The organism is Chryseobacterium sp. sg2396 (assembly GCF_042610505.1).
In the GTDB taxonomy this organism is placed as follows: domain Bacteria; phylum Bacteroidota; class Bacteroidia; order Flavobacteriales; family Weeksellaceae; genus Chryseobacterium.
The window spans coordinates 1-57,671 of sequence record NZ_JBHGAQ010000021.1 but is presented as its reverse complement, the minus strand read 5'-3'; the positions used below and the strand labels follow the sequence as shown (position 1 = coordinate 57,671).

At 40.6% G+C, this 57,671-nt stretch carries 53 protein-coding genes (1 of these 53 running past the window's edge); 19 read left to right on the top strand and 34 right to left on the bottom strand.

Annotated elements, in window-relative coordinates; translation table 11 throughout:
- Nucleotides 1-811 carry the 3' portion of a hypothetical protein gene (locus tag ACED20_RS18570; protein WP_378106246.1) on the top strand. The gene continues 638 nt to the left of window position 1, outside the view, so only the last 811 of its 1,449 coding nucleotides appear in the window; the start codon falls outside the window, past its left edge; it ends in the stop codon at nucleotides 809-811.
- A 175-nt stretch (nucleotides 812-986) separates the two neighbouring features.
- On the opposite strand, the gene ACED20_RS18565 is transcribed toward ACED20_RS18570, so the two are convergent.
- From ACED20_RS18565 to ACED20_RS18515, 11 genes are all read right to left on the bottom strand, one after another.
- Nucleotides 987-1,688: a glycosyltransferase gene (locus tag ACED20_RS18565; protein ID WP_294322787.1), complete on the bottom strand. Its 702-nt coding sequence runs from the start codon at nucleotides 1,686-1,688 to the stop codon at nucleotides 987-989.
- A gap of 21 nt (nucleotides 1,689-1,709) precedes the next feature.
- Nucleotides 1,710-2,135, bottom strand: a complete 426-nt coding sequence (locus tag ACED20_RS18560; RefSeq protein ID WP_378106244.1) for a hypothetical protein — start codon at nucleotides 2,133-2,135, stop codon at nucleotides 1,710-1,712.
- Between the two features lie 850 nt (nucleotides 2,136-2,985).
- Entirely contained in the window at nucleotides 2,986-3,276 is a 291-nt protein-coding gene (locus ACED20_RS18555; RefSeq protein WP_294322783.1) for a hypothetical protein, read from the bottom strand.
- Nucleotides 3,277-3,294: 18 nt separating this feature from the next.
- Nucleotides 3,295-3,489, bottom strand: coding sequence for a hypothetical protein (locus tag ACED20_RS18550; RefSeq protein WP_294220694.1), 195 nt, complete (start codon nucleotides 3,487-3,489; stop codon nucleotides 3,295-3,297).
- Nucleotides 3,490-3,743: 254 nt separating this feature from the next.
- Nucleotides 3,744-4,184, bottom strand: coding sequence for a transposase (locus ACED20_RS18545; protein ID WP_294198216.1), 441 nt, complete (start codon nucleotides 4,182-4,184; stop codon nucleotides 3,744-3,746).
- Nucleotides 4,185-5,099: 915 nt separating this feature from the next.
- Nucleotides 5,100-5,435, bottom strand: coding sequence for a hypothetical protein (locus ACED20_RS18540; protein WP_294322781.1), 336 nt, complete (start codon nucleotides 5,433-5,435; stop codon nucleotides 5,100-5,102).
- 210 nt (nucleotides 5,436-5,645) lie between these two features.
- A complete protein-coding gene (locus tag ACED20_RS18535; protein WP_345766145.1) occupies nucleotides 5,646-6,206 on the bottom strand; it encodes a hypothetical protein in 561 nt (186 codons plus the stop codon).
- A 358-nt stretch (nucleotides 6,207-6,564) separates the two neighbouring features.
- Nucleotides 6,565-6,723: a hypothetical protein gene (locus tag ACED20_RS18530; protein ID WP_294241077.1), complete on the bottom strand. Its 159-nt coding sequence runs from the start codon at nucleotides 6,721-6,723 to the stop codon at nucleotides 6,565-6,567.
- Nucleotides 6,724-7,351: 628 nt separating this feature from the next.
- Entirely contained in the window at nucleotides 7,352-8,080 is a 729-nt protein-coding gene (locus tag ACED20_RS18525) for a DNA-binding domain-containing protein (RefSeq protein WP_294198207.1), read from the bottom strand.
- A gap of 326 nt (nucleotides 8,081-8,406) precedes the next feature.
- Nucleotides 8,407-8,589 carry a hypothetical protein gene (locus ACED20_RS18520; RefSeq protein WP_345766144.1) on the bottom strand — a complete coding sequence of 61 codons (183 nt, stop codon included), beginning with the start codon at nucleotides 8,587-8,589 and terminating at the stop codon, nucleotides 8,407-8,409.
- Nucleotides 8,590-8,642: 53 nt separating this feature from the next.
- Complete coding sequence (locus ACED20_RS18515) at nucleotides 8,643-9,107, bottom strand: hypothetical protein (RefSeq protein ID WP_294241081.1); 465 nt, start codon at nucleotides 9,105-9,107, stop codon at nucleotides 8,643-8,645.
- 611 nt (nucleotides 9,108-9,718) lie between these two features.
- Here ACED20_RS18515 and ACED20_RS18510 point away from each other — a divergent pair.
- Complete coding sequence (locus tag ACED20_RS18510; protein WP_345766142.1) at nucleotides 9,719-9,943, top strand: hypothetical protein; 225 nt, start codon at nucleotides 9,719-9,721, stop codon at nucleotides 9,941-9,943.
- Between the two features lie 22 nt (nucleotides 9,944-9,965).
- Here ACED20_RS18510 and ACED20_RS18505 read toward each other — a convergent pair whose 3' ends face one another.
- On the bottom strand, nucleotides 9,966-10,997 hold the full coding sequence (locus ACED20_RS18505; RefSeq protein ID WP_294333272.1) for a DUF4932 domain-containing protein: 1,032 nt from the start codon (nucleotides 10,995-10,997) through the stop codon (nucleotides 9,966-9,968).
- A 601-nt stretch (nucleotides 10,998-11,598) separates the two neighbouring features.
- Between ACED20_RS18505 and ACED20_RS18500 the strand changes: the two genes are divergently transcribed.
- From ACED20_RS18500 to ACED20_RS18470, 7 genes are all read left to right on the top strand, one after another.
- Entirely contained in the window at nucleotides 11,599-12,471 is an 873-nt protein-coding gene (locus ACED20_RS18500) for a phosphotransferase (protein ID WP_294322772.1), read from the top strand.
- 440 nt (nucleotides 12,472-12,911) lie between these two features.
- On the top strand, nucleotides 12,912-13,856 hold the full coding sequence (locus tag ACED20_RS18495; protein WP_294241088.1) for a hypothetical protein: 945 nt from the start codon (nucleotides 12,912-12,914) through the stop codon (nucleotides 13,854-13,856).
- A gap of 9 nt (nucleotides 13,857-13,865) precedes the next feature.
- A complete protein-coding gene (locus tag ACED20_RS18490; protein WP_378106238.1) occupies nucleotides 13,866-17,933 on the top strand; it encodes a hypothetical protein in 4,068 nt (1,355 codons plus the stop codon).
- Nucleotides 17,934-17,946: 13 nt separating this feature from the next.
- Nucleotides 17,947-19,443 (top strand): hypothetical protein, encoded by a 1,497-nt coding sequence (locus ACED20_RS18485; RefSeq protein ID WP_378106236.1) that lies wholly within the window; start codon nucleotides 17,947-17,949, stop codon nucleotides 19,441-19,443.
- Between the two features lie 742 nt (nucleotides 19,444-20,185).
- Nucleotides 20,186-20,902 (top strand): hypothetical protein, encoded by a 717-nt coding sequence (locus ACED20_RS18480; RefSeq protein ID WP_294220660.1) that lies wholly within the window; start codon nucleotides 20,186-20,188, stop codon nucleotides 20,900-20,902.
- Between the two features lie 30 nt (nucleotides 20,903-20,932).
- Nucleotides 20,933-23,656 (top strand): DUF6603 domain-containing protein, encoded by a 2,724-nt coding sequence (locus ACED20_RS18475; protein ID WP_378106234.1) that lies wholly within the window; start codon nucleotides 20,933-20,935, stop codon nucleotides 23,654-23,656.
- Nucleotides 23,646-25,736, top strand: a complete 2,091-nt coding sequence (locus tag ACED20_RS18470) for a hypothetical protein (RefSeq protein ID WP_378106232.1) — start codon at nucleotides 23,646-23,648, stop codon at nucleotides 25,734-25,736. The genes ACED20_RS18475 and ACED20_RS18470 overlap by 11 nt, the downstream gene beginning before the upstream one ends.
- Nucleotides 25,737-26,203: 467 nt before the next feature.
- Here the strand turns inward: ACED20_RS18470 and ACED20_RS18465 are convergent, their stop codons facing one another.
- The 3 genes from ACED20_RS18465 to ACED20_RS18455 all read right to left on the bottom strand — a co-directional run bounded on the left by ACED20_RS18465 (nucleotide 26,204) and on the right by ACED20_RS18455 (nucleotide 29,560).
- Nucleotides 26,204-27,403, bottom strand: coding sequence for a GAF domain-containing sensor histidine kinase (locus ACED20_RS18465; RefSeq protein WP_294220653.1), 1,200 nt, complete (start codon nucleotides 27,401-27,403; stop codon nucleotides 26,204-26,206).
- Nucleotides 27,404-27,638: 235 nt separating this feature from the next.
- Nucleotides 27,639-28,160, bottom strand: coding sequence for a DUF1440 domain-containing protein (locus tag ACED20_RS18460; protein WP_294241098.1), 522 nt, complete (start codon nucleotides 28,158-28,160; stop codon nucleotides 27,639-27,641).
- A gap of 53 nt (nucleotides 28,161-28,213) precedes the next feature.
- Entirely contained in the window at nucleotides 28,214-29,560 is a 1,347-nt protein-coding gene (locus ACED20_RS18455) for an alpha-amylase family glycosyl hydrolase (RefSeq protein WP_345766126.1), read from the bottom strand.
- A 331-nt stretch (nucleotides 29,561-29,891) separates the two neighbouring features.
- Here ACED20_RS18455 and ACED20_RS18450 point away from each other — a divergent pair, with 331 nt between their 5' ends.
- Nucleotides 29,892-30,710 carry a glycosyltransferase family 32 protein gene (locus tag ACED20_RS18450; RefSeq protein WP_378106229.1) on the top strand — a complete coding sequence of 273 codons (819 nt, stop codon included), beginning with the start codon at nucleotides 29,892-29,894 and terminating at the stop codon, nucleotides 30,708-30,710.
- Between the two features lie 433 nt (nucleotides 30,711-31,143).
- Here ACED20_RS18450 and ACED20_RS18445 read toward each other — a convergent pair whose 3' ends face one another.
- The 4 genes from ACED20_RS18445 to ACED20_RS18430 form a co-directional block, all read right to left on the bottom strand.
- On the bottom strand, nucleotides 31,144-32,349 hold the full coding sequence (locus ACED20_RS18445; RefSeq protein WP_378106227.1) for a hypothetical protein: 1,206 nt from the start codon (nucleotides 32,347-32,349) through the stop codon (nucleotides 31,144-31,146).
- Nucleotides 32,324-33,451 (bottom strand): UDP-galactopyranose mutase, encoded by a 1,128-nt coding sequence (gene glf, locus ACED20_RS18440; protein ID WP_294322738.1) that lies wholly within the window; start codon nucleotides 33,449-33,451, stop codon nucleotides 32,324-32,326. Before glf ends, ACED20_RS18445 begins: the two co-directional genes overlap by 26 nt.
- Nucleotides 33,435-34,532, bottom strand: coding sequence for a glycosyltransferase family 1 protein (locus ACED20_RS18435; protein ID WP_345766121.1), 1,098 nt, complete (start codon nucleotides 34,530-34,532; stop codon nucleotides 33,435-33,437). The genes glf and ACED20_RS18435 overlap by 17 nt, the downstream gene beginning before the upstream one ends.
- 365 nt (nucleotides 34,533-34,897) lie before the next feature.
- Nucleotides 34,898-35,845 carry a beta-1,6-N-acetylglucosaminyltransferase gene (locus ACED20_RS18430; RefSeq protein WP_294200981.1) on the bottom strand — a complete coding sequence of 316 codons (948 nt, stop codon included), beginning with the start codon at nucleotides 35,843-35,845 and terminating at the stop codon, nucleotides 34,898-34,900.
- Nucleotides 35,846-36,282: 437 nt separating this feature from the next.
- Here ACED20_RS18430 and ACED20_RS18425 point away from each other — a divergent pair, with 437 nt between their 5' ends.
- The 5 genes from ACED20_RS18425 to ACED20_RS18405 all read left to right on the top strand — a co-directional run bounded on the left by ACED20_RS18425 (nucleotide 36,283) and on the right by ACED20_RS18405 (nucleotide 39,359).
- Nucleotides 36,283-36,951 (top strand): DEAD/DEAH box helicase, encoded by a 669-nt coding sequence (locus ACED20_RS18425; RefSeq protein ID WP_294241108.1) that lies wholly within the window; start codon nucleotides 36,283-36,285, stop codon nucleotides 36,949-36,951.
- A gap of 76 nt (nucleotides 36,952-37,027) precedes the next feature.
- Nucleotides 37,028-37,222 (top strand): cold-shock protein, encoded by a 195-nt coding sequence (locus ACED20_RS18420; RefSeq protein ID WP_294200985.1) that lies wholly within the window; start codon nucleotides 37,028-37,030, stop codon nucleotides 37,220-37,222.
- Between the two features lie 232 nt (nucleotides 37,223-37,454).
- Nucleotides 37,455-37,910, top strand: coding sequence for a MaoC family dehydratase (locus ACED20_RS18415; protein ID WP_294223259.1), 456 nt, complete (start codon nucleotides 37,455-37,457; stop codon nucleotides 37,908-37,910).
- 69 nt (nucleotides 37,911-37,979) lie between these two features.
- Entirely contained in the window at nucleotides 37,980-38,444 is a 465-nt protein-coding gene (locus ACED20_RS18410) for a hypothetical protein (RefSeq protein ID WP_294241110.1), read from the top strand.
- Between the two features lie 351 nt (nucleotides 38,445-38,795).
- Complete coding sequence (locus ACED20_RS18405; protein WP_294266632.1) at nucleotides 38,796-39,359, top strand: NADPH-dependent FMN reductase; 564 nt, start codon at nucleotides 38,796-38,798, stop codon at nucleotides 39,357-39,359.
- Nucleotides 39,360-39,475: 116 nt separating this feature from the next.
- Here ACED20_RS18405 and ACED20_RS18400 read toward each other — a convergent pair whose 3' ends face one another.
- The 11 genes from ACED20_RS18400 to ACED20_RS18350 all read right to left on the bottom strand — a co-directional run bounded on the left by ACED20_RS18400 (nucleotide 39,476) and on the right by ACED20_RS18350 (nucleotide 45,070).
- Nucleotides 39,476-39,712, bottom strand: a complete 237-nt coding sequence (locus ACED20_RS18400) for a hypothetical protein (RefSeq protein WP_294223249.1) — start codon at nucleotides 39,710-39,712, stop codon at nucleotides 39,476-39,478.
- An 88-nt stretch (nucleotides 39,713-39,800) separates the two neighbouring features.
- On the bottom strand, nucleotides 39,801-40,154 hold the full coding sequence (locus ACED20_RS18395) for a hypothetical protein (RefSeq protein ID WP_378106222.1): 354 nt from the start codon (nucleotides 40,152-40,154) through the stop codon (nucleotides 39,801-39,803).
- A gap of 894 nt (nucleotides 40,155-41,048) precedes the next feature.
- A complete protein-coding gene (locus ACED20_RS18390) occupies nucleotides 41,049-41,417 on the bottom strand; it encodes a hypothetical protein (RefSeq protein ID WP_378106220.1) in 369 nt (122 codons plus the stop codon).
- A 17-nt stretch (nucleotides 41,418-41,434) separates the two neighbouring features.
- A complete protein-coding gene (locus ACED20_RS18385) occupies nucleotides 41,435-41,737 on the bottom strand; it encodes a hypothetical protein (RefSeq protein ID WP_378106218.1) in 303 nt (100 codons plus the stop codon).
- A 350-nt stretch (nucleotides 41,738-42,087) separates the two neighbouring features.
- The gene (locus tag ACED20_RS18380; RefSeq protein WP_378106216.1) at nucleotides 42,088-42,621 is read right to left on the bottom strand and encodes a hypothetical protein; all 534 of its coding nucleotides are present in this window, start codon (nucleotides 42,619-42,621) and stop codon (nucleotides 42,088-42,090) included.
- Nucleotides 42,622-43,052: 431 nt separating this feature from the next.
- A complete protein-coding gene (locus ACED20_RS18375) occupies nucleotides 43,053-43,466 on the bottom strand; it encodes a hypothetical protein (protein WP_294200861.1) in 414 nt (137 codons plus the stop codon).
- Between the two features lies 1 nt (nucleotide 43,467).
- Nucleotides 43,468-43,779 carry a hypothetical protein gene (locus ACED20_RS18370; RefSeq protein WP_378106214.1) on the bottom strand — a complete coding sequence of 104 codons (312 nt, stop codon included), beginning with the start codon at nucleotides 43,777-43,779 and terminating at the stop codon, nucleotides 43,468-43,470.
- 55 nt (nucleotides 43,780-43,834) lie between these two features.
- Nucleotides 43,835-44,353 (bottom strand): imm11 family protein, encoded by a 519-nt coding sequence (locus ACED20_RS18365; RefSeq protein WP_378106212.1) that lies wholly within the window; start codon nucleotides 44,351-44,353, stop codon nucleotides 43,835-43,837.
- Between the two features lie 10 nt (nucleotides 44,354-44,363).
- The gene (locus tag ACED20_RS18360) at nucleotides 44,364-44,522 is read right to left on the bottom strand and encodes a hypothetical protein (protein WP_345766110.1); all 159 of its coding nucleotides are present in this window, start codon (nucleotides 44,520-44,522) and stop codon (nucleotides 44,364-44,366) included.
- Between the two features lie 39 nt (nucleotides 44,523-44,561).
- Nucleotides 44,562-44,777: an AHH domain-containing protein gene (locus ACED20_RS18355; protein ID WP_378106210.1), complete on the bottom strand. Its 216-nt coding sequence runs from the start codon at nucleotides 44,775-44,777 to the stop codon at nucleotides 44,562-44,564.
- A 32-nt stretch (nucleotides 44,778-44,809) separates the two neighbouring features.
- Nucleotides 44,810-45,070 carry a hypothetical protein gene (locus ACED20_RS18350; protein WP_378106208.1) on the bottom strand — a complete coding sequence of 87 codons (261 nt, stop codon included), beginning with the start codon at nucleotides 45,068-45,070 and terminating at the stop codon, nucleotides 44,810-44,812.
- Nucleotides 45,071-45,519: 449 nt separating this feature from the next.
- On the opposite strand from ACED20_RS18350, the gene ACED20_RS18345 reads away from it, so the two are divergent.
- Nucleotides 45,520-46,395 carry an IS30 family transposase gene (locus ACED20_RS18345; RefSeq protein WP_294239642.1) on the top strand — a complete coding sequence of 292 codons (876 nt, stop codon included), beginning with the start codon at nucleotides 45,520-45,522 and terminating at the stop codon, nucleotides 46,393-46,395.
- A gap of 224 nt (nucleotides 46,396-46,619) precedes the next feature.
- Here ACED20_RS18345 and ACED20_RS18340 read toward each other — a convergent pair whose 3' ends face one another.
- The 4 genes from ACED20_RS18340 to ACED20_RS18325 form a co-directional block, all read right to left on the bottom strand.
- Nucleotides 46,620-46,994, bottom strand: a complete 375-nt coding sequence (locus ACED20_RS18340) for a hypothetical protein (protein ID WP_294239639.1) — start codon at nucleotides 46,992-46,994, stop codon at nucleotides 46,620-46,622.
- Nucleotides 46,995-47,006: 12 nt separating this feature from the next.
- Complete coding sequence (locus tag ACED20_RS18335) at nucleotides 47,007-50,747, bottom strand: hypothetical protein (RefSeq protein WP_294239637.1); 3,741 nt, start codon at nucleotides 50,745-50,747, stop codon at nucleotides 47,007-47,009.
- A gap of 336 nt (nucleotides 50,748-51,083) precedes the next feature.
- Nucleotides 51,084-52,541 carry a contractile injection system tape measure protein gene (locus tag ACED20_RS18330; RefSeq protein WP_378106205.1) on the bottom strand — a complete coding sequence of 486 codons (1,458 nt, stop codon included), beginning with the start codon at nucleotides 52,539-52,541 and terminating at the stop codon, nucleotides 51,084-51,086.
- 48 nt (nucleotides 52,542-52,589) lie between these two features.
- The gene (locus ACED20_RS18325) at nucleotides 52,590-52,904 is read right to left on the bottom strand and encodes a hypothetical protein (protein ID WP_294239627.1); all 315 of its coding nucleotides are present in this window, start codon (nucleotides 52,902-52,904) and stop codon (nucleotides 52,590-52,592) included.
- Between the two features lie 738 nt (nucleotides 52,905-53,642).
- Here ACED20_RS18325 and ACED20_RS18320 point away from each other — a divergent pair.
- The 3 genes from ACED20_RS18320 to ACED20_RS18310 form a co-directional block, all read left to right on the top strand.
- On the top strand, nucleotides 53,643-54,221 hold the full coding sequence (locus ACED20_RS18320) for a DUF4255 domain-containing protein (protein ID WP_378106202.1): 579 nt from the start codon (nucleotides 53,643-53,645) through the stop codon (nucleotides 54,219-54,221).
- A gap of 38 nt (nucleotides 54,222-54,259) precedes the next feature.
- Entirely contained in the window at nucleotides 54,260-55,951 is a 1,692-nt protein-coding gene (locus tag ACED20_RS18315) for a phage tail sheath C-terminal domain-containing protein (RefSeq protein ID WP_378106200.1), read from the top strand.
- A gap of 77 nt (nucleotides 55,952-56,028) precedes the next feature.
- A partial coding sequence (locus ACED20_RS18310) for a phage tail sheath family protein (protein ID WP_378106199.1) occupies nucleotides 56,029-57,671 on the top strand: 1,643 nt, incomplete at its 3' end.

Below are 57,671 nucleotides of genomic sequence, written 5' to 3'. Positions count from 1 at the left end.
TTCGTCGAATTCCGGGCCTTTAAATGTGAGAAAAATAGATCTTACAACCGGAAATCTGGATATTACCTATGGAAATAATGGCTATGCACAGGTAAAGAACTCGTCGGTTCCATCTTCAGCCGGATTTGCGAAAAGTATTGTGTCAACGCAGAATGACGGTTCATTTGTTAATAAATTATCAGACGGAAATACGGTTTACTTTACCAAAACAAACCCTTTGGGAATAATGGATACAACCTTCGGAAATAACGGGGTAATATCCGGCCCTATGTCTTTTACAAGCAATGGGATTACCTACTCCGGCGGATCAATGGATCCGCTTATGTACAATAATCTGATCATAATGCCGGCGTCATCTACGGATCCGCAGGGAAATACGGTATGGGGCGTGAGCGGCTATTCCCTGAACGGGGCCGCGATGAATATAAACGGGAATGCATTTTTTCCATTATCGGGCATCTCCTATGAATCATTGGGATATATTTTCGCGAAAGACAATTATCTGTATGCGATCCATGACAACAATATTACAAGATATACTGTTCAGCAGTCTTCGTCAACACTGGGAATCGTAGGAGATCAAAAAAGCAATGGTTTTACGGTTTCCGTCAGTAATCCTTTCCGGGAGGAATTATCAGTAATGTCGGATCAGAAAATAAGAAAAGTTGAAATAAAAGACCAGGCAGGGCGCACGGTTCTCGTCGGAAATCAGAACAAACTGGATACATCCTTTCTTACCGAAGGCGTGTATACAATTATCATTACTGAAGACAGTGGAAAAGAACTGATTGTAAAGGGAATCAAGAAATAATACGATTGCCTGAAGGTATTTTATTAGAAATCATTCTTTTCATATTTAAATTATTAAATAGTTTTAACAGGATACAACACCGTATCCTGTTTTTTATGTGCTTTTTAAGAATATGGTGAGGGAACTCCGATTACTGATGTCACTGAAATGAAAAGGAAAAGGATCCGGTCTTTGTTTATCGGAGCAGGAGTTCTTCCATAAGGGTATTGATCTGGCAGTATATTTTTTCAGCATCAAATTCACGCTGATGCTTTCTGATATCTCTTCTGAGGTGTGGATTATATAACATTTCGGAAATGGTTCTCTTTAGGGCGTTTTTGTTAAACTGACATAAGAGTCCTGTTTTTCTATGGATAATGAGTTCCGGGATGCCTCCGGCTATTGTGCTGATCAGAGGTTTGTTCAGGATCAGAGCTTCGCCCACTGCCAGCGGATACGCTTCATACCGGGAAGGCTGAATGTAGCATTTCGCAGCGAGCATATAAGGGTAGGGATTAAGCCTGCTTCCAAGCAGGAAGAACGAGTCCTGTACGCCGAGCCTGCGGATCATCTTCTGCAGCTTTTGGAAATCTGTTCCGTCCCCCACAACGGCAATATGGTGGAAGACCCCTTCGTTCATCAGTTCCGCATGGACCTGGATGAGCATATCATAACCTTTTGCGTGGCAAAGTCTTCCTACTGAGACCATAAGGTTCTCTCTGGCCATGATCTCTTTTTCCAAGGAGGAGGTAAGGGATTCCGCAGCTTTTTTCAGGATTTCCCCGGCGTTAAAAGTATTGTATATATAATGGCTGTTGGGAATTCTGGCCTGCAGCAGTTCTTCCATGGTTTCCAGCGTACTTTTTGACACAAAAACATTGGCATCACAGCTTAGCATCCCCCGGGCAATCTTCCTGGCTTAATCGATGGTGTGGTGCCATTTTACATCGGTATGGAACCAGCAGACTTTTCGTGAATTCTTAAACGGGCTTTTGAGCATCTCACGGAGGGAAGAATGGAGAATGGCAACTTCGATATCGGGAATAATGTCGATTTTTCTCCGGTAGAGTATGGGGAAGAGCCTGTAGATACTTACTTTAAGGTTTCTGAGTGCCAGCTGAACGAGCCGTATGGGGAAGAGGCTGCTCATCTCCTGTCTTCCGTGGGAGATCGAGAATACCTGTATATTCCCTGGGATCTCATCAATGAGTTCTCCCTGATACAGATCGGTAACAATAAAAGGTTCAAACGTCTCGGGATCCAGGTTTCTTACAATATCGATCAGGACTTTGGGTACCCCGCCCATCTGCATGGAGCGGATCCTGAAGAGGATTTTTTTTTTCACGGGTTTAGTAAATTAGTAATGCCCGATTCGGGGGCTTACCGGCATCAGGCATTTATTACAGATGGTTTTTAGTTTTTTTTTTCAGGCATTTCATAGAGACATCGTTTATTTTTTGGGGGTTCCTTTTTAAGTACATGACAAAGAGTACCCCCTGCGGCAGGTGCTTTAACGATGTAGGGGATTTGACGCGCGTGGCACCATCTGGGCCTGAAGATATTCGTCGTCCATAAAGGTATTATAGCTGTTTACAGGTATTTCCAAATAACAGCCCCCATCATTGATATGGGAGCCGTTGCATAATATGGATGAACTGATATTTTTTTCAGCATGAAAGTGGTGCCCGTAATTAAGTGATATCAGAGTGAAAGACACTATTCCGGCATTTATAAAGATTATTTATTCATTTATTATATTAGAAACTGTTTCTTCCAGTTTCCTAAGGTATTTCTGCTGATGTTAAAATGCCTTGCGGTCGCTACATTATTTAAGCGGTGTTTCTTCTGATATTCAAGGATTTCAAATATGGCAGTACGGTCGTAGGATTTATATTTCTGATTGATGTTCTGGGCTTTTCCGGAAGAAATAATTTTATTCAGCNATTATTTAAGCGGTGTTTCTTCTGATATTCAAGGATTTCAAATATGGCAGTACGGTCGTAGGATTTATATTTCTGATTGATGTTCTGGGCTTTTCCGGAAGAAATAATTTTATTCAGCCGGATTACATCCATCACCGTAAATTCTTTTTTTTTCAGAATAGTGCCGCATGCTGATGCTTTTTGCGGATATTTTTCAAAGATCATTTCCGTATACAGTTTTTTATAATCTATGTTTTTTTTTCTCATAGGATATTAAAGTATTGTTTTAAATTCTTTTCTCACCATTATTACAGTGTCATTTTCAAAATACACTGCCAGGAAGTACTTTTTATGGGTTTTAATATCAGTATTCAGCGCATAGGTCCAGCGGTTTTTCATCTGTGAACATGATTCATTTCTACCCAGCATTTGTTCTACTTCCTCGGCTTGCTTTCCGATGATCAGGCCGCCTTTAAGAATGCTCCTGAGGTAGTATTTTCTTTTCTGTGGATATTTTTTCCACTCATAACTGTTAAATCGCTTTGCAAAAATTAAATAAAACATAATTAAACGTTATATTTTTTACCAGGTATAACAAACTTTTATCTTTTCAACCCCATGATCTCCAAAATAAAGAATAAGTATTTTTCTTTGTCTCAGCCAGTTTCTTTTTAGCAGGTATGTCCATGTTTCGGCGGGATAATGATTATATTCATCTCCCATTTCCTGAATAATTTCTTTTTTGGTTTTACCAAGTAAATGAATGTATTCTTTCATCTGTTTATTTACATCAATTAATTTGGTTAAAAAATTACGGGACAAATTATATGGAGAGGATCATAAGCAATCCCTGGCGCCTGTTGATCCGTTTTCATGAGTTACTCAGTATATAGTAACTAATTCGTTCAGTGAGGCTGAAAAATGAGAATACCATATATGGGTTGAAAAGATGACTTATAAACCTATCCCTTTACTTCTTGTTCAGACGATCTCTAAAATGGTAATAGATTCTGTTCCGGCAACGGGTTTTATCAGCTTTTAATAACTGTTCTTTTGGAAATCCATTTATACAAGGTTGTTTTCGGGATTCCATATTCCTCTATCACCTGGAGTTTTGTTTTTTTCTCTGTCCTGATCATGTCCAGAATGTAATCAATAAGTTCTTCACTGTATATATTTTTACGAAACTGCGGAAGGCCTATGTTTTGGCCTTTTTCATGATTTATGGCCTTGGAATATTCCGGTACCGGAGCGTACAGGATAAGATGGTGGCAGTAGATCCGGAAAAAATCGTACTCCAGTATTTTGCACCACCGGAGGAGAACAAGGGTATCCAGGCTTTCCGACAGGTACATCTCTTCAAGCTCTTCTTCGGAACATTTCATAAATTTTGTCAGTCGGGTAGCCGAAATATCAAGTTCCTGCACCCTGTTTTTTATAAGCTTCCCCAGGTGAAAATTTTTAAAATTCATATTACCGTATTTTTATTAAAAAATAATCAGATGCATTGTTAAAAACTCCGGCCGGATATGATAGCACTATGAAATTGATCCGGCCGGAGATATCAGCCTTGTATAAAACTTACCTTTACAGGTTACACATAAAACTATTGCCGGCCGATATTTTTGCTACAGCAGGAGTGCACACGGGATGATAGGGCACAGGTACATCCTTAATAGCAGATTCGTCATAAGGCGGAAATTATTTTTCATATTTTAGATGAATCTTTTGGATCCGCCAGAAAAATAAAATTCTATGATATATATTGGTTTGACTATTAAAATGAAGATTTACGGTACTGCCATCCGATCATGAGGCACTTCTGCTTTCCGTTAAATACGTTTTATTCGTATTTCGGGATACTGTTTTCTGCAAGGCTGAACAGAAGCCTTACAAATTGTTTCGAAAGCATATCAGTTTTTCGGAAAGCTCCGGAACGGGTTTTTGCGATGTTCCGAAGCTGAACAAAATGAACCGGTCTCTGATGTCTGAGTATTACAAAATCCAATCTCATCATGGTTACCATACAACAAGCTGAAGTAAGCCTGCGTATGAAATCGTCGATAATAAATTCTTTATTTTTAAAAACCTTTGAGAGGACTAATAATCATTGTGTTTTTTCATATATGTATATTTTAAATATCAATCCTTCTCAAAGGTGAATGAGTAATTATGTATTTCGGTCAGGGAAACATTTTGTTTACACGATCCGCAATAACAGCTGTAATATCTTTCGCGTTGTTGTAATAGGGAAGTGCCATTTTAATATCTTCCAGATACCAGACCATGTCTATTTTGTTTTTCCTGGCATAGACTTCTATTTCTTTATTAGCAGTTTCAACATAAGCTTTAAGGTCACGGTTGTATTGGTCGGTTATTTGGTTATTTTAGCTTATAATCCTGGATTCGTGTAGTTTATGCTCTTCCTGAAGCAGCTTCAGCCTTTCCGTATCGGGTTTGCTCATCCGCGTCTGAAGCTCTTCAAGGGTCTCATTCTGCCCGGGGGCATACGGATTTATGATAGCCTGATATTTCTTTTGCAGGCCCTGTTCTTCCTGCCGGACTTCTCTGTATAGCTTTACCTTCAGCGTGTCCAGACTGGCCTGTTTCGCGCTATAGCCTTTCAGCGCGGGATAGAGTTTTTCCTTTGAGATAAAAGCAGCCGTCTGTGCACCGGCAGAAGAGGCATAAAATAATAAAAGCACTGAGATGAAAAGTTTCATAAATCGTTATAATTTAATCCTGGTAATTATTGTTTATAAAGTTGTTGTTTTAATTTTTATTTACTTCCCGACCCAATAATAGAGGGGGTTCTCATGAGATCGGCAACATTTTAAACTTGTTTCAAAAGTATAAATTCCTACTCTTCCACTATAATTTTTTGTATCTAAAGTATGATACATAAGCATAGAACTTTTTAGACATAAAATGCCTCAGAGACCGGCATCGGTGACGATAATACGTTCGGGATTTCCGTCATGGCCGTTCAGGACCATTACGATGATTCCCGATTTTTCCTGGTACCGGCCAAGATACCGGATAATGTAATAAAATTCTTTATTCCGGCGGTTCGCATACCTTTCAATACAGGTATCCTCCGAAAAGAGGTTGATATGGTTTTCCCGGCAGAATTGGATTACCTGGTGGGGCGTATATCCGAAACCTTCTTCCTCATCTTCAGCCGCGGTTAATTTTCCGTCAGGTCCGAAGAGATACTTCTTTCCTACGGCAGCGCCACGGTTGCGGAATGTCACCCACTTACAGCGGATGATGCCTGTAGGGCCATATTCCTTATATACCGAGAAGCAGCTGCAATTCCGGGTGCTAATCGATACGAACCGGCTCCCGCCTGTTCCTGCTGTGCATTCGGTTATCATCACATTTTTCACTTCCTGTTTTTTTGGCATGCCTTCTTTATTGCCGGCACAAAATTCCCGAAGGTTAAAATACTCGGTATGATGATGGATCAGTTGCGTGAAATCTTCTTTTTTCATAAAAGTAATAGCTTGTTCTTTTTAGTTTTTGCTAGTGGCGCGGATCTTTGGTTTTTAAGCAGAGAAATCTTGCTTCCGGACTTTTCCGAACAATCTTTATCCTACAGGTAATTTACCGGAACCGGCATTTCCATTAATTGAGTACAGAATACGGTTCCCGATAGCATTTGGAAAGCGGCCCTATTTCCTGTCGTGGGCGGCATGTTGCCAAAGGTTCCGAATTCTTCCGGGATTCATAAGTAAGTTGCTCCGGCACTCAGCTCAAATATCCCGGGGTACTCCTGATGCTGGCTTTACATGCATAAATAAGGTACTGCCGCCAGGATCTTGCAGGGGTATGCTCCGATCCTGCAGTTTATCAGAATTGTAATGCCGTTCCGGCTTTGTATGGATTTAGGAGGTTCGGTCCCGCCGTCAGCTGTATTCTTTCCATGAAACATTCCGCCTGTTGTAAAAGAAAATCGTTGGGATATTCAAAACCCACCACTAGCTGGTCGCCTGCTTCAGGAATGGCCACGCTGTCCCTGTTACTCAGTTAACTCGAATCTAAAGGAGTATTCGCATGCATCATTGCAGAAGTAAGGGATACCGTCATAAATACCTTTCCACTTAGCCGGTAGGTTTCCGGAATGCACAGGCAGTGCACGAATACAGGATATGGTGAGCGGCAGTGCCTGGTGCAAACATTTATCCGTACCTGTTGCAGATTTTTGCCAAACGCCGGCCTGACGGGCTTTTCGGGCCTTTGTAACTTCCCGAAATAGAGGATCTCCCCTTATACAGCCTGTGTTTTATCGGAAAAAGCGGAATAGAGAAAGGAAAAAAATAAATATCACCTGTTTATCCTGTATCAATTTTTCAGAATGTTGAAAAGGGAATATGTACTTTTATACTTTTCTTAATTACATGATTTCTCTGTTAGCCCTGCTTCCTGAAACAGGTAAATTTAAATTTTTTTGCCCTATTATTCCCGTATGGGAAATTCCGTTTCCGGAGGATATCGTATAATTTCAGAAAATCCTGACGGATGTCCTAAGGCAACTCCGGCATCGGTGATATCCCGGCTGTGGGTGAAGGACATACGCCCGGATGGTGGAGTGCCATACGTCCGTCCTGCAGGGTGCCATACGGGCGTATGGTTACCGTTATTCTACGGTGAGGATTTTGTCAAGGCTGGCCGTCCTCGGATCTTTCAGAAGGCTTCCGTTCCCGTATTGGGTAACGATTTCCAGGGTATAGGTACCTGCCGGAAGATCGGGAATAATCAGGATGACCTCGGAAGGGTTGTTGATAACGATGTCGGAAGCATCTACAGGCAAACGCGTTTGGGTAGAGGTTTCCACAAAGAAAATTCCGTTGGCCGCGTTGTCTCCCGTGATCTTGATCTTGCTTCCTTTTATTTTAAGGTTTTTACCGGGGGTCAGCAGGTCGTTTATTGTACCGCTTTTCACATCTTTCGCTTCCAGGATAATGGCATCGCTCTGCGCAACTCCCAGAATGCTGATCTCAATATTGGGAATTTCGGCCCTGAGCTTATCGCCCTGGTTAAACTGGAACAGGATGTTGTGTTTCTGGGGATTATAGTGTTCTGCGGCTGAGCTGAAAACCCCGCGGATCTGTGTGCCGGCGGTAAAATATCCCGTATTTACCGAATATCCGTCGCAAAGCTGATACGCCATTTCCTTCAGGAAGAGTTCCACGGCGTGTTCTATGGAGGCGGCAGATACATCTGCACCCCCTCTGTTTACCGAGGCTTCACAGATCTGCTTCACATTCAGCGACCGCTCGCTTATCGTACGGGCTATAAAATCGTTAGGATCCGGGGTAAGCACATTATCGTACAGATAGGCTTTGATTTTGTGTAGTACTGGCATAATATTAAATAAATTAAATCTTGTTTTTTATGAATAAGATAGGTATACTAGGGTCTGCAGTGCCATTTGATTTTTTTGAAATAATCCGGTGATAATTTTTTTCTAGGCATCATTAAGATACCTTATCGGATCCGCTTTACCGAAACCTGGCTTACAGGTCCGGATCCGGTAGTTCCCGAACTCTGGCTGACAAGAATAGTCCCGGCGGAGTTATTGGCAATCCGGAAAGAGTAGGTATCCGAGGCCACCAGGTCTGCGGAACAGACCAGGGTATAGGTCTGAAGGCCTCCCGTGGGGGCCGAAAACGTATCATTGACCCGTACGGCTCATTTGCCCGTCGTATCGTCCCAGAGGCCGAGCACAGGATAAGAACCGTATTCGGTAGAGAGCTGGACATTGATGGTAATTTCATACACCCCATTAACGGATGCTTCGAAAGAATTATCGGTAACCGATTCTGTATACTTGTTTTCGTTATCGAGAATTTCACGGTTGAGGTTTCCGATCATCTGGGGGGTGATGGCTGTCGGAATACTGAAGTCGGCAGACAGCTGGGCAACGGTCAGCTGCCCGTTAACGCAATAACCGATCCTGTGGTGGCGCTGCCGGAAGGAATACCGAGGGTATTCCCGCCGATGGGCTTCCACTGGCCACCGTTTACGGAAAGTGATTTATTCTCATAATACCAGAAGCCCGGTGTGAGGATCCCCATCGTACTTCCTACACCGGCAACACCGGATGCAGCGGTATTATAAACGATCATCCCGTCGAAGCGGGTAGGAAAAGAATTCGGAATTCCCGAGGTAACCCCGGGGAAAGAGGCCAGGGCAGAGAGATCTACCCTGGGGAAAATCAGCCCCTTTCCTATATTGGCGGAACCGTTGACGGCAGTGTTGGACGATGCATCGATGAATGCAGGGCTGTTGCTTACCGAGCTGTTAACGGTATTATTCACGATTCTTACCTGAGTTTGCATTGCGGTAAAAATCATCAGCCCTGCCGCAACGGGTGCTGTTTTTTTTCTCATACGGTTTCATTATCGTACCGGCCGGAAAGCGGGAGGTTTTATCCTCATGCTGTGCCGCCTGGTGGCCGGCCTGTCATGTTGTGTTTAACAGTCCCAAAAATACCCTTTTAATTTTAAGCTGTAACAGCATGCTTTGTATGATGTTTGAGACATTTGTTTAAAAATTTTTATACAAAACAAAATGTTGGGGAAGGATAGGAAATAGAGTGTTACCGCATGGCTGTTTTGAAGATACGTACAGATGATGGCAGGATTTAAAGGGTATAGGCTGTCAGCAATAAAAAGGCAGAAGAAACTTCAGGTATGCGGCTTCCCTGTCCGGTCCGTTAACCCGATCTCTGCTTCGGAGGATATCCGTTTATTATAACCACCGATTTCCGCGGAATATAACGATGATATCGTGGGTTCGGCACCATTGAGCCACCGATTCCGGTCCTTTGAACCGGTTTGTTAAAGGTGTTCGCTAATAATGAACTTGTTTTTGTGCCCATACATCATTGTTGTTTTATACATGTCAGGACCTGTGTTTTACCGGAACTAGGGACATCCGCAAGATTTGTCGGCTCCCTTGGTCCGTGGTAAAATCAAGGATATGGGAAGCCGGAAACTGGATGGCACCTGTACCCACCAGGTTCATGGCTTTGGTACTCCAGCTTTCATTGGCGGTAACGGTAACCCCCGTATTTACCGTTTTGGTATCCTGTATGTTTCTGAAGATTGCGGGCGGATTCCCCCAGGTGGTGCAGCTGTTGATGTCTCCGGAAACGAAAGCCGTGTTGGGCGCTGTTACGATAGTAGACTTGTATTACTTTATTGGCTTCAGATACTTCTTGTAAGAACGGTCTGTCTACAAGACAATCAATTCAGTGTTTCAAGATAATCCACTATTTCCGGATAAAAGCGGGATATGCTTTTATATCTGCTCTTGTGCTCTGTATACAGGCTGAAAAACGAATGGATCTCTTTAAAATATTTAAAATGTTTTGACTGATTTTCAACTTCCTTTAGTTCTGCTTCAGGGCCATATTTTTCACCCATTATTTTAGATACACAAACTCTGACGATCAATTCATCGAGTTCATTTTCCCATTCTGATTCTTTAAGCTTTTCCCCCTTTGCCGTAATTAAAAAAATATTCTTTTTCTTACTTAATCTTTCCCTGTACAAAGGAATAAAATCGTTGAGATACAGATGGGATACTTCGTGAATTACGATGTTGGGTAATGGGACAAAGGTCACTTTCGAATCATCGGTCTGAATAATATTTTTATCCTTCAGATAGGCCAGCTTAAACATCTTCTTTTCTTTAAAAGTTTTGTCATCAACTGAAATTGCATTATTGCCCAGGTTGTTGAGGAGATCTACAAAAATGATGATTTCTCCTTTTTTCTGTTTATGGTAAAATTTCTCAACATCATTTAACAGGTTGCTTGCCATGATCTGATCTTGGGCAAATTCTACAATGCGGGCATAATCTTCTTTATGGGCTTTCAGGAAACGATCTACCCTGCAGTCTTTATAAAAAGCATTAAACTTTTCTAAAAAAACACTGATTTCCGAACTGCGCAGCTGACTGCCGGAATAGGGGATTTTTAATTTGAATGGATACCCATCTGATAAATACAAACCGATACTTGAAAGATCATAACCGTCCCATACGTTAAGATTCCGATACCAATCTAATGACTGATGGTTCCTGCAATTTGCGAAGTACTGACTGAACTGTTTGTAATAAATTGATGGAGTAGGCTTTACATCTAAAGTGTCCATTGTGGCCAGCGTATAAAAAATACTGACGGCTTCAATTCTGTGATCTATTTTTACACTTACTTTTTTTTGACCAAATGAATAGAGGTGGATCATTAAAAACAGGATTACGATTTTTTTCATTGCTGTTCCCTTTAAGATGGTTTTCCCTTTAGAATATTTTTATTTTATGTTTCTTTAATCATAAAATTTTAGCGATTGCTGCTTACACTATAAAAGACATTCCAGATGATCATTTTATTACATAAATGCAGATCGGCTGGAAAACGAAACGTTTTATATTAAAATTTGTTATGGCCTGTCCAAAAAAGACTACTGGTTTACAGCTAAAAACAGCTATTTTAAGATTGTAGAGATACTATATCCATGTATTATTCAGCGATTAACACTGGCTAAGCGGCAATTTATAAAAAACTAATGATTTTATTCTTCGCAATGTAAGAAAAAGAACTTTAAATCAAGGATCGGAAATTCCATAGCCCGTAGCTTATTCGTTGACTGAATAAATATAACGGGCCATTTCATTTCAGAAAAAGATCAGGATAGGCAAAACCCATAAATTTTAACGAAATTGCACCCTTTTATAATCAACTGCAAACTAAAATTGATGACAGGGAAATTTCCGGTAATAAACAGTACACTTTCACCCGATAAACTGGGCAAATATATCCAGCAAAAATATGGACTAAGCGAAAAAACGGAATGCAAAATATTGCGGCTTGCTATGAATCATGTATATCTCATCCATAGTGGTGCAGAAAAATATGTTTTCAGAGTATATACGCATCGCTGGCGGACAAAATTGGAAATTGAAGAAGAAATAAAGCTTTTAACTCATGTAAAGAAGGCTGTCGGACAGGTTGCTTTTCCAATAGCGGATACCTCAAACCAATTCATTCAGGAAATTGATGCCCCGGAAGGAATAAGATTTGGCGTTTTATTTTCGTATGCGAAAGGTCTAAAAACCGCAAAGTTTTCAGAGGAAACAAGTTTTATGATTGGACGGGCACTGGCGGAAATTCATCAGTCGACAGAAAATTTCGAACTGAAAAGAATATCGTATAATACCCAAAACCTACTTAAATATCCTGTTTTAAAAGCAAAAGAATTTTACGGTAAAAACAAGAACGAAATTGAGTTTTTAGAAATCCTTTCTGCTTTTTTAATGCAAAAAATGGAAAGCATTGACCCTCAGAAAATGAGGTGCGGAGCCGTTCATCTTGATGTATGGTTTGACAATCTGCACATCGATGAAAAAGAAGTAACTTTTTTTGACTTCGATTTCTGTGGCAACGGCTATTTATGTTTCGACATTTCCTATTTCCTCTTTCAGTTGCTGGCAACACATTTAGATGAAGAGGAGTATAAGACAAAGGCAGATGCCTTCCTGAATGGATATGAGACAGTAACGGAAATCAGCAATGAGGAAAAAAAGTTTTTACCCTATGCATGTTTAGCCATCATGACTTACTATATAAGTGTTCAGTGCGACAGGTTTGAATACTGGACCAATATCTTTCTGAACGAAGATCATCTGAAAAGAATGGTCGGAAACCTGAAGCGGTGGATGGCTTATTATAAGATTCAGATTGGGTAGCAAATCTTAAAAATAAGTGCCTAAAACAGTATAAGTGTAGTTTTAATTTTTTATAGAATAGCTCTTGATGAGAGGCTGTTCAAATTCTAAATGTATTTTTAACATTAAGGAATTTAGGTTTAATCGTATACTTTCCATCAGTAAATAATCGGCGAACTTTTCAAAGTGTTAATCTGAAAGTTTTGGCTTTATAAAATAAAATTATCCCTATCCCTGCATATCTTATTTCGAAACTATATCTTATCCCTAAAATCCGTATTTATACGTACGGAAATATTTCGTGGAGTTATTACTTTTGTTGGGAGAATATGGGGGCATCCATTCTTTTTTTTTGCGTATTTGCCCATCAGATGGATTACCAAAATTACCAAAATTAAAAGATCAGATAACTTCCACATACTAAAAATCGGAAAACATCTATAATTAAAATCATATTAAACATGGCATTAAAAAATTTTAAAAGAGTCTTTACCGCTGATAAAGCATACCTGGTTCTTTCAGTGACCGGTAATACGGATAAATACGGAAAAGTAACCGTAGGTAAAGATGATGACAGTAAAGAGATAGAAAAAAATACATTGACAGGAGATGACGACAAAGATCTCAGAGATAGCCTGAAGGCTTCCGAAACCGATTTTATCTACGATATTTCCGATGTTAAGAACTGCAAAGACCGGAAAAAAGGATTTGTCTTCAAAGATCCGGCAGCCGGTACTGAATTACGCGTGAATGCCTCCAACACCATCATATACGGAAATGTAGAAGTATTGGGTGTGGATATCCACGCTCTTTATATGAGCGCTGACAAAAGGCTGATCGGAAAAGGGAATGTGGACAGCAGCAGGATAAAAAATGAAAGCATCCAGTCTGCTCTTGAATTTGCAAATATAGAAGGTCTGAAAGGGGAGCTGGGCTGTGATGTAAATGGAGTGCAGCAACGTAGCCTTTATTACCTGACTCTTGAAAACAGGGTAGACAAAAAAGATGTTGCTGAAGCTAAAACGGCATGGGAAAATGCAAAAGCCGGTGAAGAAAAAGACAAAGCGCTGAAAAAATATTTCAGCCTGGCAAAAGCCTATCTGAGATGGGTCGAAGAAAATAAAATAGCTTCAGAAATGGCAGATGCCAAAAAAGAGGTCGATGATATCGAGGCGGAGATCAATAAAAAAGACTGGCAAGCTGAGGATTCTTTCCTGGAATCGCTGGGCATCAGGTTCAAAAAAGCCTCTCTTATCCATTACGAAGCCGAGGATGTGGATAAGAATTTTAACGAGTTGTTAAATGAGCTGAAAACCAACATTGAAGCCAATAGCAAGCTCCTGAGTCCCCCTGATACTGAAGCAGGAACTGTAGAAAAAGAAAAAAAAGAAAAAAAACCTGTTTAATCATCATTAGTGCCCCGATTACTCCCTTTACAGATCAATGCCCTGTACCTGGATCAGCCGCAGCAGATCATTGGCCAGGATATCCGGTTTGAAAATATCCCGTGGATGAACATGCCGGAAGATGTGTTTGAAAATCCCAATACGCCTTTTGATACAAGTTCGGTCATTCCGCCTCCGTTCTCTTATGACAACGCCGTTTATCTGGAAAAGGGAGTTCATATCCATTTCGTTCTGCCCGGATTCTTTAAGAAATTTGATGATCAGGGAAATCTGCCGCCCGCTCCCGACCGTTGGTATATCAGGCGGGGAGACCGGGAATGGATCGTCGAAAGCGATTACATCTGGGATGTCAACGATCCGGCTCTGGACCGGAATCAGACCTGCAGCTACCTTCGGGGAAAGCCGGAGGGAGACTTTTCGTTCTGCTACATCGGCAGGAAATATTCCCGTTGTGAATGGGAGAGGAAGGCCGGTGGGTCTTCGGAGCATCTCGGGAATTTAACGGCGGTCGGCTGGGGAAGCCTTTCATTTGATGTACATTTCGGCAATTGCAGAAGCGTATTCGGGTTCCATGATCGTGAGCCGGTTTCTGATGAATCCTATCTGATTATAGGTTGGGTGGAAGGAGACAGGACCCTGCCGGTTGTTGCCGGTAACTTCATTATAAAAACCGGGGAAACCAATAAACAGGAAGGGGCCCTGCATATCGCAGTGGCGAATACGCTTCCGGAAGCTTTGACAGCTCTGATACTCGAGGATTTAAATGATGAAGGCGAAACACTGGTCGAAAGATTACGAAAAGAAGAGCAGATAGAATCCGTACTGAATATAGACAGCCTGAGCGATCAGAAGCTGGACTGGGTTTCCCGCCTGCGACATCAGCAGCATGAAAAACAGTTCAGCGTCACCGCCGGGTTCTCCGGATGGCAGGTAATGGCCACAGATCTGCCTGTAGACAGCACCGCAGTGATTTACGGAATTGAAAAATTATTTGCAGATGATCTGGAGCAGCTAAATCGCATGCAGAGAGAATGCGATGACGCCCATCATCATTTTTATTCTGATCTGGAATCTGCCTATATCGACTGGTCCAATTATTTGTCTGACGTATTTTTAGAAAGATCTGCCGGTAACCGCGTAAACGGATCTCTTGCACAGATCGAAGCTAAAATAGAAACTCTACAATACACGGAAATGTATTGTCGGCAGCTGGCAGATAGGATCCATATTACCACCGAAGAGCTTCAGTACCGGATAAAAACCAGCAAAGACATTGAAATGGTAATTGATAAGTTGATCAGAAGAATAGAAGACCTGAAAGCAGCATCCCTGAAATACCTGCCATCGCTGCATGAAAATTCTGATGAGCTGACAATAAAAAAAGAACTAAGGCATCTTGCGCTTTCAAAAATAACGATCGAAAAGAAGAATACGCATAATTTTTATGAAGCACTACCTCCGACCGTTATTGTCTCCACCTCCGGTAAAAATGCCCTGGTCCGGACCTTTGATGCTGGTGACACCATTTCCCCGGAGGAAAAATATGTTGAAATTGAAGGCCGCATAGAGCGTTTCATCGATAAAATGGTCCGGGACAACATGCTTCCGGTAACAGAAGTGGCAGCCAATCTCTGGAAAACCCTTAAAGTAGAATGGCATGCTGAATTCCTGCCCAAAAAGAACGGACACTACCTCAACACGGCAGATCAAAATTTCTCTTCAGAATTTTTATTCGATACCTATTGTCTGGATGAGCAGAATGCCGACCTGATCAAAGATTATAAGCTGGATAATATTGCCTATAATTCCTCCGGAAATCAGTACTACGGGAACTCCTTGGTAGACAGCACACTGAAAGAATATGTATTGGGCAGAATTGAAAAAGCCGTTGAAACCTTCAGGGAAGCAGATCAGAATCAGCCGATCTATAACCTCCTGGAACAATACAGGGCAAAGCTTGAAAGAACCGATCTGTTTGAATTTACCCTTTCGGATTTCAACAACCTGATGATCCAGCGGAGCCATGCCCTGTCTGTACTGCCTTTCATTCCCAACGGGTTCCGGAACCATAAAAAGGCAGCCCGTGCACTTACTGCTCTGCTGAATAATCATAAAGCAAACATCAGTTTATTGTCAGCCAATCATTTATCTACGTTCAATCCGTTAAGAAATGGGGCGCTGAGCATAAGCCGTCTCAGGGTGACAGACAGTTTCGGACGGGAGCAGAAAATTTATCCGGATAAGATCATCACCACAAAAAACCAGACCTTTGCCGACAGGAAAAACTGGGTGATCCTGCCACCGAGAGTGCTGCAGCCTTCTGCACTGGATATTAAATTCGACTATCATACCTCAGACTCGGTGAAAAGTCCTGTGATCGGATGGATGATACCGGTTTTCATCAATCAGCATCTTGAATTTTTCAACAGTGAAGGATTGCACATCGGTGCTGTGAACGATGAAGGCCAGTGGGAACCTACGCCCTTTCATACCGCCTCCGGATATGAAAAGAAGACAGGCATTGAAAAGATTGAAAATCCCGATCTCAGAAATATGGTGAAATGGTTTTCAAAGCAAAGTAAAAAGCCGGGCTTTGTCGCTGAGGTAATTAAAGAAATCCAGCATAATCTAGAACACATTGCTCCGGAAAATTATCAGAACCCATCGCTGATGGAAACCATGGCTTCCCTCCCGATTGCAATTGCAAAAATAGACTACCGGTTGGTTTCCAGAGGAAAGCCTGTGTATAATGTTAAAAACAGAGATGTTGTATCCGATCATTCCGCTCACGAAAGCGGACTCTGCAACATCAGGTTTCCGGTCCGTTTCGGAGATGTCAATCAATACAATGACGGACTCATAGGCTATTGGCATATGGAAGAAGGCGATTTCAACCGCCGGATGCTTTACATCAACAGCCAGACCGTTTCCGGCCTGAGTTCCGCTGCCCGGAAAAGCTTTACCATTTATCAGGATATAAAAAACGGGCTGAATTCTGATGCTTCAGGAAAAAAGCTGAAAAATCCGTCATCAATCCGGAAGACCCTGGAATCAGCCTTTGAAGAAAGTGCTGAGTTAGCTGATATCTTAAACACGGAAGAACTGGAAAAAGTAAGTGCCTTCGTGAGCAGCAATCCCAGAAGCGATAAGCGGAATCGTTCCGTACCGTTCAAGCCGGATGACCTGATCAGCTCCGATATGGATTTTTTTCTGGACCGTTTTACCGCGCTGCTTAATCCGGAAAATCCGGAAACATCTTCCATAAAGGAAGAAAACGGGAACTCCGCCGGCAGCCGGTTTGAATCCCTGATCCTTCTCCTTGAGCAGATACTCGATGAAAAAGGAGATCTCTCCCGGCCTTATATCTTAAAACAGTTTACCGAAAAGGGAAATCTGATCTGGGAAACATTGCAGGACCTGCATATCATTCCGCAGGAGAACGATTTACAAAAGCTGGCTATGGCTTCAAAAACGGAAGATAACAAAGGGTTTGTTACCATAAACGGACCTGAAAAATCCATAATTGCGCTACTTCATCCCAAAGCGGGGCTCTTTGTGAAATCCGGAATTTTACCTGAAAAAAATATAAGCCTGCCCTATAATGAAATTAAATATGCACTGCGGAAGATCGAGCTTACCTTGCTCACCTCTCCCGTGGTAACGCCCAAAGAAAATCTGCAGCTTTCATTGTTAAAAGATAAACGCTACCGCTGGTCCTGGATAGACCTTAAGAAAACAAAAAAAGAAAAGCTCTCTGCGGAAAATAAACCGGTCCTCAACCGTATCACCCAGGATCTGTCCTTAAAAGGTTTGGAAGAGAAAGATCTTGACGCGTTGAGAACAAAAGGGCTGATAGCCGAGGAAGCATTCTTCCCGGACGAAAACCTGTATTACATAGATGCGGAAAAATACCGGGAATGGATACACCGGGAATCTCTGACGGAAGAAGATGAAAGGCTGGTTCAGCTTATTGAAAGAAGCAAAATGTCCATTATGGATTTTAATATTTCAAATCCCGTTATTCCCGGGTTAATATTAAAAGAAGGCTGGGTATCCATTAAATCTAACCAATTATAATCCCAATATACCGATGAGTAACATACTCTCTTATCATTTTCCTCTGGACAGCCTGGAAAACCGGCAGATCATCAATACCAACGGAAACGTCACGATTGTTTCCGAACTGCAGGACTCGAATATTGATTTCGACACCCGGAGAGGCAGCTATCTGCTGTTGAAAAACAGCAATGCTATACACTTTACTTTCGGTGAATTTATCATTGAGGCTGATAAATCGTATGTCATCAACCTGTTTTTTAATTATCAGCTGTTGCAGGGTAACGCTTCGGATGATTCTTTTCTGGTTGTTGATGACCTGTACAGCCTGGCAATCCGGAATAACATTTTATGGATTATGGAAAACCCCACAGAACCGCTTACGCAGGATACGTGGTATAATATTACGGTTACCATTAGCCGTGATAAAATAAAAACTTTTTTATTTAATAAAGAAATAAACAAGGCGGATCTCTCTTTAGGATCAATCGGCAAAATAAAGCTGCAGGCCGGAAAAAACAGCAACATAAAGTTTTCCGATCTCAGCATTCAGGAGGAAGTCAACGCCTCTGCCCTGAAAAAAATACGGAGCTATCAGAATGCAGAGAACCTGTCGGTTTTCAGTACGATCGGGTTCAGCCTTTACAATAAGTCCGGGTATCAGGACCGGCTCTTTCTGGATGATGACACGAAGGGATTGTTCTTGGATATTGATCTTGATACCTACTTTATCGAATTTCATCCTGACAGGAATGTTCATCTTATCTTGAAAGCCAAAAAAGGATTTTTTCAGCTGAAAGAAAGCGTTCCTGAAACCGCATCCGTAAGCACGGAAGGGGATGATTTCTCTATAGCTATAAAAGCAGGGACAGCCATGATAAAAGGTCGCAAAATTTTTATCCCTCTTCCATTTGTGGGGTTGGTGAATCTGAGGAATCAGGACAGAATGTTTGTGCAGCTGGAACTCACAAACTGCACGCTGAAAACGGGAGATCATACGAACATGGTCCTGTCCGGCGGTAAATCGGTAACCATCGATCGGACGGTTGCTATACAGGATGATCGCGGGGCCGATGTCTGCCCTTTTGAAGTGTTTGTTTTCGGTAATGATACCTTATATAACGGTGAAAAAAAAACCGCCCAGACGATCATCCTGAGAATCATGAACAGCCGGAGAGAAGAAGTCGCTTTCGGACAAAATGCATCTTTTGAAGTAACCTCCGGACAGATGGGGATAGTAAGGGACGATGTCCTGCAGGTTGTTAACATTAAGATAAAAAACAGGGAAGGCAGGGAATTGAATACGGTTAAAGATCAACATCTCAAAATTTATGTAAAAGAAAATACGGTCATTAAGCAAAACCAGTGGATGGATATTGAAATCTCAGGTCTGCTGGCTAAAAATGACAGCCCGGATTTCCCTTCAGGATCTTATCCGTTTTACCTGGAATACAGAAATATTCCCGGTTACCGGAACGGCAGGGCCCGGTTTTATCTCAGGACCGGCAAAATATTTTATTATTATCAATAAGCACGACAACAGTATGGAGGAAAAATTTTATATAAACGATTTTGAATCGGGAAAAAGTAAATTTAAAAACATTACAGCAGACACCGCAACCATCGATCAGCTGGTGGCTAAAATGGTAAAACTGGAGGAGACCATCGAATTGCTTAAAAATGACCTGAAGATAGTAAATAACCTGAAGCAGGAACTGATCAGAATTAATTCTGAAAAAACAGTAGTTAAAAATAAACTCTATGCCAATGAAGAACTGGTATCGGTACCCATAGGAACCATTGTAGCCTTTGCAGGACGGGAAATTCCCGAAGGCTGGAAAGTGTGCGACGGAAACAACGCACCGAATCTGGACAATAAAGTCATCTTCGGAACAACAGATAAAAGCAGGAACCGGGAAGTCGAAACAGGGCGCAAAAGCATTGTCCTGACCGAACTGAATATACCATCTCACTCCCATGAATACGAAAAAATGAAATATAATTTTTATACCCGGCAGGCGGTCACAACTTCACACGCCGTTGGTAGTGACGACAGAGCCGATTTTTATAACGGGAGTTCGGAAAATACAAGCCGGCTTTTCACCACGAGGACCGGTGAGGGACATGCGTTTGATATCACGCCTCCTAATGTGAAGATGCTTTACATTATGAAAACGGTGTAGGCCGGTCATATTTTATATATGTAAACGGTTTATCAGAAAAAGGTTTTCTCAGGATCAGAAAGATACTTTATCTAAATTAATTCAATCATTATGTCAGAAAAATTAAATATAAATGATTTTAAATCAGATCGCGGTGATATCAGCCGGCTGGAATCCAATGAAGGGAATATTAAGCGGTTGGAATCTGATGGAGGGAATATCAATATCCTGACGGTTGAACTTTTGAAACTGAAAAAGCAGATTGAGTTGCTATCCAATGAGCTGAAAATTGTGAAAGATGGCCGGGAGCTCATTAGAATTACTGCTGAAAAAACGGAAATTAAAAACAGGCTGTATGCCAATAACGAATATGTATCCGTTCCCATTGGTACCGTTGTCGCTTTTGCAGGTAAAGAGATACCGTGGGGGTGGGAATTGTGCGATGGGAGTGAAATAGACTGGAGAAATTCCGACGCAATAAGAATTATAGGGCGAAGAAAACCGAACCTCATCAATAAATTTATCAGGGGTACGAACTCGGATGCCGTAAGAGAAGGAGGTTCGGATGAGATGAGATTAACAGCAGAAAACCTGCCCTGGCATAACCATGCTTATTATGAAACCAGATTCAATGTCGGTACAAAATGGGGAACCAGAGGTATCGACAATAATGATGCCCTGTACCACAGCCATGACTATTATTTCGTAAAGAGGCTGACGAATAACGATATGGACAGCGACGACCACAGGCCATCGAGGCTTGAAGCGAGGAGCTTCAGCATCATACCTTCTCACATCACGCTGAGGTATATCATCAAACTGATGTAGGTATCGTTTTCTTTGATACTGTTTGGATATATGGATAAAAATAAAATCATTCAGCTGGAACTGCAGGTCGGAATTAAGGATTTCGAACTCAATCTGCAGGGTGCTTTTGAAAGCAATGGTGCATTTTCAGAAATGCACCTTAAAAACCGCCTACCCGGAGCGAAGAACAGGCTGAAATCCATTCTTGACGATCACCGGGATTTTGCAGAAATTATCGATCCTTTTATCCCTGAAGAAGCGGACTTCGGAATCTACAAACTGGAAGATAAAAAAACCGCCGATCATCTTTCTGCCAGCAGGATAGAACTGGCTTACCCTTATTTTAACCTCCTTATTCTGCTGTCCGGAAAATTCAATCTTCTGAGCCTTTCCCTTAATGGAGCTATCGGATTTTCCGGTCTGCCGCTGGTAGGGGAATACCTGAAAGACTACGGGATCTCAAAGCTGGATCTGGTGTATTTCTCGCAAAAAGAAACCGGCCTTTCCAAAACATCGGAATTTTTCTTAAAAAAGCAATTTAAAAATAAGGTCTGGATCATAGATCAGCAGATTAAAATCGAGCGCGATTTTAATGTAGGACTCGAATATTATTCCGGTCAGGAAAAGCAGATTATTGTCTTTCCCTCCAAAAATACGGGAAAACTGCCGGCGGTTCCTGCTTCGGGTAAAGAAGAAAAAGTCCCGGTTGCTTCAGATACAACCGGACCCGTGAAAAGATCTCCGGTAAAAATTATGGAAATAGCTCCGAAAATCGCCGGGAAAAGTATTCAGCTGACTATTTCGGCAGAGCTCAGCATTGGCCCGTTTTCTTTTGAGGTTATCGGCATGGGCATTATTATTCCGTTTCAGATTTTAAACGGATTCAGCTTTCCGGGTTCTCTTGCAAAAATACAGTTTACATTAAAAGGGCTTTCTTTGGCCTATCATACCCCTTCGTTATCCGTATCGGGTGCTTTTATGAGAGAAATTACGGAAGCCACCACGGCGGCCGGAACTTCGGAAAAAACGGAAACCTACAACGGGCTGGTGACCTTCAAAATGGGAAAGATTGAAATCGTGGCCATCGGTTCCTATATAAAAACGCCTGCCTATTCGTCCATGTTTGCTTTCGGATATCTGGGGGTGCCGATTCCCATAGATCCTTCTTTCAATATTCTCGGGCTGGCGCTGGGTTTTGGACTGAACAGAAATTTCGTGATGCCCAATATTTCCGAAGTGGCCGAATTCCCCTTAGTGAAAATTGTCAGGAACGGGGGACTAAAAGAAGGGGACAGCGTCCGGAAAATATTTGCGGATCTTAACCGGTATATTCCGCCGGAGGATAACAGCTATGTTATTGTTGCCGGGATAAAATTCGACACTTATAAAATTATTGTCACTACGGGAATTCTGGCGGTAGCCTTTGGCAATAAGACTTCCGTTAATCTGCTGGGGCTGTCGGTATCTGCTCTTGAAGGGGTCTACAACATCGAATTTGCATTTTCTCTGAGAGCGGATATTGAAGACGGTATTTTTATCGCCAGGGGACAGCTTACTGAGAAATCCTACGTGCTGCTTCCCCAGCTGAAGCTTACCGGCGGTTTTGCTTTCGGAATGTGGCTGAAAGGGGAGGCTGCCGGAGATTTTGTTTTATCCGTTGGCGGCTATCATCCCAAATTCAAACCGCCACAGCATTATCCCAGCGATATTCCGAGGCTTGGATTTGATCTGAACCTGGGGCCCGTAAATATTTACGGCAAAATTTATTATGCGCTTACCACGGGCTGTATCATGGCCGGGATAGAAGCCGGTATCGTTTATACCTATGAAGGAAGCCTGCTCTATGCAAATATCGCCATACAGTTCCAGGCCGATTTTATCATCAGCTGGAATCCGTTCTATTACGAAGCGGAAATTGCCTGCCGCGTTTTTATTGATTTAAGGGTCGGGATCGGCTGGCTCAGCATTAGCTACAGGCAGAACATCATGGCCACGTTGCTTGTAGCAGGGCCCGATTTCGGCGGAAAAGCCATGATTAAAATAGCAGGCTACGAACTGGAAACCTCTTTCGGCGAAAAACACAGGAAAAAGCCGGAACTGCAAAGACCCGATTTCGTAAAAGCCTATCTGGATGATGCGGATAAAATTTTAACCTGCAGCATCTCAAAAGGGATCATTAAAAAGGCCGGACCTGAAAACGGGCCGCAAAGAACCGTGGTGAATCCAAAAGATTTCGTCCTCGATATTTACAGTAAAATTCCGATCACGGCCATTGAGGGAACAGAAACGCAACTTATCAGCAAGACCATCTATCCTGTCTATTCCGGTTCCCCTGCACTTCAAAACACGCTGTATCTGGAAGTGATGCTTGATAAAACAAAAATCGATTTGGTAAACGAACTGATCATACAGTCGGTAGCCCGATCTGTGTGGAATGATAAAAACCATATTTCAGACGAAGAAGCTTTATCCGGTGATAATCTATTGAAGGATATCTGCAAAGGGATCCGGCTGGAATTTCCGAAAACGGTTGTTCCGGTACAGTCCGTACCTGCGTCCTTATACGATACGGCCGTTAAAAATTATGAAGACGGTTTCCATGGTTTTGCCGTAGAAAAAGTAAACAACGACCATTTCGGACCGGAACATATCCTTAAAGAACTCAATCTTATGGATGACCATGAATTCGATGTATCTGATCTGGAAAATGATCTGGAAACCTACCGTTACAAAACGATTTTGGGCACCTATAAAACGACATCTTATGCAAAATGAACCGAATGACATCGGGATCGGACCTTCACATATCCCTGCCGTACAGGCCGGAAAATATACGGTAACTGCCCGCCTGGATAATGAACTTGAAAAAGGGAATCCTCAGATCACCGAATTTCATGTCGCCGGATACAACCATCAGATCCCCCAAAATGAAGTCCTGGCCGTTTACCCCATTCATGAAGGAAAAGGAAATTATGCCGGCGTATTTCCCCACATCCAGTTCAGGAGAAGTACGCTTCCATGGGAATACGAATGCCATTATAACGGGGAGAAACTGCCTTACCTGTTTTTGGTGCTGATCAAAGAAGAGGAATTTGAGCAGAATAAGGCTGAACTTTCAGAAAGCAACACGGATTTTCTGACAGGCTCCCTGGAATCGGAACGGAAAACGATTACCCTCCTGAAGTTTGAGGAGGGATCATACATTACGCCCCCACCGGAGCTTACAGGTTCTTTGGCACACGTCCGAATTCAGAAGCACAAGGAAATAGCAGCCCTGAATTTACCGGAGGAAACAAGTATCGTGATGGCCCACCGTATGGTTGAGCCGGACACGAGGTACCGCATTTTTGTCTGTTATTATGCCAACATCGAAAAACATTCCGGAACGATTTTCAGAACCGCAGCCAAAACATCCTGCTGTGTCGTCCTGCATGAATGGTCTTTTGAATCCATCGGGACGGAATTATATCAGATCGATCTGAAAAAAATGAAAAATCACCCAAACTTCAAGGATTTTTCCGGGATAAAAGATTCTGAAATATCGGATTATGAAGGGCTTAAAAATATCATCAGCAGCAATCTAGAAAATCCGTCGTACCGTACCCTGCAAAGGCTGATGGAAGAAAACAGAAAATTCCTGGATAAAAAGAAGGTTCGTTTTAACAGGTTTAAGGCGGAACTGACGGATAATGTTACGGGCAATACTGAAAAAGAAAATGATTTAGCACATAAGTTAGAGGAAGACCAGGAGAAGCTTGAACAGCACAATAACCATATTCTGGAATATCTGGAGTATAATGGGAAAACACTGAAAGGACTCCTGCATGAGCTGAAAATACAGGCCTTTATAACCCATACCATAACCAGCCATGAAGCGGCCAACCGCCTGCTCAATATTGCAAAAGTACCGCTGGAACACCAGCTGAAGGGAGGAGGCAAAATGATTTCCTGGTACCAGGGCCCTTTTGTGAACAGAAAGTATACTTTTGATCTTGAAATGTTTAACGGCATCTCTGAAAACCGTTACCTGCCGGATCATGCAGACCACCTGATCCTGTTTAATGAAGACACCAAAATGTATGACATGACGTATGCATCGGCATGGCAGCTCGGCCGGCTGATGGTCATGAAAGACAATAAGGTTCTGCAGGAGCTGAAAAAGTGGAAATACGACTTATCCTTACAGCAGCTAATCGAGGAGCAGAACAGGACAACCCATCTGGTAAAGCTTTCCACCGATGATTCGGCCTGCCAGCTTCCTGAAGTGTTGGCCGATTATACGACGGGCTTTCTGAAATTTGAAAATTTTCCGCTGTATTACTTATTTCCCCACTCGGATCTTAGCACCGAAGAAAGCTGCAAATACTTTAAAATCGACAATTCCTGGCTGCTGGCCTTTCTTTACGGTATTTTCAGCGCCGGGCCGAAGCTGAAAACGGATATTTTTAAAAAGTATATTTTGCAGAATGAGACGGTCAAAAAAGCATTTAATTTCGAAACCGAATCTTACGGCATCGTTATACAGTCACATATTATCAAAAACTGGCCCCATCTCATCATAGAACTGGACCGGGCATTTGATTTTAAATTCGTAACCACCATCAACAGCACATTACGGCTGTATATTACCGATAAAAACTTTAATGGCATACAGATGTACCTCAAGAATGAAAATGCACACTTTGCCACCGAATATCCCGGAGTGTCTGCAGCTGATACATTCATAACCAAGAAAGAAGCCGGGTATGTCATTCGCGGCAGAACCATCCCCAGAGGCAGATTACCTTTTGAGCTGCTTTATAAACAACCTTATGTGGATTTTGAAATAATGCAGAGAACGGATATTTTATATTGAAGAAACATAAAAATACCGTCGATTTCAGCTGCAGCTCTTCTCCGGAACCGGAAGAACGATTGGTATTGGTGAATAGTTGGAATTCTATCCAATTCATTGACTTGAATGAAAATGCCATAATACAGGTTGTAATACTGGTATGTGATTTTTTAATTTGAATATGGCATGATCTATAGTAACCAAATACACAAAAAACAAAATGCAAACAGGATCATTTGATAGGAAGACCCTTAATATGCATTCACTGAAGAAACTTCAGGCATCCGGTTCCTTCTTCCAGCCTTTCACCTGGTTTCTGCTTTGGGTTCACATTAATAATAATTCCTGAAAATCGTCAGAGGTTTTTATATAAATCTATTTAGCTTACTTCAAATGAAAGCAAGAGTACCGATATGAAAAATCATGATTGTTCCGGACATCCTGTTGACGAAATAAACGAAAAAAGGGCTACCATTGGATTTGTAAAATCATTTCGGCAGCTGCAGGAAAAAAGTACTTCCTTTTCCACGACCTTCACTTTCCGCCCAGACCTTGCCGTTGTGCATATCGGCGAGGATCTTCACCGAATACAGTCCGAATCCATGTGATCGTTCGTTGGCCGTAGGTACGGAAGAAAGGTTTGAAAATTTAGTAAACAGGAGATCGATCTCGGAACGGAGAATACCCTGGCCCTTATCATTCACGCTGAAAATGATCGAATCATCATGCTCCTTACAAGAGACACAGATCTCTGAGCCGAAAGGGGAATATTTTGAGGCATTGCTCAGGTAATTCGTCAGAATATCGATAAGACGCTGGCGATCGGCTTTGATGCCGGTATCCGTGGAAATATCCAGTTTTATTTGTTGTCGCTTGTTGCTGAGGATCTGTCCCAGGCTGGCACATACTTCATCGATAATCTCTTTAGGGTTGATAGAGGTAATCTCCAGTTCGATATATTGTTCTTCCGAAGCGGCATCGCTAAGCATTTTGCTCAGCATCTGTTCTGTAGATCTCGTATTTTCCACAATAGTATGGGCAAGCCTGTGGATCAGATTTCCTTCTTCAGTCTTTCTTTGTATTTGCTGTGCAGAAAGTCCAATGGAAGTCAGCGGATTAAGGACATTATGGACCATGTGATGAAGCCTGTCATCTGCTATCTTAGCGATCTTTCGCTTAGCTTTCATGGACTCCAGCTTATCCAGAACTACGCCTGCCAGTTTTTTTAGTACGGAATATTGAAATTCCGAAACGTCGTGCCTGGGCTTGCTGTCAATAACGCAAACGGTTCCGATGTTATAGCCGTCTTCTGTTTTTATCGGGGCACCCGCGTAGAACCGTATACCCCCTTCACATGCTACAAAAGGCTTTTGCTTCAGGTCATCATAAAGATGGGTGTCATTAATAATGCATAATTCATTTTCGTGTATCGCAATAGAGCAGAGGCTGTCTTCACGAAGCACTTTGTTGATGGGAAGATTACTCAGGTTGGCTTTGAAAAAAACCTTATCGGTATCCACAAAACTCACGAAAGCACCCGGTGTATCAAAAAGTTCTGCAGCAATGGAAGCAACATTGTCAAACGTTCTTTCACTGGCCGTGTCAACTATACAGTATTGATTCAGTCTTTCGATCCTTTCTTCCTCATTATCGGGAATCAAGGAGGGCTTGGAAAAGTAATTCTTCATTATTTATGGATTTCTACTCAAAAGTATTAAAATTTAAGCAATTTTTCAGGGATAAATAAATATTATTTAGATTGATCAGGGATTAAGTAAAGCATTATTAATAGCATACATTTTTCTATTACAGGATCCTGAGCTTCATGGGATTAGAGATGGTTCATTAACAGCAACATACTCACCATTATAAGGAATAATGCCATAACAGCTCTGCGGGTTTCCAGCGTATAAGCAAATAGATCTAAAAAACAGCATTCAGTACTTTTCTGCTTTGTTCCATTGCCATCCCGAAAACAACATGCGATCCGAACTCCCATACCCACCACGAAGCAGGCATTTCATTTACCTTTGCCTGAAGGCCTAGCATCGGAACAGTGGAGCCATGGGTGAATGCCCAGACGGCTACTCCGGCAGCAATACCTTCACCCGTTTGGAAACGTCGGTTTCTGTTGGCGAGTACCACATAAGTTACTCCGATTACAGTCCCCAGCGCATAATGAATAATGTTCATAACCATTAATGTATCTTCTTCTGAAAGCTCCTTCCGGGTCGTATCATAATAGATTTGTCTGGCCAGGACCGCAGGCGGCATATTCTGCGGATGGCCGGTAACATCAGCGCCGCGAAGGCTCAGCTTATAAGGTTCCGGTGGAAACATCTTTTCTCCCAGCTTCTGCAAAGGCGGTTCTGCAAGTGATTTAATAAAAGAAGCAATTAATCCTACGGCAATGCCTTTTAAAATATTTTGAGTAAAAGTATTCATAAAAAGTGAGGTTAATGGTTAATCTTAGTTCAGCTTTTAAAGCTCAATGTATTTTATGAGTCAGTACAATTTGCTGCCTGTTCATGATGAAGGATCATATATTCCCACGGATTCATTGAGAGCACCAGGGTATCGGGAACATTCTTCTCTTCTTCTGTGAAAAGATTCACGTACCTGCCTGTGTCGAAAGAAGTATCAAACTGTGCGGTAACAGGTTTATTGCTGAGATTCATAAAGGCCAGTACTTTATCGCCGTCCATTTCCCGCACAAATGAAATTATCTGGTCCATCCTGTCGTTCACGATTCTTACCATTTCCCCGCCATATTTTCCGTTCCAGAGGGCTTTGTTCTTGTGCTTCAGGCTGAAAAGCGTCGTGTAAAGTGCTTCGTTTTCATGAGGCTTCCAGTCGATGGGATCTTTTTCAAAAAATTGCAGCGAACGGTCCAGTCCGGCTTCCTGACCGCTGTATACCAAAGGCATTCCGTCCATCATCACTGTAAACACCGTAGCCGCGTGCAAAGCTTCCCTGAAATTGCCATACTGATTGCCTTCCCAGGAATTTTTATCATGATTATCGAGAAAATTCAGGCGGATCCCTTCTTTCGGAAAGATGGATACATGCTCCGCAAGATAAGCTTCTGTAAGGATTTTTACGCTTCTTTCATTTAAAGCAAGCTGGTGGAGGATATTCCATAGCGTCCAGTTGTAGGTGGCATCAAAGGCTTTGCGGTGGAGTTCGCGGTCTTCGGCTTCTGCCAGCATAAACACAGGCTTAATGGCATCAAGCTCTTGCCGCACATTTTCCCAGAAATCAATCGGCACAAAGCTGGCAATATCGCAACGATAACCGTCAATGTCATATTCGCGAATCCAGAATTTCAGGGCTTCCGTCATATATTTCCGTAATTCAGGGTGGCTGTAATCCAACTCTATAATATCGTCATAATCCCTCCATCGGGTCGATTGGAAAGTGTTTTTTCTCGACTTTCGGTACCATTCGGGATGATCGGTCACCATATCATTGTCCCAGCTGGTGTGGTTGGCTACCCAGTCTATAATGACGTACATTCCTTCCTGATGAATGGCATTGATGAGGCTTCTGAAATCTTCTTCAGTACCGAATTCAGGATTGATGCCGAAGTAGTCTTTTACGGAATAATAACTGCCCAGGGTTCCTTTGCGGTGGAGTTTTCCGATAGGATTTACCGGCATCAGCCATATCAGATCGATTCCCATTTTTTTCAGTCTCACGAGGTCTCTTTCGATGGCTTTAAAAGTACCTTCTTCCGAAAATTGCCGAATGTTCAGTTCATAAACCGTTGCATTTTTCGCCCATTCGGGTAAGGTAATTTCTACATACTTTTCCGGCTGATACCGGGAATCGGTTTGCTGTTCCATAATCTTATAAAATAAATGGCTGTATCGTATCAAGCGTAAAAGAAATAAACGTACCATAATGAATACATTTACTTTATTTAATAGGGAAATCATAAGTCACCAAGAGAATATTCGATAAAAATCAGGGAGATGAAATGTATTTAAAATTGAAAATCAGGCTGATTAATCTTCTTTATATTTTCCCTAAAATGACTGATTTCTGCGAAATATTTTCATAATTAATAATTTATGGTATCTAAATGTTCTGTAATGCTACACTAAGGTTTGATTATTGCAAATACCAAAGAGCGGCAACGACCGTATCATACCGAAATCACTTAAAAAATAAAATATGATCCCAAAGAAAATACACTATTGCTGGTTCGGAGGCCATGCAAAACACGAACTGGCTGAACATTGCATCGCTTCATGGAAAAAAATCCACCCTGATTTTGAGCTTGTGGAATGGAATGAAAGCAATGCTCCGCTGGAAGACAATAATTATGTGAAAGAAGCGTTTGCCCAAAAAAAATGGGCGTTCGTATCCGACTACGTACGGTCTAAAGTGATGTACGAACATGGCGGAATTTATATGGATACCGATATGGAGCTGAAGATGCCACTGGGTGAATTTCTTACCGAAAAAGCAGTTTGTGGTTTTGAAGTAAAGGGTGTTCCGTATTCCGCATTCTGGATGGCTGAGCCGAAACATAAACTTGCGGCAGATTTTGTCGCCTATTACGACCAACAGAATGGATTTGAAGAACGCATCAATACCGATATTTTTTCAGAAATGCTGGAAAAAGAATACGGGGCAGACCGTAACAGCGACACGATCCAGAAACTGAAGCATGACGTAACCCTGTATCCGTCTGTTTATTTTTCACAGGACCTTCCCAAGAATTATGTAAGTCATCATTTCAACGGTTCATGGTTCGGAGGGGATGAAGAAAATACGCACAAAAAGATGGTTAATACCTATGGACTTCTGGATAGATTAATCACTCAGCCGGATGCGGCAAAATCCATAAAAAGCATCATTAAAGAGCATAAAATTATTGATGTGAATAAAGTTCTGGCACTTTTTCCGGAAGAAAGCATCCGTGAATTTCTGGAAAATTCAGAAACAAGGCAAAGTAATGCGGCAACATCTGAAATTACCGATAAATAATCCGATTTCAGGATTTTAAATTGCCGGTATTTAAAAATAAGATACCCATTTATAGTAACGTCGGGCTTTAGCCCGACGTTACTGTTTTTAATTAAATTTGGGTTCAGCCCAAACCTGACAATTTCAGGTTAAATTAAATCATCCTGTAAATAATTAGATCTTACTTAATATTTTAAAAGACCTCTTTTAATGTGCTTCATCCGATTCAACGGAGTTTATTCTTAGTTTTAATAATAAGAAATCTTTAGATTCGATACAGTAAAATTCAGTTTACCAAGCTTAGAAAGATTATACCTTAACTTCTTAATGTTAACATATATTCGTGTTTAAAAAGCTTTAAAAGTTCGTCATTTACCATTCAAAATAACCGGCCATCATGTTGACGTAAAAAAACATCAGCTTCCAGCTTCTCTCATCCGGTTTTTTAATCAGATTATATCAGCACATCCGTCGTCACGGGAACTTCTTCCTGTAATCCCAGATCCGACAGTTCCTGGCGGAATTCATTCAGTGCCAATAGGCTTTCATAGTGAATTTCCCTTTGCAGGCTGTCAGGGTCGGGAATATCCCATAACCCACTGTGGTGCCAGATGTCAGGAAAATCCCAGTCGGAACGGTCGATGATCGGATAGATACAGCAACCGTACAATGGAATTCCATTTCTGATGATCGACAGGCATTCTCTGCTGATCATTTTCAGCCAGCTATACCGTTTGTGTTCCGGAATGCTGGTCTCCGAAATCACGATTGGCCTTCCATAAAGAAGATAGACTTCACTGACCAGAATGCTTAAATTTTTCCATAATGGATTTGGCGGATCAGCATCCCAGGAAATAAACCGATGTTCATGGATCGTCCATGGGTTGTTGAAATAAAAATTAACCCCAATGAAATCCAGGTATTCCGGTTTTCCACGAAGTTCGGGACATATTTTTCCGGTGAGTATATCCAAAACCTGAAACTGTTCCAGATGTCTTTGATGGGCTTCAAGCAGTAATGCCGGGTCAGAAGGATCCGAAGCTGAAATATGGATGAGCGGTTCTGTCGGCATAATCTGTACCGAGGGATCGGTTTCCTTCATCATTTCTATTCCTTCGATATACGCTTTCATCAACATATATTTTACTTCCCAACCCTGCCGTACGCTGTACGGACTGGTTCCCTTTACCTCCCCGCCAAGCCACGAAAGAAAGCTTACTTCATTGATCGGGGTAACGATAAGTTCGCCATCAGTAACCATGCTCCGGTATTTTTTTACAAAAGCACAGCAGAGATGGGCAAAACGCCGGGCAAACATAGGATGCAGCGGAGTAAGGTCATCCGGAAACCCGAAATGGCAGATATCCCAGACCACCTGGATATGATGCGTCTGTGCATGGATAATAATGTCTTCCACCTGGCTCCAGTCGTACTCAAAAGGCCTTTTTTCCACAAAACTCCACCGGATGCCTTCCCGTACGGTAGCTATTCCGATTTCACGGAGATTTTCATAATCTTCGCCGATCAACCGGTCGTGGCCGGTTAATTCGGTCAGGTCGATCCTTTGCCCGAAAGCGTTCTGGTGATCGGCACATTCAAAACCGGCCATCAGAAACGACCGGAAAGGGTTTTCATCAGACGGCCTGAATCTGTACTTCATGTTCGCTTTCTTTTAATATTTTACGGAATAATGCCAATGACTGGGCAACCACCTGGTCCATATTGTAGTATTTGTAAGTACCCAGACGGCCGGTAAAATAGACATCAGGCATTTCATCCGCCAGCTTTTTGTACCGATTGTAGATCTCCTGGTTTTCTTTTCTCGGAATGGGGTAGTAAGGATCGCCTTCACCGGTAGGATATTCATAAACAACAGTTGTCTTGTGGTGAACCTGTCCCGTAAGGTGTTTGAATTCGGTAATTCTCGTATACAGATTGGACGTCGGGTAATTTACCGTTCCTGTGGCCTGGTACTTATCCTGATCCAAAGTCTCAAATTTGAAATCGATGGAGCGGTAGGGCAGCTTCCCGAACCTGAAATCGAAATACCCGTCGATCGGTCCGGTATAAATCAGTTTTTTATGTGGAATAAGATTCACCACATCCCGGAAATTGGTATTCAGCATGATATGGATATTCGGATGGGAAAGCATTTTTCTGAACATTTCCGTATAGCCGTTTTTGGGCATGGCCTGAAACGTATCCGTAAAATACAGGTCGTCGCTGTTGGTACGTGTCGGTACCCGTGCCGTTACCGAGGCATCCAGCTCTGAAGGGTCGAGGTCCCATTGTTTCCGGGTATAGCCACGGAAGAACTTTTCGTATAATTCTTTTCCAACGACATTGATAACTACATCTTCGGAAGTGAGTACCGGTTTCCGGGCTTCCGCTTTGGAGGCAAGGAAATCTACAACCTCATCGGAAGTCAGGTTTTTACCGTATAGCTTGTTGATGGTTGTCAGGTTGATAGGAATCGGTACCAGCTGGCCGTCTACGCTTCCCAGTACCCGGTGCTCGTACGGCCTCCAGTCGGTAAATCGTGAGAGATAACGGAATACTTCTTCGGAATTCGTATGGAAAATATGCGGACCGTACTGGTGAACCAATATTCCGTCTTCATTATAGTAATCATACGCATTTCCGCCGATATGACTGCGTTTATCGACGATAAGAACTTTTTTTCCCTGGCTGGCAAGGCGTTCGGCGAGTACGGATCCTGCAAATCCGCAGCCGGTAATCAGATAATCATACATAAATTCCATTGTTAGTTTTAATGGTGTCAATTAAAAGGCTCATTTTCCGGAAAGTATTGTCCCAGGAATCATCGGCCAGGAACTCGTCTACTTTCATCAGCCATTCTTTACGGGAATCTTTTCGGAGTTCTTCTTCTCCGAAAGCGATAAACGTATCGGCATTGTTGGCGATGTATACAAGGTTTTCTTCACCGTAAGGCCGTACTACATCTTTAATAGGTGTGGAAATCACAGGGATTCCTGCCGCAAGATATTCTGGCGTTTTGGTCGGGCTGATGAATTCCGTAGATTCATTGATGGCAAATAAAACCAGGGCAATATCCCAATGACTGATGTACTGGGGAAGATCATCGTATTTTTTAGGACCTAAATAATGGATATTTTCGGCCTTCGGAAGTTCCGCCGGATCAATTTTTACCACCGGTCCGATGATCACGAAATGCCAGTCGGGTTTCCGAGCGGAAACTTCTTTCAGTAACTCAATGTCAAATCTTTCATCAATGACTCCGAAAAATCCAAATCTCGGGTGGGGAATATGCTGCTGATCGGAGCTGTCGGTTGTTTTTCTCCTTGCTTGCCGAAAATGCTCTTTATCTATGCTGCTGGGAAACGGATGAATGTTATGATGACGGTCTTTTTTAGCCTGGTACAGGGTATGGCCGCCGGTAAAAACAACATCCGCCTTTTTGAAGAGTTCTTCCTCTAATTCCAGCAGCTGCGGCGGGGCAAAACGGAAAGCCGACAGCTCATCCATCGAATCGTAAACGGTAACTTTTGGGGTAAGATGAGCGGTGTACTCCAGTGCCATCGGGGTATAATACCAGCAGAGGTAATCCTGTATATGCTGATCTTTTAAAAACCTGTCCATAATCCGGGTCATTCTTCCTTTGTAGTCGTCATGATGATTTTCGATATGGATTATCACAACCGAAATACCGTCCTGCTTTATAATCTCATAAGAATCGGGTCCGGTATGGGGTTCTTCAAAATAAAAAACGTTATAGTTTTTGGCAAACCGGGTAAGTACATGCTGAGGGCGCTGAAATATGAAATTCCACCGCAAATGGCTGAAGCATAAAATATTTTGCATAAGGTGTTGATGTTAATATTCATAAAGCTAGGATTAAAACATCAGGAAGCATCATGACTGCAGTCATAAGCAGTGAGGCGTAATTGTGCTATCAATAAGGATTTTGTATTATTTATTATAGAGCCAAACCACACAAGAATTTGATTTTATTCTTTTGGCTAAAGTAATTTCAATATAACAAGTGCTGTGGGCTTTGATCCATTTGGGATATGAGGTGCTAAATCGGATTTTGCCGAGAATTATGATTGATTTTCCTAGCTGGAAATTCTTACACTTCAGGTTGAGGGTTTGTATCGTTTAAATATTAAGATAATTAAATCTGCCTTATGAAATTTGTCGGATGATACGTTCTTAGAACGTTGAGATCAATTGTTATCGCGGTTATTTCTTTTCAGTTCGCGTTCGATCTCGTTAATTTCCGCTAGCGGCGTATGATAATGGGTCTGGATGTAATGCAGGATATTTTCATCGGTTTTACCATTGATTTTCCTGATAAAAAGATGATTGCCGGCAGTAAGAGAGGTGAGGAAATCCTCTGTAGGATGTCCGCATCTGAAGAAAGTCTTCTCGATGCTTGCCCTTTTGTCGTCATTTACAATGATGTCTTTAAAATCCGTATTCATAAGAACGGTCTGAAAGAAAGATTCTGCAGGTAAAAGGGTATGGAGGTAATAGTCTTCAAAATCCATTACCCTTTTGTTATTCGTCAGGAAAGTACAGGTTTCCCGGGTAAGGATAAACCATTTTTCTCCGATATACGGTGTAACACCCTCCATGAATTCCCTTTTGTAGAGCATCGACGAAATTTTGTGGGTTAGCTCGGTAAAATGATTCTGGATCCTTTGCATGGTGTCGGGCCTGTAAAACTTCTGGTCGTAGTAAAAAAGATAATTTCGTCCTTTATTGCTGGTGAGAAAGTGACGGATGATATCCTGTGATCGGAGCGGGTAATCTTCACCGCTTAAATTGATGAAGTAATCCCATTCCCGGCTTACATTCAACAAATATTCCATCGCATTGAGCTCAGCCTGGATCACACTGAAGCCTCCGGGTAAAATATTCATACTTTCAAGAAGATAGGCATTGGGAAACTGCAACAGGTACAGCTGGATTTCTTCCGTAAATTTAGCACTGGCTTTACGGTCGATATGAATCAGGTAAAACTGGTCGCGTGTGTAGATTTTTTCAAACATGGCTTTAAAAACATTGGGTTTATGATGTACCATGATGAAGTAAGCGATTCGTATGTGCCTGGAAGGAGGGATTTCTGTAGGCTTGAACAGGGGCTGTGGAATAGGAGAATACGTTTGCATAAGGCTGAAATTTAAAATTATCCGCAGTCTGCAAACAATTTGTTTTTTGTGTGCGTAAGCTACGAATATAATTTTGAAAATCAGTGAATTATATTCATTGTTTTCCAATTATTTTCGCTTACATTTGCAGGGTATTCATAAAACAGGTTCCTGCCTTCGCCGTACTGATTTAATTTAAATTACATTTTTATCATTCAGTTTTGCTTTTTCAGCTGCCCGATTATTAATCTGCCCCGATGATAAAAGCCGGCTTAAAATCCCTTTTATTTTAGAAATGATATGTCATTGCAGGCTGTTGTTCAATATTGTTATTTTCAGATAAATTATTGTGCAGGCCATGCAAAAGTGGTAAATGGATAGAGCATCTTTATTTATCATCCATACGATACGGATTCCGTAAACGGGTCCGTTACAAAATACCGGGCAACCGGCCGATTATGATCAGTTTTAAAAACTTACATTTAATCAATCCGATTATCCGCGCCGTTACGGAAGCAGGGTATTCGAAGCCTACCGAATTGCAGAACTTTGCAGTGCCGCATATTCTGGCAGGTCATGACGTAATCGCCTGTTCGCATTCCGGAACCGGAAAAACCGCTGCATTTGTAATGCCCATCCTTCAGCTGCTGCAGAAAAATTCTCAGGAGCACGGGAAAATAAGGGTTGTTATTTTGAGCCCGGCAAAAGAATTCGTAATGGGAGTTGAGGAAAAGTTGGAAATTTACAGCAAATATCTTCCGCTTTCACAGCTTTCCGTGTTCGACGGCATTTCAGCCGGCGGACAGCTTTCTGCCTTAAGAAAAAGGGTAGACCTGCTTGTAGCGACCCCGGAAAGATTATTGGAACTTGCCGTTCAGCGATACATTGATCTTTCCAAAATCGAAATACTGGTCCTGGATGAAGCCGACCGGATATTTGAAACGGGAGGAGCAGATGAGGTGAAAGAAATTCTGAAACTGATGCCTAACAAGAGACAGACGCTGTTTTTTTCGGCAGCGATGCCTGAGAGGATCAGGAAATTTGCAGAAGCGGTTCTGCGCAAACCGGTGGAAGTTACGGTGAGCCGTTACCAACAGGAAGAAATCGGCAGCCGCTACGTATCATAGGACAGGATACAACATGAAATCAAATGATCCCTAAAGTGTAGGGATCGTGATAATATATAATTTAACAATCATTACCATGCAACAAGGCACAGTAAAATTTTTTAATGAAGCAAAAGGCTTCGGATTTATTGCTCCGGCAGACGGAAGCAAAGATATTTTTGTACATTCATCAGGACTAAGCATCAACTCGATCCGTGAAAACGATCAGGTTGTTTTTGATATACAGAAAGGAGAAAGAGGTTTAAATGCGGTTAACGTAAGACTTGCTTAATCCGGTTTCTGATAAAAAACTTACATAACGTTCCCGGCGGTATAAGCTGAATCTCATACTAATTCATATAATTTCAGTTGACCCATATATCGTTCGGAAAATAAAATGTAAGCAATTACTTATTATTTTGTTATGTTCATCTGCCTCCCGTGTTATGCGGGAGGTTTTTCGGTACAGGACAAAAAAATTACGTTCAAATGTAATAATTATGATAAATTAGTAAAAAAATAAAATGGTTATCATCAGTAATTTCGAAGAATACAAACAGCTGGAAGGAAGCGTAGCCGGCACTTCTGAGTGGCACACCATCGATCAGCAGCAGATCAGCCGTTTTGCGGAAGCTACCCTTGATCATCAGTGGATCCACGTGGATGAAAAAAAAGCGGCTTCGGAAGGGCCCTACGGTTCTACGATCGCACACGGCTATCTTACCCTGTCCCTTATCCCTTATCTCTGGAAGCAGATCGCAGAAGTACGAAACGTAAAGATGGAAATCAATTACGGAATTGAAAATTTCAGGTTCGGTTTGCCGGTTAAGGTAAATGATGAAGTATGCTTACAGGCTACTGTAAAATCCGTCAATGACCTGAGAGGAACGGTAAAAGTGGTTGTAGAAGCGAAACTTCTGATAAAAGATCAGGCCAAACCTGCTTATACCGGTGATGTTATTTTTCTTTATCATTTCTGAAGGAGAGAAACTGCCTGGAAATTGTACGAAAATTAAACAGGACGTTCATATTTTAAACAAAATCTTTAGATGGATGAAAAACTGAAATTGAATAATGACAGTCAAACGGACAGCGTTGGATTAAAAATTTCTGAAACAGACGAGATGCTGATCGGCAATTGTGTGCATGATTTCTACCATATCTTTTCCAATAATATTCGTCAGCCCGATTTTGATAAGATTCATGAAGTGTGTTCTTTATCGGCAAGTATTATCAAAAAGTCAACGGAATGCACGGAAGTATATGACCTGAAAGCCTTTATCGATCCTAGGAAAAAGATCCTTACAGACGGTACTTTAACAGAGTTCAGCGAATGGGAAACGGGAGAAGAAACCCGGATTACGGGAAATATTGCCCAGCGGTATTCAACGTACCGGAAAAAAGGCCTGCTTCGCGGGGAATATTTTGAAGCTTCGGGCCGTAAAATGTTTCAGTTTATCAAAGAAAGCGGCATCTGGAAGATTGTACATGTGATTTGGGAGGATGAGGTGTAGTCTATGCTATATTTTTAACATGTAGGAATTAAGGTTTAATTTCTTTCCGTTTAATAAACTGAATTTGACTGCGTCAAATCTAAATATTTTTTACTATTAAGAATCAACTTCGTTTATTTAGATGAAGCGACATTAAGCAGAAGTCTATAAAAAATTATTATATCAAATTTAAATATCCTCTAAGTAAATTTATTTAAAATTAATTACATTTTGGATTTTTACTTTTTTATTATTGTTGAAATAAATTGAGTCCTGTTGAATTCATATGATAATACTGCGGCGGCATTAAGTTAATTTAGCGGAATACGTATGGCTTGGTTCTTGAAAGCGTAAAGATAAAATCTACACATTATGAACAATCGAATCGGAATTATTGCCGGAAGTCTTCGAAAGGCCTCATTCTCTAAAAAACTGGCTAAAGCCGTTAAAGATCTACAGCCGGAAGGCTTTGAATTTGAAATAATTTCACTGGAAAATTTACCCATTTACAACCAGGATTTTGATGATTTCAACGAAGTGCCCGAATCGTACACAGAATTCAGGACCAAGTTGAAAGACATCGAGGGTTTTATCTTTATCACCCCGGAATACAACCGCTCCATCCCCGGCGTATTGAAGAATGCCGTTGACGTCGGCTCCAGGCCCGCAGGAAAGAGCGTATGGGACAATAAACCGGCGGCCGTTTTCAGCAGTTCGCCGGGAAATATTTCTGCTTTCGGAGCCAACCATCACCTGAGACAGTGTTTTGTCTTCCTCAATCTCCCAACTATGCAGCAGCCAGAAGTCTATATTGCCAATGTCGCTGAATGGTTTGATGACGGAGGCAACATTAAAAGTGAAGAAAACAAAAAATTCCTGAAATCGGCGGTGGATGCTTATGCGGAGTGGTTTAGTAAGCTGGAGGGAAACAAATAACTAGTTTCATTTCTACTGAATATGTAAATTCGGAGAGGTGAACAATAAATTAAAAGACTGCTCAGATTTCGGGCAGTCTTTTATCCTTATTTTCCGGCAATGTACTCCGTCCATTTTTACCTCCACGCATTTACTTTATACCGGTTGAAATTTTCTTTCATATCTTTTATCCGGTCTGCCAGTGCCTGAATGCCAATCTTTAAATAGTTTTCTTTTTCCAATTCATCCAGCTGATAAATAATGTCAAGTCCGGGATTGGGTTTTTCAACAGTGACCAACAGTTCAAGAATATCATTTTGTTTGAAAATGTAATATTCCCAATCTTTTTTTTCCAGAAGTTTTTTGTTGTTCATTTTATAGGTTTTAGAGCGTGTGTAAATAAGTATTAGCAATCTTATTTAAACATGCTCTTATTTTATAAATTCTTATTTAAACAACCTCTTAAGAAAAATATTCTTGATCTCTGATTTTCCATTTTTCTAGATCTTCTATGGAAATCGCAGGCTCTCCAATAATATATTTGTTGAGATGACGTCCCTCAAAAAAAGTTTTACCTCTTGGCTGGATCAGACTTTTTCTTAGAACTCTTTTTATGATACTTTGTTTATCGGGATCAGTAATATCTTCTTGCGAAAACTCATTGGTCATTTCTTCTGAGAAAGCCCTGATCATTTCATAGTATGCTGCGTATGGTTCCAATGGTTCATCAGGATCAAAATATCTACGGGTAGATACATGATAAGAATAAAAAGGGCGAATGATATAATCTGTCCCTACTTCTAATAATTGAGGCATGAAGACATGCTCTTTTATTTTATGATGTTCATCAATATACTGTAATAAAGCCTCATATAATTGAACATATACAGGAGGAGTTCAGGGGTAAGTTTGCCATCTAGGAATCTTATTATTTTATCAATATTGCCTTGTATATCAAGATGAGAATATAATGTGCCAAATTCGCTACTCAACATTCTGTCGAGTATTTCTGTTTTATTTAGTTCTTCAAAGTTTTTCATTTTATTTATAGCCTATCTATTATTAATATATTTTGACTCTTTGGAGACCAATGTAGGTTTTCAAAATTCTTGATTAATTTTTTTGAGGATTTTTTGTTGTATATCTGTAATCTTCCCGAAAAACCCAAGGATTAACGCTTCCGTAAAATTTAAATCCTTTGACAACAATTTTAAATCCTTTAAATTTAAACCTTTTCGCTAAGTTTTCACCTAATTCGTCTAAGTTTTCAGCACCTTTAGAGATTCGTTTACCTAAGCCTTAAGTAAAAAACTCCGCAAAAGTTTTAAGCTCTGCGGAGTTTTGTTGATAATCCTTTTATTAAAGGAGATTAATTTTAATAAGCATTAAAGCATTAGGAGTAAATAGGGTATAAATAGACTTTTCCAAATTAATACAATCTATCACATTTAAAATATTTAAAAAATACAACTTAAGATTAATCTTCTTATCTATCTATACATCAAATAATTCAATTTCATTTTGACAAAATTTCATCAAAATATCTGCAATTGGTTGAGAGATGATCGGTAAACTATATAAATTACCAACCATATTACGAACATTGTTCTTGTGCTTTTTTAAAACAATATTTACATCTCTATTTTTTAAGAAACACTATCAACAGATAAATCGGAGATATCTTCATCAGAAATCAGTTAGAGCATTCGATTAAAACTCTTTGTAATCCATTTCAAAAGAAATATCTTTATAATCTTCATCTTTCCAATTTTCATTAGAAAAAAAACTACTCCATAATAACATAAAATATTGAATTAATTCTTCATTACTTATACCTGGTGCTAAATCTTCTTGAGGAAAAAAACTAAGTAATTCGATTTTGCTAGTATTATTTAAAATCACCTTTAGACTTTCTTTTAAATCTTTTAAAAACATTTCATAATTAGGCTGATTTATTGAGAAAAAATTTCTACTTTCCTTCAATTCTTCTTTATAACTTTGATATAAATCAGCTTTAAATGAAGCCTCTATAGATTGTAATAAAATAATCTGAATTTGTTTAACAAATATTTTTTTCATAAAATAATTATTTATTATTATAAAACTGGGTATGAAGTTATTTCATGTAAAATAGCCTTTCCGTTTGAATCCGTTCTCATAAATTTAAAAACTGCGGAAGCTTTATCCAATAATCCTGTAGTTTCTCCTGATAATTTTCCAAATTCAGCAGCACCACGAGGAGTAAAAAAAAACTTACCTACAGAAAAACCCATTACTTCATTTGTAATTTGAACACTACTTCCAACTACCAAGTTATTGGAAAAAATCATATTAGATTGCTTGACACCACTTCTTATTGCATCTTGTAATTTCTTTTCTAACATTTTAATTGTTTTCATATGGATATTAGGATCTAAAAACTTAGTAGATGCTTTCACTGTATGTATTGGCGCAGTTTAGATTCTTCCAAAGGCTCTATCAATTAACCATTTATCTGATTTTGTGGCACTATGTCTAGCATGTGTATGAGACCTCCCGTTACCTCATCCATTAATTTTAAAGCCTTGTTTGCTCGTGCATTACAGCTACTTTTTCATAACTATCTTTAGATAAATTAACCTGTCCTTTAGCTAAAGAAAATCCTTTGAATTTAAGCGTTTTGCAAAGTTTTAGCATAGCTTCAAACCAATTAAAAAAACTCCGCAAGGTCTTGACTTTGCAGAGTTTTCTTTATAAACTTAGATTTTTACTATATATATTTAAGAGTTTCTTCTATCTTCTCAATTTCCAATGTGTAAGAATTGACATTTATTCTTTCATAAAAATCTTTAGTAGCCTTTAAAAATTCTTTAGTAAAGACATTTTTATTTAAATAAAGTGGTTTTTCATTACCAATTTTAATCCAGATATGTTCTTTTTCCTTTTTTAAATTAACTTCAATGGGTTGATCTGGAAAATAAAACTTATCAGACTCTTCATTATCTATTATTAAACTATAAATAGAATTAATGAAATATGAGCATAATTGATCAATTAAATCCCAATATTTAAATCCTATCAGTTCTGTTCCATAATATGATATGTATATAGCGCCCTCTATATAAAAGTTGTCCTCTTCTAAATATTCGTTTAATTGGCTTTCATTTAATTCATTAAAACGAAGAAAATAAAACTGCCAATTCTTCGAAATATCTTTTAAGTTATCAATGACAACATTTCGCTTTTTTAAGAAAAATTCTACTTGAATTTCTTTATTTTGTGTAAAACTGACCGATTCTACCATCTTTAAATCCCATTATTATATCAATATTCCCTACAGTTCCTTCTATTTGAAACCTTCCTTTATTTGATTTTCTACCAATTAATAATGTCCTATTTTGGTTCATTACTTCTACTATTGCTTCTTCAACATCTTTAACGCCCCAATGTTTAGGTGAAAATGATTGTTCCGCTCTATTGATGTCTTTCCAGAGATGATTTCGTCAGGTGAATATTTTTTTACTTCGCCACTTGCCAATAAAACCCAAGGGTTAACGCTTCCGTAAAGATAAAAACTTTTGAAAAAGCCTTTGTAAATAAAAAGAGCCCGTCTCACAACTAGTGAAAACGGACTTTTTTTATGATTTTTCTCGACCTCCTGTCTGAGAATGATTTTCGTATAGTCGATTCTCAACCCACATCATTGAGTTGTGAGACTAATTCAGTAGGGACGCTTTAATGAAAATTTTCAGCTTCTTCAATCAGCTCATCATCATTTCCTGCAATAAATGGTAAAAAATAAGCTTGTAAAGTTATCATTGTGTTTTTTATACTTGTTTTCATATCTTCTTCATTAGGCCAAACACTCACTCGTTTTATCAAATTTAAATCAGATGCTTTTAGATTTCTAACCCATAAAGCAACCGAAATATTAATCCTTAAATCTTTCCCTTTATATGACGTAAAATCTAAATCCGTTGCACCAAGACCATCATCAGATATTATAAATGTGCATTCCGGAAAAATAACTTCCGCGGAAAAATCATCATCAATTATTTTATAGGGCATTGGCCATACAAATTCTTTCATAATTTCTTCTACCATTGAGGTACTAAAGAGATCTTCTATTTCAAATCGTTCTTCGTTCATTTTACTTAATTTTTTTTGCAATATGTCCTTCTATTTTATATCCGTTTTCTAATAATCGTTCAATTTCTTTACTGAAAATAGTGGGAATACGATTACCTAACTCGTCTATGACAAAATCATTGTCAATCTTTACAAATAATTTATCAACTGATTTTGGATCATCTACAAATTGTAATTTTTCCACTCGCCAATAAAACCCACTTTCGTAAAGATAAAATTTAAATCCTTTGACAACAATTTTAAATTCTTTGACAAAAATTATAGAACGTTTAGCTAAGTTTTTAGTTAATTTAAAGTTATTAAAACGCCACAAAAATAAATTTTGTGGCGTTTTGGTTTTTGAAAAGATATTTTAAAAATAATGTAAATTAAAAAGTAAATTTTTCAATTGGAATATAATCAAAGCCTTTTAATCCTAAATCAATCATTTTATTTTTTATATTTTCGGATACTGTTATACTAAATAATAGGTTTTTAATAGTAAATATTTCTTTATTAATACCAATTTTCAACACCATCTTATCAATTCCACGAATATTTTTATCACTCAATACAAAAAGCTCAGATTTTTCATAATCTACACAATCAAGTTCAATATTCACCTTCATCAAATAAATGTTCAATGGTTCATTAGTATCTTTACCATATATTACAGTGGGAATAAAATTAACATTTTCACCACATTCTCTTTTAAAAAACGACATAGCGTTATAAGATACTCCAAATCCTCCAAGTGAAATATAATCTGTACTGTTTTTACCTTCATAATATATCTTAGAGATTTTTGGAGTTTTTCCTTCCGACAATAATTCCAATGGTCCCTGTTGCTCAATATTAACGTAAATATCGTCTTGGTTAATCTTGTGTCTTAGCAAATAATAATTCATATAATTTTTTTTATTTTAATATTATCAAAGTATTTTCAGCAGTTAATGTTTCTAGCCAAGTTTTTCTTTCTTTTATCATCTTATAAAACCTTGCCTCTACTAGTCCTTTTTCGCTTTTAGACAATTTTTCAAATCCTTTAAAAACCCGACTTAAATTTTCTTTTATCATGTCATTATATTGAGGATGCGACTGATGCTTGGCTCTATTTCAAAAATTAGCAGGGATTTCAGAATCTTTTAAAGTATTTTTCGCTGTTTCTATAACCTCGTCAAATTTGTGTACAGGAGGAAGCATAGTACCGTTAAATGCATGATCTAAATTAATTCCCAATTCATCAAACGCTTTACCAAAATAAATTTCCATCTCTTTAGGTACAATGTGATGAGCTTGATAATCAGAAGGCATAACCTCTTCTGGGAACAATCCTTTCTTATTTCTATTTTTTATTTCTTTTTTTATGAGGATTTTAACTTATATAAAGCATTAGCTGAAGGAGAGTTTAATTGACTTTTAATTTTCTTAACTTTTGTATCTAAATTTAAAAATTCGTCGGCATCTATTTTTTCTATTCTTTCAAATATCTTTTTATTTTTACTAATAGATTGAGCTACCATATCCCTGATATTTCTGCTTCCAGTAAATCCCGAACCTGCTATATCTTTTCCTAAAGGTGATACAATTTCAATATCTTCTTTACCAATAAGCCTTGCTTGCATTCCATCTACTTCAAGTTTATCTTCTATTTTTTACCTTGTACTAATTCGTCATTAATATGTTTCACTTCTCCTGTAGCCAATAAACCCAAGGGCTAGCACTTATATAAAGATAAAATTGTAATTTTTTTAAATAAAAACTCCACAAAAGTTAGTAACCTTTGCAGAGTTTTGATAAGAATTTTGTATAATAATGTTTTATTTAATTTCCACAAATCTTAGATTCAATTTATAAATGCAACAGTAAAAAATAAACCTCGGGAAGCCTTTGATTTGAATAATCAAAGATTTCTCGAGGCTGGTGAAAAAAAATCATCTTATTTTGCGGTAACCACACTACAATTACGATGAGTCATTTAACACTGGAACAAAGATAAAAAATAGAAGCTTACCACAACCTGGGAAAGGATATTTCTGAAATTTCAGAATATATCGGCAAAGACAAATTAGTTGTGAGCCGGGAAATCAAAAGGAACTCAGATGGGAGAAGCGGTCTTTACAAGGCAGATCTTGCACATCGTAAAACAGTGCTCAGACACAAGACCAAAAAGAAGAATACCCGATTCAGCCAGCAGATGCAGGATTATGTTTTGCGCTGTCTAAGTGAAGACTACAGTCCGGAACAGATCGTTGGGCGGGCAAAGCTGGAAGGAGTGGAAATGGTTTCCCATGAACGTATTTATCAGTATATATGGAAGGACAAGCGGGCAGGAGGGAAACTATATAAACACTTAAGGACAAAAGGCAGGAGGTATCGCAAGAGAGCTTCTCTGAAAGATAAAAGAGGGCTGATTTTTGGAAGGACGGATATCAGTAAGCGGCCGGCTATTGTCGATGAGAAAGAGCGGATCGGAGATTTGGAAATAGACCTTGTTATCGGTAAAGACCATAAAAGGGCTTTACTTACCATTAATGACCGGGCAAGCGGACTGCTCTTTATGGGAATAATCGATTCCAAAGAATCCAGCGTAGTAGAGGCTAAAACCGTTGAGCTTCTGGAAGAATGGAAACCGTTTCTGCATACCATTACTTCGGATAACGGAAAAGAATTTGCTCATCATCAAAGAATTGCCCAAAGCCTTGAAATAGATTATTTCTTTGCCAGGCCCTATCAAAGCTGGCAGCGGGGAGCCAATGAAAATTTAAACGGCCTGGTACGGCAATATTTCCCGAAAAAGACGAACTTTGAATCCATTACCCGGCAAGAGGTTAACCGGGTAGTAAATATATTAAACAACAGGCCACGAAAAAGGTTTGGTTTTAAATCACCTAATGAGATATTCGCTCAAAAATTGAACGAAATCGATATCGTTGCATTTACTTGTTGAATCCGTCCTAAAATATAATTCCTTTACCTGTTAATGCATTTTTTGCCAAAATTCGTACGGTACTTTCCTACTCAGTTGGATTTTAGTCTATTTTGCGATATTTATTCCAAAATTTTTAGAAAATCCTTCGTGTAAATTAACCGAACTCTTTGAATTTCGGTTATAAATATTAATATTTTTCATCCTTCAGAAATTTTATATTTTTATAATTTCTGTTTAGATAATTATAAATAAAGATATCTTTCATAGTCTATTTCAAAAGAAACATTCTTGTAACTTTCATCTTGCCAATTTTCTTGGGGAAAAAATATACTCCACACTAAAAAAAATATTTCTTTAAGGTCCTCATTTTTATCACTTGGAGCTAAATCTTCTATAAAGAAAAAATCAAATAGTTTTATTCTTTCAAGATTATTTAAGGTAATCTTTAGACTTTCTCTTAACCTTTGAAAAAAAACATCCGAGTCCTTGTAAGTAATAGCATTTTCTTTGATTTCAGTAAAGCGTACTTTATAGGCATGATGAAAATCTTGTTCAAATATTGCATCAACTGCTTGTCCAATTATATATTCTATGTAATTAAAATAAATTGTTTTCATACTAAATTATTATTATAACGTTGGAAATGCTGTTATTTCATGTAAGATTATCTTACCACTACTGTCAAAGCCTCTAATTACAAAGACTCCGGTAGCTTTATCTAGTAATCCGGTAGCTTCACCTGGTAATTTTCCAAGGTGAGCTGCACCACTAGGAGAGAGGAATCCTGTTCCTACAGAAAACCCCATAACCTCTTCTTTTATAGCGATTCTATTACCCACTGTTAAGGAGGAAGGAAGAGAAATATTTGTTGGATAAATACCACTACTTACCGCATCTTGAATTTTCTTTTCTAACATTTTAATTGTTTTCATATGAGTATTAGGATCTAAAAACCTTGTAGCTGCTTTAGCTGTAAATATTGGCGCACTTGATATTCCTCCAGCAGCTCTATCTAATAGCCATTTGTTTGTCTTTGTTGCACTATGTCTACCATGTGTGTGTCCTCCTGTTATCTCATCCATTAATTTTAAGGCCTTATTTGCTCGTGCATTACTAGCTACCTTTTTATAACTATCCTTAGATAAATTAACCTGTCCTTTTGCTAAAGGAACTTTAGGATTAATTATACCATACAAAGTAAACCATCTTCCTTTTAATTCTAAAGAAAATCCTTTAAATTTAAACCTTTTCGATAAGTTTTCACCTAATTCATCTAAATTTTTAGCACCTTTAGTAATTCCTTTGCCGATACCCTGAACAAAGAACTTCGCTTTACCGGCCTGTTTTACAAATCCTTTTCCTGTGGCGACCAGTGCATTTTTGCCTGCTTTCAGCGTATTCCTGGCACCTGCTTTAGCTAAATTGAAGACTCCTTTCACGCCGCCTTTCGCTGCTGTCTTTAAGACTTTAAACAGTGCAGCGGAGTCAAATAAAAGGATGAAAAGTAATTCAACTAAAATAATTCCGATTGCCCGGGCCAGTGCTTTTCCTGCCGAAGCAATATTTCCTATCCATCCGTCCGTCATAAAGGTCTTGAAGAAACCACTGGCTTTTGCAACAGCCTGTGCCATCATGATAGCCGCGAAAATCTCAAGCGCAGGCGGGATCAGCGCAAAAATGGCTCCTGCGGTAAGGATTGCCAGGGCAGTTATACCTAGCACAACAGCCGCTCCAATACCGATGTATTTCCATTTGTTTTCTGCCCAGTTTTTCTTTATTCCCGACCACATCTGTTCCTTCAGATAGTACAAACGAACGCCTGGAGTCCATGGTCCGACCAGTTTCATATTTTCAGGCATAGAACCTGAAGTAGCTGGCTGCTTACCGGAAGCACTTGAGGTATCCGTACTTGGAGGTGACTGGCTATTTTGGTAGTTGATGAACCAATCGGCCTGAGCGTACGGATCAGCAGGAATATTTTGGTTTTCTGCCACATCGCCTCTGTTTTCTGGTTCTTCCGGTCCCACAGCAGATTGCTTAAAGCTATGGATGGTATTCTCATTGGCTCCGAAACTAATTTCACCGTTGCTGTCCTGTAATTGGGCCAGAAGTTCCGGGCTCAGTTCCATATCATCAGTTACAGGATCCACATGGAAATCACTTTCGTCGTAAGAGCTTTTTCCCAACAGATCAGCATATGCAAGATCAGGATCCGTTCCTGTCGTTTCAGCCATTGCTGTTTTCTCAAAAGGCAATGGCTGTGTGATATCCATTCCCAGAAATTCTTCGGAAATTTGCCCCATAAAGTTGTCCGGCATTTGCATAGCGGAAGCAGTTAAGTTTGCTAAGCCCTTCATAATCTTTATCATCCCCGCCACAATAAAATTAACAGCATCGAGGATCAGATTGTAAACTGCCTGTAATGAGGCTAATAAACTATCCACAACATCAGCCAGAAAATCAATCACAGCCACCACCGCTTTTTTGAAGACTTCAAAGGCTTGGTTCACCAGCTTTTCGGCGACGGCCACATATTTGTCTATACGTGCTTTGAGGCGGTCCCTAATACCGGGGAATGCTGCCAAAGCAATATCCAGGAAGCTTTTGATGACGGAGGCAAATGCTTTGATCAGGCTTACAATGGCTTTCCGCGCCAGTTCCAGGGCTGCCAGCACCAGTGTTTTAGCCGCTTCAAAAATAGCTTTAACGGCATCCCTGAGCTTGGTGAAAATATAGTTCAGTGCATCTTTCAGGGCGTTGATGAATGCCGAAGCTTTATCGGCTACCCAGCCGAAGAATCCGCCGCTGGCTTTCTGCTGTTCTGTTTTCTTCTGCCGGGCTTCAGCCTGGGCGGCTTCTTTCTTTTTGCGCGCCTCCGTATTGGCCTTATCGACATGTCCCTGGGCTGTGGTTTCGCCTCTGCTTTTTTCCGTCTTGATATGCCCCAGTGTAGTTTTGGCATGGTCGCCGGACTTTCTGGCAAAATCGGCTTCTGTTTGATCCAGGGCCTGCTGCCACTCAACCCTGGAGCTGTGGACGTCCGACCGGGCATCTTTTACGGTTTTCAGCTGCTTTTCATGCGACCGGTCCTTTTCGGTTCCGATCTGTGTTTCCGCCGTTTTTTCCTGCTCCAGCACCTTTTGGTCATGCTCCAGTTCGGCAGCCTTGTATTTTTCATTCTCTGTGCCGATTTTTGTCCGGATGACCGGGGCAAACTGCTCGTTAATTCCGGCTTTGTCAATACCTTCTAATTTTAGTGTTTCAAGAGGCTGCTTTTTAACCGCTTTGGCGCTTATTTTCCGCGAAGGCTTAAGGATCTCATCTTTTGGTTTCTTAATGATGTCGTTTTCACCGTAGTCTTTATGGATATCATTTTCCGCGTGATCCTTTTGGATGCCCATCTCATGAGCCGCTTCCTGCTGTTCGATAGCGAGATGCTGCGTATCGGCCTCTCCCGTCAGTTGTAGCCGGGTATCCTGTTGCATGGCCGCCGGAATAGCTGAGGTATCCAGTTGGATATTGCCCAATACATGCTGAGCCTGCTTTTCCAGGCCTCCGGTTTTGCCTGCTGCGTTAAAAGAGTAGCTTGTTTTTTTCAGAGGCTCGCTTTGGGTAAAAGAAATTTCCTTCGGTTTAGGTTTTTGGGCAACCGTCTGAATGGTTTTTTTACCGGGCCTTGATGCTTTTTTAGTCGGACTCACTTTACGTTTCGGCTTGGATCCGGTAAAGGCACTGCCTGATTTTGCATTTACTTTAGGAATTCCGAGTGCTGCCTTTTCAGCCTTGTTACCAAAAAGATTTGTACTGCTGTTCTGGACGGCATTGAAATTAGTGGCTAATTGTGTCGCCGGAGCATGTGAAAGGTCGGTCAGAGAAATATCAGTATTGCCTGAACCGGCAGATTTTGCCTTCTGCTGAGCTTCTTTCTGTGTTTTGTTTGCCTGATAAACCGCTGCCTGTTCCTCTGCCGTCTTCGGCAGATAAGTCCCGTTTTTCAGGTTGTGGTAATCCTGAACCTGGCTGATGCTTAAGGTGGACATGTAGCCTTTCTCCAGCTTTTGGGTGTCGGGATGGTTGATATCTCCGGTTTCTGCCAGGCTTTCTTGGAACCTGCCGTACATAATTTCGGCTCCCTGATCATAAATGGTCTGTGAACCGTGCACCGGAGCAATAGTTCCGTTCAGGTTCATCCTGTTGGAGTAAGGATTGGCCGATCCGGCTGTTACGGTATTGCTTTCCGGCTTTTGGGTTTGTAAGTTGGCAACTTCGGTTACCGGCAGGGGGACCACTACAGGCTTTTCGGGCTTCTGTTTTTTGCCCGGGCCGTGAGGATTGCTGCTGCCTTTATCTAAAGGTTTTACTGCTTTCATGGACTTGATGTTTTTATTTGAAATTTGATTAAAGGCATATAAAGCACTGGTAATCGCTGTGCTTTATAGAGTGCCGGATGACCGGGAAGGATCGGACCGGTTAATTGCTTTTTAAATTAAATCACCGGAAGCAATGCCCGGCCGATAGGTAATCGGTAATACCGGGCTGCTTCTGGTTTTGTTCTCGTGTATTTGGTTTTCAGGTTTAAATTATATTTTAAAAGTTCATTTTAGTTTTAAATCAGTTCTGCTAACATTAACTCGAAGTAGAAAGAAGGGTAACAGGCTGGAAGAAGGAAAGCGGGATGCTGGAAGTTTCTTTAAAGGTCAGGGGACTTACCAGTTCACATACATAAACTTTTCCTTCCACGGCAGCTTCACCAGGCCGATGCCCCAGGCCAGCTTGTCCAGCAGGATATCCTGGGTTTTACGCTCTACAGTGAGGGTATAGTCATAATCGGTAACGACCAGTTTGCCCGGACGCTGGAAAAACTCGTTCTGCAGCAGGGCGGCGGAAGAATTCTTCATCGGGTTCCAGTTGTGTTGCACGCTTTCGATGACGTTTTTAGCCTGGATTTTGTGTTTGCGCGACAGTTTAACATGCCGGCTAATGGGCTGATGCACGGGAATATTGCATAAGAATTTCTCAAAGACCATGTCGCATTCGGGGGCGTTGGTCTTTCCGGTAGCGATGTAATGAAGAAGATGGGCACCCAATTCGGGATCGAGGAGTTGTTGGGTCTTCGGATCCAGCAGATCGCAGTGCTCAAAAAATGTTTTGATGAAAGGATGGATCAGAATGAGGCCAGCATTTAGCATGTACTGTCCGTCATCCGGTATTGCTTCTTCCTGTACTGTACTGTCTTCTTGTTGAACCGTTTCTAAAGAAGGTCCTGTGTGTTCCTGGGAAGCTGGCTGGTTGGTGGTCAGGCTTTCCGAGATCTTCTTTTCGATCTCTTTTTCTTTAATGAGAGGAAATAATTTAATGATCGTTTTCAGGTTTTTATGAAGACACTCTTTCTGCTGCGGAGAACCTGTTGAGATTGCTTTTTCGAGTTGTAACACAAGAGATTCCTGTAAATTACGGTCTGACAAAACTGCATATTCTGATATTACATTCAGCAAAAGATGCCATACCATCATCCGGTCGGGAAAGTTAAGCCTTGAAATAGAGCGGATGATCTCGGCTTCCAGGTTAATTTCCGGATTGTCGTTCTTTAAAACAACGCTGCATAACTGTGCAAGCTGCAAATCGGTGAGTTGATGGATCATCCGGTCCTGTACCTGTTGCTTGGATAGGACCGGAAGGATACTTTTCGGGAAAATATCTGTTGAAATCAGGTTTTTAAACACGGCAGACTCCAGAAAATTTAAGCCTTTGCTATCCGGGTTCCACCAGGGCATGGAACCATGTTCAAGAAAGTAGATAAACGTCCGGATCATCTTTTCCCGGCTGCCAACCAGATAGCCTTCCGCGGTTTCTGTTTTTTCAGGTTTCTGACTTAAAACGGGTTTCGCTATTCCGGAAAGTTCCTCTTTAAGATGCTGAATGATCGTGTCCTTTAATTCAGTATCCAGTGCACTGTTTTTTATGTCGAGATTCAGTTCCAGTTTGGGGATCTGAAGGGCTTGCCCGGCCAGCTGATGCTCCAGGGTCCCCATGTACTTTTCTATTTCGGGAAAAACATCAATAGACAAAAAACTGCTGATCTCATCTCTGATGCGCTCTGCTTTTTCTTTATTGCTGACGGTAATTTCAACAAAAACTTTCTGAATGATATGTTCCTGATTCACATGAAATGGTTTTAATGATGGTATGGTTATTTGCCGGATAGATGGTGTTTAGCTGAATTCCTCTCCCCAGAATCCTGCAGGGCAAAGGCTGGACTTCGATTTCTGTTTGGCACTCAGCCTGCATCCGCAGCCCCGGATAAAGCCTTCTTTCGGTGCGGCGGCTACTTCCATAGTCCTGGGATTGATCCATTTCTGGGTATCACAGTTGTTGCCGTTTTTAAGAGGGCAGGCATTACAGATTTCTTCCCTTACGGCATAGATGTATTCCTCTTTTTGATCCGCCAGTCCTATTTTTGAGCGTAGTTCGTTGAGATGGCCTTCAATGATTTCATTGCGCTGGCCGAAGATTTTCTTAATATTCATTGGATTAGGTTTTAAATTGATGGGGTCAAAATTAGAAGAAGAAAATCTGTTTTACGAATGATGAGGCGCGTCTGTTCAGTCTTTGCAGTAAAGAGAAAATTAAAGAATATAAATCAACTGAAATAAAATTCCTTTAACGTGAACCCTAAACAAAAGCTGGGTTTAAAAGGCTGGAAGAGGAAAGCTGGATGCTGGAAGTTTCTCTTGTAAACATTATTTTCAAAGGAATTATTTATCAAATTAAATCGACTGTTACTATACAAATAGAAAATCTGTTTAAGCCTGAATTGAATCACCTATTTGAATTCAAATCTTCTTTTCAATAATCTTTAAAGAGAAATTAAATACGGTCGAATTTACGTTAATTATGAAGATGCAAATCCAGATGAATTTTAAATAAGATCTTATTTTTAATCCGTTAAAAAGTAAGAAGATCCACGTTAGTACGAAGGATTTTGGATATTAAACAGTAACAATAAACTTCCAGTCTCCGGCTTTTCTCTTCCATCTATGAAATGCCTGTCTGAATCTATTGTGTCCGATACCCAGTTCGCGTTTTTTTCATTTTTAATATTTTTATGTGGTAAATTAAAATAATGATTGTTAGTGATTTAATATTTTGTTTTAAGAAAAAATAAAAATCCCAATTACTGCAAAGACAGGTTTGACCCTCTGAAATATTTGTGTTTTGATAAAGGGTAATTGTATGTTTGCACCATAATACTAAAGAACAAAATTATGATAAACAAAGTATTGACTGTTTTAAAAGATAAGCTGAATAGCGTGGATCCTATAAAAGATAGCGTTGTTGTTGCGGATGTGGCAAAACATGATGACGGTACTTCGGGCCTGAGCGATAAGGTGATCATTACACTGCTGAACGTTCAGGAAGAATCTACACTGAAAAACGCTCCGAGATACCATAAGACACAAATAAGTACGACGGCCCCTAAATATGAAATGAAAATGGAGAGTGATCCCGCTTACGTTAATCTGTATGTGATGATCTCTGCCAACAGGGCATCTTACGAAGGGTCTTTGGTCAGTATTTCAAAAGTTATCGAAGTCATTCAGGCGAAAAATGTATTGGAATATGCAGATCCGGGAAATGACCGGACGAAAGATTTCAGCTTCAGGACAGAAATGCACTCGGTTCCTTTCGAGCAGCTAAGCTACGTCTGGGGATTACTCGGCGGGAAAGTAATGCCTTCCGTTCTGTATAAGATCAGTGTTATCAAAATCGCAGCGGTAAATTCGGAAGACATTGCCTTGATCGATGAGGTGGCTATCAAAAGCATCACGGTCGATCAGCCATAAAAAATAAAAACGAATAACCTTTTAATTAAATTTACAACATGCCAAATTCAACTACACCGGGTGTTTCCGTTCAGGAAAACACAAGGCTCCCATATTCGGTTTCGTTAGCAGAATTAGCTGTACCGGCATTCATCGGATATACCGAGCTGCAGCCTGCAGATTATACAAAGTCCCTCAAAATCAACTCCTTATTAGAATACGAACAATATTTCGGAAAAGCAAAAAAGGAAAACATCCGCTTAAAGGACAACGAACAAGGTGTTGCCATTATCGCACCGCAGGCAAAATTTCTGATGTACTATTCGCTTCAGATGTACTTTGCCAATGGCGGAGGGCCGTGTTATATCGTTTCCGCCGGAACATACGCTTCCGCAAATCAGGGCATACAGAAATCTGCTTTAGTAACGGGATTAAATATGACCGATACGATCAAGGAGCCGGTTCTGATTGTTTTTACCGATGCGGTATCGCTCACAGACCAGGACGAATTCTATGATCTTTATAACCTGGCTATCGCGAAAGCCGATGATGAAACCAAAAACAGGTTTGCCCTGCTGGATACCTATTACGGAAACTCCGTTACAACATCAGACAACCTCAACACCATCGAAAAGTTCAGAAATAAAATAAATACCACCAGCCATGCCGCTGCTTATTTCCCTCATTTCGAAACAGTGCTGAACTATACTTTTGATGAAACCCAGACGCCGATAACCCATACGGGCTTACAGGCAACCGGACAGAGCAGTGCTGTTTTTTATGCAAATGAGATTGCCGCTTTGGATCGACTGAAAAGCCTGGCAAGCGACGAAATTTCAAGTGGATCCGAAAACTCTTTTGTCCTTGCCGATTTACTGGATCAGGCTATTGATATTGCGGCAAAAGTAAAAGAGACAGCGGATGTAAAGACCGGCTTAACGACGGCGATCGATAATGCAAGATACCTTTCAGATGCGCTGTATGATGGGGTTATCGATGATTTTAATGAAAATACACCGGTCTTCAACGGGGAGTTTGAAGCATTGAAAACCGCTGTTCTCAATGCAAAGGATGAAAAAGGAGATGCAGACGGCATCATCCTGAAAGATCTTCAGGCTTCGCATTCCGTACTATACAACCGGGTTAAAGAAGCAATCCGTTCTTTAAAAGTAATCCTGCCGCCTTCTTCAGCCATGGCCGGCGTATACGCCAGGGTGGACCGTATGAAAGGTCCGTGGAAAGCTCCTGCAAACATAAGCCTCAATGGCGTGGTTGCCCCCACCGAAAAAATCTCCGATCAGGAACAGTCGGATCTCAATATCCATTCCACCGGGAAATCTGTCAATGCGATCCGTACTTTTAGCGGGAAAGGTACCCTGGTCTGGGGAGCGAGAACACTTTCCGGAAAAGATAAAAAAGACGACGGGAAAGATAACGAATGGAAGTATATTCAGGTGCGGAGATATTATGACATGATCCGGTACGCCCTAAGCGGGGTCCTTGTAAACTTCATTGATGAACCCAATATATCATTCACATGGCTTCATGCCCGGACAACGTTGGAAAATTTCCTGAACCAGCAGTGGAAAGACGGTGCTTTGGCCGGCAGCATTCCGGAAGAAGCCTACCAAGTTGACGTAAAAGGCGATCAAACCAAGGCGAAAACCATGAATGTAATCGTAAAACTGGCATTGGTACGTCCCGCAGAATTCATTGTCCTGAATTTCTCCCATCAGTTACAACAATCTTAAAAAAACAAATCCATTCCGGATAACCATTCGAAGTTTCGCTTCGAGAAATAATTAATATTAACTTTAAATTTTAACAAATGAATTACAAAACCCCTGGAGTCTATGTGGAGGAGCTGGCAAAATTCCCGCCTTCCGTAGCACAAGTTGAAACGGCAATTCCTGCTTTTGTCGGATATACGGCAAAAGGGCCTCAGAAACCAACCAGAATTTCTTCGATGTTGGAGTACGAAAACCTTTTCGGAAAAGCCAATCAGGAAGATTTCGCTGTAGCTTTTAAAGACGGCGTTGCTACGGCAACCCAAACAAGCGTCAGCGATTATAAGATGTATTACGCTATGCAGATGTATTTTGCTAACGGCGGCGGACCATGCTACATTGTTTCCGTAGGAAATTATACAGATCCTGTAATGGCGGATTCTACCAATCCTGCAGATAAAACTTTATTAATAGGTCTTGAATTATTAAAAAAAGAAGACGAGCCGACACTCATTGTTTTCCCGGATCTTCAAGGTCTTGTTGCTAATGCTGATGATGTTGCTGCTGCAACTGCTTTGGAAACGATAGCCGTAAGCAATAAAACGGTAGCCACCGATGCTCAGACTGCTGCTCAGGCGGTAGTAGCTTCTGTTGCGGGCGCCGATGCCGCAGCTGCCGGTACTGCCGCTCTTGTAAAGGCCAATACATATACAATTAACAATACCAGCACCTCTTCGCAAATTGCTGCATATTATGCAGCTCAGGCTGTTGCAGCCGATGCTAAAACCGCAGCACTTGTTGCGAATGCTACGGTGACTACGGTGAAAAGTGCTGCTCAGGCTGCTGCTGCTGTTTTTGATAAATATGTTACTATTGCTGCACAAAAAGCGACTGCTGCTACAGCTACTAAGAATGCAGTTTCTTCCAGATTTAACGATACTTCTATCAGCAAGGTATACTCTTTATACAACAGTGCTCTAAGCCAGGCCGAGTTCATGAAAGACCGTTTCGTCATCATAGATGTTTTGGGAGATGATACTATTTTCAGAAGCAAAGTAACCGGATCAGGATTAAAGTACGGTGCGGCATACTACCCAAATTTAAAAACAGTTCTGAACTATGATTTCAATGAGGCTGAAGTTTTGGTAACGGGTGTATCAGGTATTGCAAGTCTTGAAGATTTAAAATACTCAAATTCAGATTTATACAACCAGGCTAAAAATGCCATTGCTTCAAAGCAGGTTATTATGGCGCCTTCATCCGCAATGGCCGGTGTTTATGCAAAAGTAGACGGCACTGCCGGAGTATTCAAAGCACCGGCTAACGTAGGACTTAATTATGTAGTAGCACCAACGGAAAAAATTTCCCAGGAAAGACAGGATGGTCTCAATGTAGATGTTGTCGCCGGAAAATCCATCAACGCGATCAGAACATTTACCGGTAAAGGGACTATGGTTTGGGGCGCAAGAACCCTGGACGGAAACAGCAACGAATGGAGGTATGTTTCAGTGAGACGTTTCTTCAACATGGTGGAAGAATCCGTGAAGAAATCTACTGAACGTTTTGTATTCGAGCCCAATACAGCCAATACATGGATTCGTGTACAGACCATGATCGAAAATTTCCTGAATCAGCAGTGGAGAGACGGAGCATTAGCCGGAAGCAAGCCTGAAGAAGCCTACTATGTAAGCGTAGGCCTTAACAAAACAATGTCTGCGCAGGATATCCTGGAAGGAAGAATGAT

Coding starts and splice junctions, on each gene's coding strand:
- ACED20_RS18565 (WP_294322787.1), bottom strand. CDS start 1,688: ATGCTAAGCTGTGATGCCAATGTTTTTGTGTCAAAAAGTACGCTGGAA.
- ACED20_RS18555 (WP_294322783.1), bottom strand. CDS start 3,276: ATGTTTTATTTAATTTTTGCAAAGCGATTTAACAGTTATGAGTGGAAA.
- ACED20_RS18550 (WP_294220694.1), bottom strand. CDS start 3,489: ATGAAAGAATACATTCATTTACTTGGTAAAACCAAAAAAGAAATTATT.
- ACED20_RS18545 (WP_294198216.1), bottom strand. CDS start 4,184: ATGAATTTTAAAAATTTTCACCTGGGGAAGCTTATAAAAAACAGGGTG.
- ACED20_RS18540 (WP_294322781.1), bottom strand. CDS start 5,435: ATGAAACTTTTCATCTCAGTGCTTTTATTATTTTATGCCTCTTCTGCC.
- ACED20_RS18535 (WP_345766145.1), bottom strand. CDS start 6,206: ATGAAAAAAGAAGATTTCACGCAACTGATCCATCATCATACCGAGTAT.
- ACED20_RS18525 (WP_294198207.1), bottom strand. CDS start 8,080: ATGCCAGTACTACACAAAATCAAAGCCTATCTGTACGATAATGTGCTT.
- ACED20_RS18520 (WP_345766144.1), bottom strand. CDS start 8,589: ATGATCGGAAACCTCAACCGTGAAATTCTCGATAACGAAAACAAGTAT.
- ACED20_RS18515 (WP_294241081.1), bottom strand. CDS start 9,107: ATGAGAAAAAAAACAGCACCCGTTGCGGCAGGGCTGATGATTTTTACC.
- ACED20_RS18510 (WP_345766142.1), top strand. CDS start 9,719: ATGGCACCTGTACCCACCAGGTTCATGGCTTTGGTACTCCAGCTTTCA.
- ACED20_RS18505 (WP_294333272.1), bottom strand. CDS start 10,997: ATGAAAAAAATCGTAATCCTGTTTTTAATGATCCACCTCTATTCATTT.
- ACED20_RS18500 (WP_294322772.1), top strand. CDS start 11,599: ATGAATCATGTATATCTCATCCATAGTGGTGCAGAAAAATATGTTTTC.
- ACED20_RS18495 (WP_294241088.1), top strand. CDS start 12,912: ATGGCATTAAAAAATTTTAAAAGAGTCTTTACCGCTGATAAAGCATAC.
- ACED20_RS18485 (WP_378106236.1), top strand. CDS start 17,947: ATGAGTAACATACTCTCTTATCATTTTCCTCTGGACAGCCTGGAAAAC.
- ACED20_RS18480 (WP_294220660.1), top strand. CDS start 20,186: ATGTCAGAAAAATTAAATATAAATGATTTTAAATCAGATCGCGGTGAT.
- ACED20_RS18475 (WP_378106234.1), top strand. CDS start 20,933: ATGGATAAAAATAAAATCATTCAGCTGGAACTGCAGGTCGGAATTAAG.
- ACED20_RS18470 (WP_378106232.1), top strand. CDS start 23,646: ATGCAAAATGAACCGAATGACATCGGGATCGGACCTTCACATATCCCT.
- ACED20_RS18465 (WP_294220653.1), bottom strand. CDS start 27,403: ATGAAGAATTACTTTTCCAAGCCCTCCTTGATTCCCGATAATGAGGAA.
- ACED20_RS18460 (WP_294241098.1), bottom strand. CDS start 28,160: ATGAATACTTTTACTCAAAATATTTTAAAAGGCATTGCCGTAGGATTA.
- ACED20_RS18455 (WP_345766126.1), bottom strand. CDS start 29,560: ATGGAACAGCAAACCGATTCCCGGTATCAGCCGGAAAAGTATGTAGAA.
- ACED20_RS18450 (WP_378106229.1), top strand. CDS start 29,892: ATGATCCCAAAGAAAATACACTATTGCTGGTTCGGAGGCCATGCAAAA.
- ACED20_RS18445 (WP_378106227.1), bottom strand. CDS start 32,349: ATGAAGTACAGATTCAGGCCGTCTGATGAAAACCCTTTCCGGTCGTTT.
- glf (WP_294322738.1), bottom strand. CDS start 33,451: ATGGAATTTATGTATGATTATCTGATTACCGGCTGCGGATTTGCAGGA.
- ACED20_RS18435 (WP_345766121.1), bottom strand. CDS start 34,532: ATGCAAAATATTTTATGCTTCAGCCATTTGCGGTGGAATTTCATATTT.
- ACED20_RS18430 (WP_294200981.1), bottom strand. CDS start 35,845: ATGCAAACGTATTCTCCTATTCCACAGCCCCTGTTCAAGCCTACAGAA.
- ACED20_RS18425 (WP_294241108.1), top strand. CDS start 36,283: ATGATCAGTTTTAAAAACTTACATTTAATCAATCCGATTATCCGCGCC.
- ACED20_RS18420 (WP_294200985.1), top strand. CDS start 37,028: ATGCAACAAGGCACAGTAAAATTTTTTAATGAAGCAAAAGGCTTCGGA.
- ACED20_RS18415 (WP_294223259.1), top strand. CDS start 37,455: ATGGTTATCATCAGTAATTTCGAAGAATACAAACAGCTGGAAGGAAGC.
- ACED20_RS18410 (WP_294241110.1), top strand. CDS start 37,980: ATGGATGAAAAACTGAAATTGAATAATGACAGTCAAACGGACAGCGTT.
- ACED20_RS18405 (WP_294266632.1), top strand. CDS start 38,796: ATGAACAATCGAATCGGAATTATTGCCGGAAGTCTTCGAAAGGCCTCA.
- ACED20_RS18400 (WP_294223249.1), bottom strand. CDS start 39,712: ATGAACAACAAAAAACTTCTGGAAAAAAAAGATTGGGAATATTACATT.
- ACED20_RS18395 (WP_378106222.1), bottom strand. CDS start 40,154: ATGCCTCAATTATTAGAAGTAGGGACAGATTATATCATTCGCCCTTTT.
- ACED20_RS18390 (WP_378106220.1), bottom strand. CDS start 41,417: ATGAAAAAAATATTTGTTAAACAAATTCAGATTATTTTATTACAATCT.
- ACED20_RS18385 (WP_378106218.1), bottom strand. CDS start 41,737: ATGAAAACAATTAAAATGTTAGAAAAGAAATTACAAGATGCAATAAGA.
- ACED20_RS18380 (WP_378106216.1), bottom strand. CDS start 42,621: ATGGTAGAATCGGTCAGTTTTACACAAAATAAAGAAATTCAAGTAGAA.
- ACED20_RS18375 (WP_294200861.1), bottom strand. CDS start 43,466: ATGAACGAAGAACGATTTGAAATAGAAGATCTCTTTAGTACCTCAATG.
- ACED20_RS18365 (WP_378106212.1), bottom strand. CDS start 44,353: ATGAATTATTATTTGCTAAGACACAAGATTAACCAAGACGATATTTAC.
- ACED20_RS18360 (WP_345766110.1), bottom strand. CDS start 44,522: ATGATAAAAGAAAATTTAAGTCGGGTTTTTAAAGGATTTGAAAAATTG.
- ACED20_RS18350 (WP_378106208.1), bottom strand. CDS start 45,070: ATGCAAGCAAGGCTTATTGGTAAAGAAGATATTGAAATTGTATCACCT.
- ACED20_RS18340 (WP_294239639.1), bottom strand. CDS start 46,994: ATGAAAACAATTTATTTTAATTACATAGAATATATAATTGGACAAGCA.
- ACED20_RS18335 (WP_294239637.1), bottom strand. CDS start 50,747: ATGAAAGCAGTAAAACCTTTAGATAAAGGCAGCAGCAATCCTCACGGC.
- ACED20_RS18325 (WP_294239627.1), bottom strand. CDS start 52,904: ATGAATATTAAGAAAATCTTCGGCCAGCGCAATGAAATCATTGAAGGC.
- ACED20_RS18320 (WP_378106202.1), top strand. CDS start 53,643: ATGATAAACAAAGTATTGACTGTTTTAAAAGATAAGCTGAATAGCGTG.
- ACED20_RS18315 (WP_378106200.1), top strand. CDS start 54,260: ATGCCAAATTCAACTACACCGGGTGTTTCCGTTCAGGAAAACACAAGG.